Annotated in this window: 42 protein-coding genes, 1 other RNA gene and 2 pseudogenes (1 of these 45 running past the window's edge); 28 read left to right on the forward strand and 17 right to left on the reverse strand. The window is 58.5% G+C overall.

All coding sequences use genetic code 11. The features are described 5' to 3' along the window. Positions 1 to 224: 224 nt before the first annotated feature. Positions 225 to 2,327 (reverse strand): vWA domain-containing protein, encoded by a 2,103-nt coding sequence (locus HMPREF3053_RS08030; RefSeq protein WP_080985623.1) that lies wholly within the window; start codon positions 2,325 to 2,327, stop codon positions 225 to 227. A gap of 264 nt (positions 2,328 to 2,591) precedes the next feature. After that, a complete protein-coding gene (locus HMPREF3053_RS08035) occupies positions 2,592 to 3,707 on the reverse strand; it encodes a branched-chain amino acid aminotransferase (RefSeq protein WP_070767554.1) in 1,116 nt (371 codons plus the stop codon). A 222-nt stretch (positions 3,708 to 3,929) separates the two neighbouring features. Between HMPREF3053_RS08035 and HMPREF3053_RS08040 the strand changes: the two genes are divergently transcribed. The 7 genes from HMPREF3053_RS08040 (at position 3,930) to HMPREF3053_RS08070 (ending at position 14,651) form a co-directional block, all read left to right on the forward strand. Beyond that, complete coding sequence (locus tag HMPREF3053_RS08040) at positions 3,930 to 5,468, forward strand: leucyl aminopeptidase (RefSeq protein WP_070566890.1); 1,539 nt, start codon at positions 3,930 to 3,932, stop codon at positions 5,466 to 5,468. A 173-nt stretch (positions 5,469 to 5,641) separates the two neighbouring features. Then, positions 5,642 to 7,672, forward strand: a complete 2,031-nt coding sequence (gene sucB / locus HMPREF3053_RS08045) for a 2-oxoglutarate dehydrogenase, E2 component, dihydrolipoamide succinyltransferase (RefSeq protein WP_016423041.1) — start codon at positions 5,642 to 5,644, stop codon at positions 7,670 to 7,672. Between the two features lie 569 nt (positions 7,673 to 8,241). Then, the gene (locus HMPREF3053_RS08050) at positions 8,242 to 9,867 is read left to right on the forward strand and encodes an inorganic phosphate transporter (RefSeq protein ID WP_016423042.1); all 1,626 of its coding nucleotides are present in this window, start codon (positions 8,242 to 8,244) and stop codon (positions 9,865 to 9,867) included. 152 nt (positions 9,868 to 10,019) lie between these two features. Beyond that, a complete protein-coding gene (gene lipB, locus HMPREF3053_RS08055; protein WP_049192903.1) occupies positions 10,020 to 10,823 on the forward strand; it encodes a lipoyl(octanoyl) transferase LipB in 804 nt (267 codons plus the stop codon). Between the two features lie 9 nt (positions 10,824 to 10,832). Then, positions 10,833 to 11,891, forward strand: coding sequence for a lipoyl synthase (lipA, locus tag HMPREF3053_RS08060; protein ID WP_049192902.1), 1,059 nt, complete (start codon positions 10,833 to 10,835; stop codon positions 11,889 to 11,891). Between the two features lie 93 nt (positions 11,892 to 11,984). After that, positions 11,985 to 12,764, forward strand: coding sequence for a DUF4191 domain-containing protein (locus HMPREF3053_RS08065; protein ID WP_005511046.1), 780 nt, complete (start codon positions 11,985 to 11,987; stop codon positions 12,762 to 12,764). Between the two features lie 267 nt (positions 12,765 to 13,031). Next, on the forward strand, positions 13,032 to 14,651 hold the full coding sequence (locus tag HMPREF3053_RS08070) for an aspartate:alanine exchanger family transporter (RefSeq protein WP_179078162.1): 1,620 nt from the start codon (positions 13,032 to 13,034) through the stop codon (positions 14,649 to 14,651). Between the two features lie 2 nt (positions 14,652 to 14,653). Here the strand turns inward: HMPREF3053_RS08070 and HMPREF3053_RS08075 are convergent, their stop codons facing one another. Further along, positions 14,654 to 15,172, reverse strand: coding sequence for an RDD family protein (locus HMPREF3053_RS08075; RefSeq protein WP_049192901.1), 519 nt, complete (start codon positions 15,170 to 15,172; stop codon positions 14,654 to 14,656). 404 nt (positions 15,173 to 15,576) lie between these two features. Here HMPREF3053_RS08075 and glnA (HMPREF3053_RS08080) point away from each other — a divergent pair, with 404 nt between their 5' ends. The 6 genes from glnA (HMPREF3053_RS08080) to HMPREF3053_RS08105 all read left to right on the forward strand — a co-directional run bounded on the left by glnA (HMPREF3053_RS08080) (position 15,577) and on the right by HMPREF3053_RS08105 (position 22,295). Beyond that, on the forward strand, positions 15,577 to 17,013 hold the full coding sequence (gene glnA, locus HMPREF3053_RS08080) for a type I glutamate--ammonia ligase (RefSeq protein WP_048732575.1): 1,437 nt from the start codon (positions 15,577 to 15,579) through the stop codon (positions 17,011 to 17,013). Between the two features lie 945 nt (positions 17,014 to 17,958). Beyond that, complete coding sequence (locus HMPREF3053_RS08085; RefSeq protein ID WP_048732577.1) at positions 17,959 to 19,131, forward strand: ornithine cyclodeaminase family protein; 1,173 nt, start codon at positions 17,959 to 17,961, stop codon at positions 19,129 to 19,131. A 72-nt stretch (positions 19,132 to 19,203) separates the two neighbouring features. Continuing rightward, positions 19,204 to 20,661 carry a type I glutamate--ammonia ligase gene (glnA, locus tag HMPREF3053_RS08090; protein ID WP_048732579.1) on the forward strand — a complete coding sequence of 486 codons (1,458 nt, stop codon included), beginning with the start codon at positions 19,204 to 19,206 and terminating at the stop codon, positions 20,659 to 20,661. A gap of 160 nt (positions 20,662 to 20,821) precedes the next feature. Further along, positions 20,822 to 21,016, forward strand: a complete 195-nt coding sequence (locus tag HMPREF3053_RS08095) for a PspC domain-containing protein (protein ID WP_048732581.1) — start codon at positions 20,822 to 20,824, stop codon at positions 21,014 to 21,016. A 52-nt stretch (positions 21,017 to 21,068) separates the two neighbouring features. After that, positions 21,069 to 21,359 (forward strand): PspC domain-containing protein, encoded by a 291-nt coding sequence (locus tag HMPREF3053_RS08100; RefSeq protein ID WP_070600876.1) that lies wholly within the window; start codon positions 21,069 to 21,071, stop codon positions 21,357 to 21,359. 309 nt (positions 21,360 to 21,668) lie between these two features. Continuing rightward, positions 21,669 to 22,295 (forward strand): hypothetical protein, encoded by a 627-nt coding sequence (locus tag HMPREF3053_RS08105; RefSeq protein WP_049192899.1) that lies wholly within the window; start codon positions 21,669 to 21,671, stop codon positions 22,293 to 22,295. A gap of 83 nt (positions 22,296 to 22,378) precedes the next feature. Here HMPREF3053_RS08105 and HMPREF3053_RS08110 read toward each other — a convergent pair whose 3' ends face one another. Both HMPREF3053_RS08110 and HMPREF3053_RS08115 read right to left on the reverse strand, forming a co-directional pair. Continuing rightward, positions 22,379 to 22,996 carry a DNA-3-methyladenine glycosylase I gene (locus tag HMPREF3053_RS08110; RefSeq protein WP_016423053.1) on the reverse strand — a complete coding sequence of 206 codons (618 nt, stop codon included), beginning with the start codon at positions 22,994 to 22,996 and terminating at the stop codon, positions 22,379 to 22,381. Between the two features lie 52 nt (positions 22,997 to 23,048). Then, on the reverse strand, positions 23,049 to 23,966 hold the full coding sequence (locus HMPREF3053_RS08115; protein ID WP_070566896.1) for a 2-dehydropantoate 2-reductase: 918 nt from the start codon (positions 23,964 to 23,966) through the stop codon (positions 23,049 to 23,051). A 261-nt stretch (positions 23,967 to 24,227) separates the two neighbouring features. On the opposite strand from HMPREF3053_RS08115, the gene HMPREF3053_RS08120 reads away from it, so the two are divergent. The 9 genes and pseudogenes from HMPREF3053_RS08120 (at position 24,228) to HMPREF3053_RS08155 (ending at position 37,603) form a co-directional block, all read left to right on the forward strand. Next, entirely contained in the window at positions 24,228 to 26,348 is a 2,121-nt protein-coding gene (locus tag HMPREF3053_RS08120) for a glucose PTS transporter subunit IIA (protein ID WP_016423055.1), read from the forward strand. A 65-nt stretch (positions 26,349 to 26,413) separates the two neighbouring features. Then, positions 26,414 to 27,229, forward strand: a pseudogene (locus HMPREF3053_RS11225) (PRD domain-containing protein); the annotation flags it as partial. A 177-nt stretch (positions 27,230 to 27,406) separates the two neighbouring features. After that, positions 27,407 to 27,673, forward strand: coding sequence for an HPr family phosphocarrier protein (locus tag HMPREF3053_RS11230; protein WP_224433282.1), 267 nt, complete (start codon positions 27,407 to 27,409; stop codon positions 27,671 to 27,673). 88 nt (positions 27,674 to 27,761) lie between these two features. Continuing rightward, positions 27,762 to 29,453, forward strand: coding sequence for a phosphoenolpyruvate--protein phosphotransferase (gene ptsP, locus HMPREF3053_RS08130; RefSeq protein ID WP_049170190.1), 1,692 nt, complete (start codon positions 27,762 to 27,764; stop codon positions 29,451 to 29,453). A gap of 467 nt (positions 29,454 to 29,920) precedes the next feature. Continuing rightward, positions 29,921 to 31,324 (forward strand): branched-chain amino acid transport system II carrier protein, encoded by a 1,404-nt coding sequence (brnQ, locus tag HMPREF3053_RS08135; protein WP_070549801.1) that lies wholly within the window; start codon positions 29,921 to 29,923, stop codon positions 31,322 to 31,324. An 80-nt stretch (positions 31,325 to 31,404) separates the two neighbouring features. Then, a complete protein-coding gene (locus HMPREF3053_RS08140; protein WP_070438613.1) occupies positions 31,405 to 32,649 on the forward strand; it encodes a dicarboxylate/amino acid:cation symporter in 1,245 nt (414 codons plus the stop codon). A gap of 123 nt (positions 32,650 to 32,772) precedes the next feature. Beyond that, the gene (thrC, locus tag HMPREF3053_RS08145; RefSeq protein WP_049189589.1) at positions 32,773 to 34,221 is read left to right on the forward strand and encodes a threonine synthase; all 1,449 of its coding nucleotides are present in this window, start codon (positions 32,773 to 32,775) and stop codon (positions 34,219 to 34,221) included. Positions 34,222 to 34,361: 140 nt separating this feature from the next. Then, positions 34,362 to 36,098: a thiamine pyrophosphate-binding protein gene (locus tag HMPREF3053_RS08150; RefSeq protein WP_224784053.1), complete on the forward strand. Its 1,737-nt coding sequence runs from the start codon at positions 34,362 to 34,364 to the stop codon at positions 36,096 to 36,098. A gap of 77 nt (positions 36,099 to 36,175) precedes the next feature. Further along, the gene (locus HMPREF3053_RS08155) at positions 36,176 to 37,603 is read left to right on the forward strand and encodes an MFS transporter (RefSeq protein WP_049189591.1); all 1,428 of its coding nucleotides are present in this window, start codon (positions 36,176 to 36,178) and stop codon (positions 37,601 to 37,603) included. A 29-nt stretch (positions 37,604 to 37,632) separates the two neighbouring features. Here the strand turns inward: HMPREF3053_RS08155 and HMPREF3053_RS08160 are convergent, their stop codons facing one another. The 3 genes from HMPREF3053_RS08160 to HMPREF3053_RS08170 all read right to left on the reverse strand — a co-directional run bounded on the left by HMPREF3053_RS08160 (position 37,633) and on the right by HMPREF3053_RS08170 (position 44,529). Then, positions 37,633 to 39,846: a hypothetical protein gene (locus tag HMPREF3053_RS08160; RefSeq protein WP_070438616.1), complete on the reverse strand. Its 2,214-nt coding sequence runs from the start codon at positions 39,844 to 39,846 to the stop codon at positions 37,633 to 37,635. Positions 39,847 to 39,944: 98 nt separating this feature from the next. Continuing rightward, positions 39,945 to 43,127 (reverse strand): bifunctional [glutamine synthetase] adenylyltransferase/[glutamine synthetase]-adenylyl-L-tyrosine phosphorylase, encoded by a 3,183-nt coding sequence (locus HMPREF3053_RS08165; protein ID WP_070438619.1) that lies wholly within the window; start codon positions 43,125 to 43,127, stop codon positions 39,945 to 39,947. Positions 43,128 to 43,188: 61 nt separating this feature from the next. Then, entirely contained in the window at positions 43,189 to 44,529 is a 1,341-nt protein-coding gene (locus tag HMPREF3053_RS08170) for a glutamine synthetase family protein (protein WP_005511085.1), read from the reverse strand. Between the two features lie 140 nt (positions 44,530 to 44,669). Between HMPREF3053_RS08170 and panB the strand changes: the two genes are divergently transcribed. Next, entirely contained in the window at positions 44,670 to 45,479 is an 810-nt protein-coding gene (gene panB, locus HMPREF3053_RS08175) for a 3-methyl-2-oxobutanoate hydroxymethyltransferase (RefSeq protein ID WP_224784052.1), read from the forward strand. A 30-nt stretch (positions 45,480 to 45,509) separates the two neighbouring features. Continuing rightward, positions 45,510 to 47,330: a CYTH and CHAD domain-containing protein gene (locus HMPREF3053_RS08180; RefSeq protein ID WP_070767555.1), complete on the forward strand. Its 1,821-nt coding sequence runs from the start codon at positions 45,510 to 45,512 to the stop codon at positions 47,328 to 47,330. Positions 47,331 to 47,342: 12 nt separating this feature from the next. Here HMPREF3053_RS08180 and HMPREF3053_RS08185 read toward each other — a convergent pair whose 3' ends face one another. After that, complete coding sequence (locus HMPREF3053_RS08185; RefSeq protein WP_016423068.1) at positions 47,343 to 47,546, reverse strand: SPOR domain-containing protein; 204 nt, start codon at positions 47,544 to 47,546, stop codon at positions 47,343 to 47,345. A 263-nt stretch (positions 47,547 to 47,809) separates the two neighbouring features. On the opposite strand from HMPREF3053_RS08185, the gene HMPREF3053_RS08190 reads away from it, so the two are divergent. Continuing rightward, complete coding sequence (locus tag HMPREF3053_RS08190) at positions 47,810 to 48,973, forward strand: galactokinase family protein (protein ID WP_049170173.1); 1,164 nt, start codon at positions 47,810 to 47,812, stop codon at positions 48,971 to 48,973. An 11-nt stretch (positions 48,974 to 48,984) separates the two neighbouring features. Here HMPREF3053_RS08190 and rnpB read toward each other — a convergent pair. The 5 genes and pseudogenes from rnpB to cobC form a co-directional block, all read right to left on the reverse strand. Continuing rightward, positions 48,985 to 49,449: RNase P RNA component class A (rnpB, locus tag HMPREF3053_RS08195), an RNA gene on the reverse strand. Positions 49,450 to 49,508: 59 nt separating this feature from the next. Next, a pseudogene (locus HMPREF3053_RS08200) lies at positions 49,509 to 50,174 on the reverse strand (histidine phosphatase family protein); the annotation flags it as partial. A gap of 24 nt (positions 50,175 to 50,198) precedes the next feature. Then, positions 50,199 to 50,942: a zinc ribbon domain-containing protein gene (locus HMPREF3053_RS08205; protein WP_070767562.1), complete on the reverse strand. Its 744-nt coding sequence runs from the start codon at positions 50,940 to 50,942 to the stop codon at positions 50,199 to 50,201. Positions 50,943 to 50,947: 5 nt separating this feature from the next. Next, entirely contained in the window at positions 50,948 to 52,135 is a 1,188-nt protein-coding gene (locus HMPREF3053_RS08210; RefSeq protein WP_070767556.1) for a Nif3-like dinuclear metal center hexameric protein, read from the reverse strand. 69 nt (positions 52,136 to 52,204) lie between these two features. After that, positions 52,205 to 53,338, reverse strand: a complete 1,134-nt coding sequence (cobC, locus tag HMPREF3053_RS08215) for an aminotransferase class I/II-fold pyridoxal phosphate-dependent enzyme (RefSeq protein ID WP_070429149.1) — start codon at positions 53,336 to 53,338, stop codon at positions 52,205 to 52,207. A gap of 35 nt (positions 53,339 to 53,373) precedes the next feature. Between cobC and HMPREF3053_RS08220 the strand changes: the two genes are divergently transcribed. After that, the gene (locus tag HMPREF3053_RS08220) at positions 53,374 to 54,054 is read left to right on the forward strand and encodes an HAD hydrolase-like protein (protein ID WP_049192884.1); all 681 of its coding nucleotides are present in this window, start codon (positions 53,374 to 53,376) and stop codon (positions 54,052 to 54,054) included. A gap of 68 nt (positions 54,055 to 54,122) precedes the next feature. Next, on the forward strand, positions 54,123 to 54,626 hold the full coding sequence (locus HMPREF3053_RS08225) for a low molecular weight protein-tyrosine-phosphatase (RefSeq protein WP_369707166.1): 504 nt from the start codon (positions 54,123 to 54,125) through the stop codon (positions 54,624 to 54,626). Here the strand turns inward: HMPREF3053_RS08225 and HMPREF3053_RS08230 are convergent. After that, the gene (locus HMPREF3053_RS08230; protein WP_042388795.1) at positions 54,623 to 55,204 is read right to left on the reverse strand and encodes a GtrA family protein; all 582 of its coding nucleotides are present in this window, start codon (positions 55,202 to 55,204) and stop codon (positions 54,623 to 54,625) included. The genes HMPREF3053_RS08225 and HMPREF3053_RS08230 overlap by 4 nt on opposite strands. 136 nt (positions 55,205 to 55,340) lie before the next feature. Between HMPREF3053_RS08230 and HMPREF3053_RS08235 the strand changes: the two genes are divergently transcribed. After that, positions 55,341 to 56,321: an SURF1 family cytochrome oxidase biogenesis protein gene (locus HMPREF3053_RS08235; protein WP_070767557.1), complete on the forward strand. Its 981-nt coding sequence runs from the start codon at positions 55,341 to 55,343 to the stop codon at positions 56,319 to 56,321. On the opposite strand, the gene HMPREF3053_RS08240 is transcribed toward HMPREF3053_RS08235, so the two are convergent. Next, complete coding sequence (locus tag HMPREF3053_RS08240; protein ID WP_246819393.1) at positions 56,318 to 57,277, reverse strand: cobalamin biosynthesis protein; 960 nt, start codon at positions 57,275 to 57,277, stop codon at positions 56,318 to 56,320. The two genes, HMPREF3053_RS08235 and HMPREF3053_RS08240, sit on opposite strands and share 4 nt — an antisense overlap. Before the next feature lies 1 nt (position 57,278). After that, positions 57,279 to 57,671 carry the 3' portion of a zinc metalloprotease gene (locus HMPREF3053_RS08245; RefSeq protein WP_141698021.1) on the reverse strand. Its footprint extends 213 nt past the window's final position, so the window shows 393 of its 606 coding nt (coding positions 214-606); the start codon falls outside the window, past its right edge; its stop codon occupies positions 57,279 to 57,281.

Below are 57,671 nucleotides of genomic sequence, written 5' to 3' on the forward strand. Positions count from 1 at the left end.
TATCCATGATGCAATGACCGCCTGACCCTACCGCCTGAAAAATGGCATGAAAGTGTCATAAACTCACACAGTTTCACATCTGCAGCCCATAATTCTTGGAGTTGTCAGTTCTTGCGGCTAAGTAGCAAAAATGTGCCCGCCAGCGATACGCCAGGCGGACACACTTTTGCTGCCTTCCCCACCCTGCCCCCCTTGCTCAGGAACTTCCTGATCTTACGGTTTGTCTACTCCTTGCGCTTCTTGTTCTGGTAGACGATTGCGCCGGCAATGCCGATAAACACGGCGACCACTGCTACAACGGTGCCAATGACCAACGGGCTCATGCCCTCATCTTCCATGTCCGACGAGGATGCGGATGCCTGAGAATCCGTATCCGAGGAGTCAGATTCATTCGACGCATCTTCTGACGAGTCCTTTGACGATTCCTGTTCCGGCTCTCCCTTGGCCAGAATCGGCTTATCGGATGGAGTCGGGCCGTTCTTGTCAGTCGGTCGCCAGTCAGGCCCCTTAGTTGGCTTGTTGTCCAGGAGGAATGCGAGCTGGAACGGCTGATCGATGCCACTGACCTCTTCATCCGGGCGATAGTTAGCCATTCGGACAGTCGCGTAGTAGTAGCCGGCGTTGGCTACAGGTCGTCCTCCAACATTAGATTCTCGGTTGTTGTATTCGACCGGACGATCTGTTGACAAGTTCAGGTCCTCGGAATCCTGATAAAAGTGCATTGTTCCATCCGCCACGGAAACCTCGAACGGATTCAGCAGGGCAACTCCCATGGAATCGGCATTATCGCGCTCCGAATTTCCAGTGCGGGCAGCAATCACTGGTCGCTGACCCCACTCGACAGGGATCTTGTAGAACTTCTGTTCACCGGGCACGATTGTGTCAGAGATGTTATCCCCAGATTTAACTTCCGGCGCTTGGGCTGCGTTATTGCCACCGTTTACGGGCTTGGCCTCTCCAAAAGTGGCCTTTTTGTAGGCTTTGTCGCCGGTCGAAGAAGACCGCCCCTCATTTAGTTTGTCAGCATCCTGCTTCTTCAGGACTGGCTCAAACTGGACGCTAACCTCGACCTTCACCGGTTCATCACGATAGTCCGCTACTGAATCACCGTCATAGACCCACACGTTATTTGCGACGAGCCACTTGGTTTGATCGCAACTGGATTCGATGCGGTCACTATCCCATGCAAGAATGCTTGCATCAGCCGAAGTTGGAGTCCACGAATCGGCACTAGCTTCGGCGCCAGTCAGCGACCCCATACGACCGTCGTCCTGGCATTTTCCGCCAGTTTCATTGATGATTTCGTCAACTTCAGTTCGGACATCCTGCTGGCCTTTACCCTCAGCATCGATATTCGCTAACACCTTTGAGGTAACAATCGCGTTGTGTCCCTTCGGCACTGCGATTCGGTAGTAGAGCGGGGTGCGATCGTGCTGGGCAACCTCTGGCACCAGCGTCGTCTGGTACTTGCCCTCGCCGAGCCATTTCGCGCCTTCCTTAGTCTCGGAGAACTCGAAAGGAGTACCCGTGGTTTCGTAGCCCTGCACTGACCGCTGAGTCAAGAACTTCATGTGGTCTGCAAGCTGGGTAGCATCGTCCGCAGTCATGCTCTGTCCACCGGATACCTGCGCAACACACTCCAGCTCAGCGCGAGCTTCTTCATCGACCTTGAAGCCCACTGTGTGAATCGTCAGGCCAACACCCTGCCCTGCCAGTTCCTTCGCAACCTCACACACCGGTGGCGGCGCGCAGGTGTCGATACCGTCAGAGACCAAAATAATTGACCGCTCACCGTCTGGGCCAAGCTCATCAGCCGCCTTACGCAGTGCATTGCCGATCGGCGTATAGCCCTGAGCTTCCAACCCGGCAATCCTGCTCTTCAGGCCTTCTTTGTCGACCTTTTGGACAGGCGACAGCACCTCGATGTCCTGGCAACCACGTTCGCGGTTGGATTCATCACTGGATTCGCGCTGGCCATAAACCAGCATGCCAAGCAGCGCATCATCCGGGAGGGAGTCAATCAGCTCCGTGGATGCGCGCTTTGCCGCATCGAGGCGGGTGCCTCCGGCGTCGTCGGCAAGCATCGAACCAGACAGATCCATGATTAGCTCTGCTTTTGCTTCGCCCGTACCCCCTTCGCCCGTAGGAGCGGGCTGTTCCACCCCGGACGGCGAAGGCGAATCTTGGGCTGCCGCCACCGGAGCCGGAATCGCACTAAACCCAATCGTCCACGCAGCCAACAACAGAGTGACAACGATGGTTACCCTTAGGCGCTTTGAACTACTTGACGAAAAACTATCTTTAAAAAAGTCTTGAACTACCACCATCACAGCGCCTCAAACTGTTTTCCCAACTACAAAAATCAATCGTGTTGGTAGTTTTTCACAGTGACCCCGGTCACGCTAGAGGTGTTTTTAACGGCTAAACAAATGCCGCCTGAACAATTCATGAACCATGAGAAAATCGCACAGCCGTTGGGGAGCCAGCAAAGCAAAAACGCAGCCCCTGAACAGCGAATACTGAACAGGGGCTGCGAAAGTACTAATTCTAGTAACCACTATTAAATTTTTCTTAGCCGACCTACGCCGAAACTAAGCCTCAACGAGCTTGTAAATCCAACCGTGGGTATCCTCAACCTCGCCGTGCTGGATACCGGTCAGCCGCTCGCGCAGCTTCATAGTCCACTCACCGGTCTCGCCGCCGTTGATCTCGAACTCGCCCTCAGCGGACTTCACAAAACCGACCGGGGTGATGACTGCAGCAGTACCGCAGGCGAATGCCTCGCTCATAACACCGGAGGTGGCATCATTCTTCCATTCCTCGGTGGAAATGCGACGCTCCTCGACATTCATGCCCAGATCCTGAGCAGCCTGCAGCAGCGATGCCCGAGTAATGCCCGGCAGCAGCGAACCAGACAGCTCTGGAGTCACCAGCCGAACACCAGCGTCAGCATTCTCATCCGGGTAGATAAACGCCAGGTTCATGCCGCCCATCTCCTCGATGTACTTGCGCTCGACAGCGTCCAGCCACACAACCTGGTCGCAGCCCTTTTCCTCTGCCTGCTGCTGAGCCGCCAGCGAAGCTGCATAGTTACCTGCGAACTTCGCAGCACCGGTGCCGCCCGGCGCGGCACGCACGTACTCGTGGGAGATCCACACGGTCACCGGGTTAATGCCACCGGAGAAGTACGCGCCGGCAGGTGAAGCGATGAGCAGGAAGGTGTAAGAGTTCGACGGGTGCACGCCCAGGGTGCTCTCGGTGGAGAACATGATTGGACGCAGGTACAGGGATTCTTCGCCACCAGCTGGCGGCACCCATGCTGCATCGGCTTCAACCAGCAGGCGGATTGCCTCGAGGAAGGTCTCCTCCGGCAGCTGCGGCATTGCAATGCGGTCAGCGGAGCGCTGGAAGCGACGGGCGTTCTGCTCCGGGCGGAAAGTAACAATGGAACCATCCGGCATGCGATACGCCTTCAGGCCCTCAAAAATCGACTGCCCGTAATGCAGGACCGAAGAAGACGGCTGCATTTCAATCGAACCGTATGCCTGCAGCTTGGCGTCATGCCAGCCCTTGTCTGCAGTCCAGTCAATTCGGACCATGTGGTCGGTGAAGTGCTTACCAAAACCAGGGTTGCCCAGAATCTCCTCACGCTCGGCATCAGAGAGTGGATTCGGGTTACGTTCGATTGCAAATTCCAAAGCAGACATGTCTTTCATCCTAAACCGTCGAGGATCGAGTCGTATCAATACTCGCCCCCGAAAGACCGTGTTAGTCAGGGCAATGTCAGCGTCGCGGGCACTAGGCGCGGGTACATTCCAATAGTCGTGGCGCTGGCTCGTCAGTCCGCTGTCCAGGGGTGAAGGACACGAACCGGCAAATAGGGATACGGTGGTGTACCACATAGTACGACTACAAGGAGATGCAACTACATGTCAGTCCCCGCTAACAATGATTCGGCACAGCTCGGCGCTTCTCGTAACGCCGCAGTTTTGTCCAACTACCTGCCGGCTATCGGCACTCGCGTGGTCATCGCTGCCGACAAGTCTCTGCCCGCGGACGCCGACGCGGTTCTCGTCGCGCTTATCGACGGCGAGGATGGTCTCGAGCTGGTCGCACCCGAGGCCATCGGTTCGGTTGCAGAGCAGCTGCTCGCCTCCTTTGAGGCAGTCTCCGCCAGCGCTAAGGCCGAGTCCGTGACCACCATCCCGGCTCCTGCTGGCCTGGATGTCGACAGTGTCACGGGCGTTGGCGTGGGTTCTGAGGACCTGGATGCGGAAGACATCCGCCGTGCCTGCGGCGCCGCTGCCCGCCGTATGACCAAGGCCAAGGTGGTCTTTAACACTCTCGGCGCCATCGATCCGCAGGCTGCAGCCGAGGGCTTTGCGCTGGGCGCTTACGCTTACTCCGGTCAGAAGAGCACCGAAGAAAGCAACGAGGCCACCCAGAAGGTGGTTGTGTTGGGCGCTGATGACGACGTCGTAAAGCGCGCTTCGGCAATTGTAGATGCCGTTGCCACCGCGCGTGACTTCGTCAATACAGCATCGTCGCACCTCTACCCCGAGACGTTTGCTGACGCTGCTGCAGCGCTGGGCCGTGACGCGGGGCTCGAGGTCGAGGTGCTTGACGACGACGCTCTGCGCGCCGGCGGTTTCGGAGGCCTCAATGCCGTGGGTGGTGGATCCTCGCGCGGGCCGCGCCTGGTGCGCCTGATCTGGAAGGGCGATGAGTCGGCAGAGAATTCGCTGGGCCTGGTCGGTAAGGGCATCACCTTTGATACTGGCGGTATTTCGCTGAAGCCGGGCGCCAGCATGGAGAACATGATCTCCGATATGGGCGGCGCTGCGGCTGTTATTGCCACAGTCGTCCTGGCTGCTCGCCTAGGTGTATCCACCCCGGTGACCGCAACTGTTCCAATGGCGGAGAACATGCCGGGTGGTAAGGCGTACCGTCCGGGCGACGTCATTACGCAGTACGGCGGTAAGACCATTGAGATTCTGAATACCGACGCTGAGGGCCGCCTCGTACTCGCAGACGCCATTGTCCGCGCCTGCGAAGACAAGCCGACTCACCTGATTGACACCGCTACCCTGACCGGTGCGCAGCTGGTCGCTCTTGGCGAGCGCACCCCGGGCGTCCTGGGTAACGACGAGTTCCGTGACCGTGTTGCAGAGCTGTCTCAGAGCATTGGTGAAAATGGTTGGGCAATGCCGATTCCAGTTGAGCTAGCAGAGGCCCTGAAGTCGCCGGTGGCTGACCTGCGGAATGTCACGAACTCTCGCTTTGGCGGTATGAGTGTTGCAGCTGCATACCTGCGCGAATTCGTTGGCGAGGATGTTGAATGGGTTCACATCGACGTTGCCGGTCCGGCCTTCAACACCACCGGGGAGTATGGTTATACCCCGAAGCGGGGCACTGGTGTTCCGGTTCGGACGATGTTCTCTGTGATTGAGGATTTGGCAACGAAGTAGCCGGTCATCCGACTGCGCCCCGCCCGGCTGGAATCCTGGCTGGAATGAGCTATTCCACGCACCAGTCGAAAGCGGGCGCAGCCCACGGGGCAAGCAGAGTTTTCAACCTGTAAGCTAATTTGTAATAACCGTCTTAAAACGAGATTTCTTAACTTTTCGAGGAGTGCACAAACATGGCGACCTCTATTGAGATGCCGGAGCTCGGTGAATCAGTTACCGAAGGCACCATTACCACCTGGCTGAAGAAGGTCGGCGACACCGTCGAGGTCGACGAACCGTTGCTCGAGGTTTCCACCGACAAGGTCGACACCGAAATTCCATCTCCGGTCGCCGGTGTTCTCACCGAGATTCTCTTTGAAGAAGACGACACCGTCGATGTTGGCGAGGTCATCGCAAAGGTCGGCGAGCCGGGCGAAGAGCCGGAAGGCGCTGACGATTCCGCTGAGGAGACCGAGGAAGAGGCTCCGAAGGAAGACGCTGAAGAGCCAAAGAAGGAAGCACCGAAGGCTGCCTCCGGTTCCGCTACTGATGTTGAGATGCCGGAGCTCGGCGAGTCCGTCACCGAAGGCACGATTACCACTTGGCTGAAGAAGGTCGGCGACACCGTCGAGGTCGACGAACCGTTGCTCGAGGTTTCCACCGACAAGGTCGACACCGAAATTCCTTCCCCGGTCGCAGGCACCCTGCTCGAGGTCCTCTACGACGAAGACGACACCGTTGACGTCGGCGAAGTCATCGCTCGCGTTGGCGATGCAGACGCTGCTCCGGCCGCCAAGGAAGAGGCCGAGGAGGCATCTGCCGCAGTCGAGAAGGACGAGGAGCCAGTAAAGGCCAACGAGGAGACTGAGGAAGACTCCACTGACGTTGACGCTGGCGACGCTACTGACGTTGAGATGCCGGAGCTCGGCGAATCCGTCACCGAAGGCACCATCACCACCTGGCTGAAGAAGGTCGGCGACACCGTCGAGGTCGACGAACCGTTGCTCGAGGTTTCCACCGACAAGGTCGACACCGAAATTCCTTCCCCGGTCGCAGGCACCCTGCTCGAGGTCCTCTACGACGAAGACGACACCGTTGACGTCGGCGAGGTCATCGCTCGCGTTGGCAGTGGCCAGCCAAAGAAGGCTGCACCGAAGAAGGAAGCTCCAAAGGCTGAATCCAAGCCTGAGCCGAAGAAGGAAGAGCCGAAGGCAGAGTCCAAGCCGGAGCCGAAGAAGGAAGAGCCGAAGAAGGAGACTCCGAAGGCTGAGGCTCCGAAGGCTGAATCCAAGCCTTCCGCTAACAAGGACGTTCCTTACGTCACCCCGCTGGTCCGCAAGCTGGCTGACAAGCACGGCGTTGACCTGACTAAGGTCGAGGGCTCTGGAATCGGCGGCCGCATTCGTAAGCAGGATGTTCTGCGCGCTGCCGAGGGCGGCCAGGAGACTACTGCTGAGTCCGGCTCCAACTGGTCCACCAAGGGCGTTCGCCCTGAGCTCGCTGAGCTGCGCGGCACCACCCAGCGTGTCAACCGCATCCGCGAGATTACCGCTGCCAAGACCCTCGAGTCTCTGCAGACTTCCGCACAGCTGACCCAGGTCCACGAGGCCGATATGACTGCCATCTGGGATCTGCGCGCTACTAAGAAGGCTGAGTTCGAGAAGAAGCACGGCGCGAAGCTGACCTTCCTGCCATTCTTTGCAAAGGCAATCGTTGAGGCTCTGGTCAGCCACCCGAACGTCAACGCTTCCTGGAACGAAGAGACCAAGGAGATTACCTACCACGAGCAGGTCAACCTGGGTATCGCTGTCGATACCGAGCGGGGTTTGCTCTCCCCGGTCATCCACAACGCTCAGGATATGTCCCTGCCGGAGCTGGCTGCTGCTATTGCGGACATCGCAGACCGCGCTCGCAACAACAAGCTGACCCCGAACGACCTGTCCGGCGGCACCTTCACCATTACCAACATCGGCTCCGAGGGCGCTCTGACCGACACTCCGATTCTGGTTCCGCCGCAGGCCGCAATGGTCGGCACCGGCGCGATTAAGAAGCGCGCAGTAGTCGTCACCGAGAATGAGGCAGATGCCATTGGTATTCGCGCCATGGTCTTCCTGCCAATTACCTACGATCACCGCCTGATCGACGGCGCTGATGCAGGTCGCTTTATGACGACCGTTGTTGACCGCCTCGAGGTTGCTAACTTCGAATCGGATCTGCAGCTCTAAGCAGCTTGCTCCCTTCCTGGGGTAGTAGCGCCGCGGGAATCTAGCTGGCTTGCTAGCAGGAGGTTCTGCCTCTTCCCTGCCCGCGTTAGTCGCACTTTGCGGCTGACGCGGGTATTTCTTTTGCCGCATTCGTCCCGCAGTTGAACCTAATCAGCGATTCCTTCAAATGCGCAGGCCCCCTATTCTTGGCTAGTGCTCAGATTTCACGTAGCCACACATAGCTAGCAAAGGCTCCATCGGCACAAAGAATTAACGTGCTGTTATTGCGCCGTTAAGCCATTAGCAGACAGCGGGAGGGTCGAACCGAAAGCAAAGCTGCAAGTAGCAAATGCGCATACTTTTTGTCCTGCCGAAATGCGAGAACACCACACACCCCCGCACACAGTTCCGGCTATCGCTTTCAGCTACACCGACGAGAGCTGAAGATAGCGATAATTAAATTCATTATTTGTTAACCTCGCCGTCACCTAGTTAGCAATTAGCCTTTACCAATCTAAGAAATCATTAGACAGCAGGCTTCTTTGGCGTGCCTATTTTTGCTCTCTGTACGTAACTTAGAAAGGTGGAGCATGTCCTCGGCTCCAGCGAATACTAGTTCGTCGACCGGGACCACATCATCTGAGCAATCGAGCTCCTCAGATAAGTGGTGGCACCTCTTCTTCGGCGGGCTTCTCGCAATCAACATCGTAATTTTTGTCTTCTGGGCTTATGACTTTGTGGGCCCGCAGGCAAATACGGCAATTCTTCTGATTACCATCGCGTTCGCCGTCTTCATGGCGTTCAACATCGGCGGTAACGACGTTGCTAACTCCTTCGGTACTTCAGTCGGTGCCGGCACCCTGAGCATGAAGCAGGCGCTTGTTGTCGCTTCAGTCTTTGAGGTTTCGGGCGCCGTCCTCGCTGGTGGCGAGGTTACTGACACCGTCCGTTCCGGCATTGTGGACCTGAACGCAATCCACGGTTTGGACCCGATGGAGTTCGCCTTCATCATGATGTCCGCGCTTCTCGGCGCGGCAGTGTGGCTCCTCGTTGCCACCCGCATGGGTTGGCCAGTTTCCACTACCCACTCCATCGTCGGCGGTATCGTCGGTGCCGCACTGACGGTCGGTTTTATCACCGGCAAGGGTGGCTGGAGCATGGTCCAGTGGGATCAGATCGGTCAGATCGCCGTTTCTTGGGTCCTCTCTCCGCTCCTCGGCGGTTTGGTCGCGTTCCTCCTGTTCGGCGGCATTAAGAACTCGATTCTCGTCTACAACGACAAGGCTTCCAAGCAGCTGCAGGCCATCCACCAGGAAAAGGCGGACCTCAAGGCGCAGCACCGCGACGACTTCGAAAAGCTCCCTGAGCACGATCAGATCTCGTACACCAACGCGATGCTTCGCGACGCGACGACGATGCGTGACAACGACTGGACTCCGGATGACCTGGAGTCTGAGTACTTCCGCAAGCTCGTCCACATCGAATCCAAGGTTGATGATGTCCGCGCTCACCGTGCGCTGGAAGCTTGGGTTCCGGGTCTAGCAGCCCTGGGCTCTATTGTCATCTCCGCGATGATGCTGTTCAAGGGTCTGAAGAACCTTCACCTAGGGCTTTCCAGCCTGGACAACTTCCTGATTATGGGCATGATCGCCACCGCAGTGTGGCTTGCCGTTTACATCTTCGCGCGTACTTTGAAGCGTCAGGATTTGGATCGTTCCACCTTCCTGCTGTTCAGCTGGATGCAGGTCTTCACCGCTGCTGCGTTCGCTTTCTCCCACGGCTCGAACGACATCGCTAACGCGCTTGGCCCGTTCGTGGCAATTCTGGATGTTCTCCGTACCAACGAGATCTCTTCCGAGTCCGGCGTCCCGCTGGCAGTCATGACCACCATGGGTGTCGCTCTCATCTCCGGTCTGTGGTTTATCGGCCGCTTCGTTATCAAGACCGTCGGATCCGGCCTGACTGAGATCCACCCAGCATCGGGTTTTGCCGCAGAGCTTTCCGCTGCTGTGGTCGTTATGATTGCTTCCCTGCTGGGTCTGCCGGTTTCCTCCACCCACATTCTGATTGGTGCCGTTCTCGGTGTCGGTATCGTTAACCGTGCCGCTAACTGGAACCTGATGAAGCCGATTGGTTTGGCCTGGGTTATTACCCTTCCGGCCGCTGCAGGTATCTCGGCAATCACCGTTTCCATCCTCCGCGTCGTCTTCGGCTAAGCCCACAAAAGCACGCCACTTTTACCCCGGCGGTCACTTTCTAGTGACCACCGGGGTATCTTTACGTCTGGCGCTATCCAAGTAAGTTTGGCGCTATCCAAGTAACAAGTAATCTGAGGCCTACAGAATTTCGGCGTATCCTATAGGCCACCATGACTGCCCCAAGAAAACCTTTTACTCGCGCAGATAAATCCATTCGGGAATCAAGCTCCGACATCGAGATTCAACATCTCGGCCTTGTCGACTACGAAGAGACCTGGCACCTACAGGCAGACCTTGCTGCCAAGCGTGCGAAAGACCTAATTCCAGATCAGGTTCTCGTGCTTGAGCACCCGAGTCTTTACACAGCAGGAAAGCGCACCCAGCCGGAGGACCGTCCTACCAATGGGTTGCCGGTCGTCGATGTCGACCGCGGTGGCCGCATCACCTGGCACGGCCCGGGCCAGCTTGTGATGTATCCCATCATCAAGCTCGCTCAGCCGGTCGATGTGGTGGACTACGTCCGCAGACTGGAAGAAGCCCTCATTCAAACCGTTCGCCGAGCCGGCATCGCGGCTGCTGGCCGCATCGATGGCCGCTCGGGGGTATGGGTTCCCGCATCAAACGGACTGAGCGACCGAAAGATTGCGGCACTGGGAATCCGCGTGACCCATGGTGTAACCATGCACGGACTCAGTCTGAACTGCGACAACTCTATGGAGTTCTACAACTACATCATCCCGTGTGGCATCTCCGATGCTGGAGTGACCGCCCTATCCCGGGAGCTTGACCGAAATGTTAGCGTGTCAGAGATGACAGAGCCGCTTCTGGCAGATTTGCAAGATGCTTTGGAAGGCCGTTTGACCGTTGCCGACCATTCCTTCGGCTCCGCGCCCGACCCCACGAAGGACCTGCCACACCGGGTGAAGCACAACTCCACCACCGGCATATTCGAGTACTCATCAACAAAAGAGTAGGATGAAACTGTGACTGTTAAGCCAGAAGGACGTAAGTTACTGCGCGTCGAGGCACGAAATGCCGAGACCCCTATCGAGAACAAGCCCCGGTGGATTCGCAACCAGGTTCGTCCGGGCCCCAGCTACAAGGACATGAAAAACCGTGTCTCGGGTGCCTCTTTGCACACGGTCTGTCAGGAGGCTGGCTGCCCGAACATTCACGAATGTTGGGAAGACCGCGAGGCCACCTTCCTCATCGGCGGCGATAAGTGCACCCGCCGCTGCGACTTCTGCCAGATTAACTCAGCCAAGCCCGACCCATTGGATAAGGATGAGCCGCGTCGTGTTGCGGAATCCGTCCGCGAGATGGGTCTTCGTTACGCCACTATCACCGGTGTCGCCCGCGACGATCTGCCCGACGGTGCATCCTGGCTCTACGCTGAGACCTGCCGCCAGATCCACGAACTCAACCCGAATACCGGAGTCGAGCTCCTTGTCGATGACTTCCGTGGCGACGAATCTGCAGCACAGCAGGTCTTCGATGCCAAGCCTGAGGTTTTCGCCCACAACGTGGAGACGGTGCCTCGTATCTTCAAGCGCATCCGCCCCGCATTCCGCTACGAGCGTTCCTTGGAACTCATCACTCGCGCTCGCGAAGCTGGACTGGTTACCAAGTCCAACCTCATCCTGGGCATGGGCGAAACCTATGACGAGATCATCTCCGCTATGCAGGATTTGCACGATGCCGGCTGCGATATTCTGACGATTACTCAATACCTCCGCCCCACTCCACTGCACCATCCAATTGAACGTTGGGTTAAGCCGGAGGAGTTCGTCAAGCTCTCCAAGACCGCTGAAGAGATGGGCTTTGCCGGCGTCATGTCCGGCCCGCTGGTCCGCTCTTCCTACCGCGCTGGACGGCTCTACGCCCGCGCACTGGCGCACCGCGGTCAGGAACTGCCGGCGCATCTGTCCGCGCTTGCCGACGACAACGACAACAACCTCGCGCTTCAGGAAGCCTCGACGCTGCTCGACCGCTATGGCGCATCGGAGGATACGCCAGTCACTTCGGCTATTCCGGCTTCCTAGAGGCTGACGGCCGCAGCGCCGTCGTAAAGCGAAACGGCGCTACGGCGCGGTCTATTGCCTAAAACTACATCGCATGCCCTAAAGTTGGTGATTATGGCGACCAATGATGCGAAAGAAATGAAGAAGGCGAACCGCGCCGCCAAGCGCGCTCAGCGTAAGCAGACTCGTAGCCAGATGTGGCAGGCGTTTAAGCTGCAGCGCTCGCGGGACAACAAGCTCGTGCCTTACATGGCGCTGGGCTTCTTCGGTCCAATTATCCTGCTGTTACTGCTTGGTCTGCTCATTGGTGGAGTCTGGCCCTGGGTTCTGACGATTATTGGTATCTCGATCGGCTTTATGGTCGCGATGTACATCTTCTCTAAGCGTCTTGAGGCGTCCTTCTACACAGAGGCGGAAGGCCAGGCCGGCGCTGCGGCGTGGACGCTGGACAATATGCGTCAGGGCGTTGGCTATGTCTGGCACGTCAAGACCGGTGTTGTCGCTAATCAGCACATGGATGCTGTTCACCGTGTTATTGGTAACGCCGGTGTTGTGCTGGTCGGTGAAGGTGATCCGAACCGCGTCAAGCAGATGATTGCTCGTGAAAAGAAGTCGCTGGCACGCATTGCGGGCGAAGCTCCGATTTACGACATGATTGCTGGTAGCGACGAGGGCCAGGTCCCGCCGAAGAAGCTGCAGCGCGAACTCATGCGTTTGCCGCGCAACCTGAATAAGGATCAGGCTAACGCTCTGAATGAGCGCATCCAGTCGATGGACCGTATTCGCGATGCGCGCGCGAACATGCCCAAGGGTCCAATGCCGAAGGGCGCTAACCCACAGGCCGGCATGAACCGTCGTGCGCGCCGTGCCGCCAATCGCGGCAAGAAGCACTAGAGGTTTTAGCTAGGTTTCACCAGGGTCGGTTGCTCGGGCAACCCACCGAGGGGCAATCTAGGTTGAAGCAGAAAAAAGGGGCTTTCGGGCCCCCTTTTTTTGTGCTTTAAAGCTTTAAAACGATGCCTAAAGCCATGTCTTCACACACAGTTATTGATGTCTTGTTGAAGTGATTGCTCTCACTTATCACGCTGTCAGCAAAGGTCGTATCCTTGCTGGAAACAATGCTTAATGAAGATTACTGCTAGTTGTGCCACCATGGGATATGTGCAACTCTTGGCTGAAAATGAACTCTTAGCGCTTCTAGTGATTTTGTTTCTTGGCCTGGCAATTGGCCAGATCAAGATCTTCGGCTTCAAGCTTGGCGTGGCTGCCGTCCTCTTCGTCGGCCTTATCCTCGCGACTATTGAGCCGGAAATTCAAATCTCCCCGTTGATTTACATCGTGGGCCTGGCATTATTCGTCTACACCATCGGGTTGGAGGCGGGCCCCGAGTTCTTCAGCTCGTTACGCTCGCGCGGTATCAAGCACAACCTGTTCGGCATTGGTGTGCTCGCAGTTGTCACTATCGAGTCTTTCTTGCTGATCAAGTTTTTGCCTATCGACCCGGTGGAGGGCGCAGGCGCCTTCACAGGCGCCCTGACCAACACCCCGGCTATGGCCGCAATCGTCGATGCTCTTCCTAGCCTCATTTCGGATAAGGCCGAGCTGGCCGCTGCCCACGATATGCCGGTGATTGGTTACTCTCTGGCCTACCCAATCGGCGTGCTGGCAGTGATTGCTTCTATCGGTATTATGTCGAAGGTCTTCCGCGTCGATCACGACCAGGAAGCTATTGACGCAGGTGTTGCCGCGCTTCCGCTGCATACTCGGGACATCAAGATTCTCAAGGACGACCTGCCTTCCATCACTGACCTTCCGTCGAAGTTCGGTTTGGACATTACGGTTTCACGCATTGAGTACAAGGGCCACCTCTACATTCCATCACCGGGTGACACTGTCTCCGTCGGCGATATTATTTCCGTCGTCGGTACAGAGGAAGAAATTGCTCGTGCCGCCGAGTACCTTGGCGAGCTTATGCCAGGCGATCCGACACACGACGGTCGCCTGGACTTCCGTCGCATCTTCGTCTCTGCATCTGACGTGGTCGGTGTCCCCATTGCGGAACTTCAGACTCGCATGGACGGCATGATTATTACGCGTATTCGCCGCGGCGACCACGACATCGTCGCAGAGCCAAACATGCGCCTAGAGCTTGGTGATCGCGTCCGCGTAGTTGCACCGCCAGAGAAAATCAAGGACGCAACAAAGTTCTTCGGCGACTCTTACAAGAAGCTTTCCGACGTCAACCTCTTGCCCCTCACCCTTGGGCTTACGCTGGGTGTCTTGGTGGGTCTCATCAAGATTCCGCTTCCGGGCGGCAGCTCGCTCGCCCTGGGGTCCGCTGGTGGTCCACTGGTTGTGGCGCTGATTCTGGGTGCTGTCGGTCGCACTGGCCCGTTGGTTTGGCCTATCCCCTACTCGGCCAACCTGGCGTTCCGCACCATGGGTCTAGCACTGTTCCTGGCTGGTATCGGCACCACTGCCGGTAAGGGATTCCAGGCTGCGTTGTCTGACCCGGCATCACTGACAGTTCTGGGTCTTGCCGCCATCATCGCGTTTAGCTCCGCACTGTTGACCCTCATTGTCGGTCACCGTGTGCTGAAGATTCCATTCGGCCAAACTGCGGGTATCCTCTCGGGCTTGCAGACTCACCCGGCAGTGCTCTCATACGTCAACGACCAGGCCAAGAACGAGTTGCCGGCAATGGGATACACAACGGTGTATCCAATGGCCATGATCATGAAGATTATTCTCGCCCAGGTCCTGGTCGTGTTGGTGCTATAGCGCTAACCCAAAATGACGGCCGTGCCAGTGGCACGGTCGTGCATGCCGCGCATATCCGAGTCGGTGATTGCTGGCGGCAGCAAGAAAAGAGTAAGCAAGCTGCGGAAGAAGGCACGAACAAAGCCAACTCGCTCGCTGGGCTTGTCCACGCGAGCGACACCCATCTTCATCATCCACTGGCCCGGAGTGCGGGCGAACAGCCAAACCGACACCGTGCCAATAATGAGGAAGACAACTGGCGAATAGGTCGCAAGGAATGACTGCCAGGCGATAAACGAATCCCCGAACTGGTCAATCTGCGCCTCGCTCGGGCCGAAGAACATCGAAAAAGCGCCGGCAATCATCAAGGAAATAATCCAGTCAATGAGAATGCCGCCGACGCGACGCATCAACGTCGCTTGCGAGCCTGGGCCATCGGGGGCAAGACCCAATGCCTGGCCGGGATAGTCCGAGAGCTTGTCCGGATTATCGAACTCTCCCGGAATCTGAGGGCCATCTAGCCAACTGTGCTTTTCTTCCATGGGTTCATAGTCTAGTGCAGCAATCCGGCTATCAAATCACGGGCTGGGACAGCCATTCAGCGCGTGCGGGGGTAATCCGGGGGCGATGTTGCGTCGCCTTTTCCATTTTCTTATCAGCATGGGAGCTAAAGGCTCGTCGTAAAGCGTGTGTGACATGAATGCGCAGTATATTGCCGTGTTTCCATAAACAGATAATCCGCTCCCTATTTGCGTAACCCATTCCGTATTGGCGAATTCCTCACGCGCCATGCCAGAAATTCGTGGTTCTAATTCCAGAATGAATGCGTGGTTCGTTAAGCTTGAAGGCGTCAACCGGCCAGTCCTTGACAGCGCGGCAGGTGCACGAAACAGCGTGCAAGAATTCCCTGCTGCGTACTAAACAAGGCCAACTAAGGAGACCGCACATGTCCTTCAAAACTCCCGAGGAAGTAGTCGCGTATATCAAGGAAGAGGGCGTCGAGTTCGTAGACGTCCGCTTCACGGATGTTCCCGGCATCGAGCAGCACTTCACCATCCCGGCATCCGCATTTGACGAGGACGCGATGGCCGAAGGCCTGGCATTCGACGGTTCCTCGATTCGTGGTTTCACTTCCATCGACGAGTCCGACATGGCACTGCTGCCCGACCTGAGCACCGCGCGCATTGACCCGTTCCGCAAGGCAAAGACTCTGAACGTCAAGTTCTTCGTCCACGATCCGTTTACCCTCGAGCCGTTCTCCCGCGACCCGCGTAACGTCGCGAAGAAGGCGGAGGAATACCTCATCTCTACCGGCATCGCCGACACCTGCTTCTTCGGCGCTGAGGCGGAGTTTTACATCTTCGACAACGTCAAGTTCGAGACCGACACCAACCGCGGCTTCTACGAAGTTGATTCCATCGAAGGCTGGTGGAACCGCGGCAAGGACCAGAACCCGGACGGCTCTGCAAACCTGGGTTACAAGACCCGTCTGAAGGGCGGCTACTTCCCTACCGCTCCGTACGACCACTACCAGGACCTGCGCGACAAGATGTGCCTGAAGCTCGCTGACGCCGGCTTCGACCTGGAGCGCGCCCACCACGAGGTCGGCACTGGTGGCCAGCAGGAGATCAACTACAAGTTCAACACGATGTTGCACGCTGCAGACGACCTGCAGACCTTCAAGTACATCATCAAGAACACCGCCTGGGAAGAGGGCAAGTCCGTCACCTTTATGCCGAAGCCGCTGGCTGGCGACAACGGCTCGGGCATGCACGCTCACCAGTCGCTATGGAAGGACGGCAAGCCGCTGTTCCACGATGAGGCCGGTTACGCAGGCCTGTCGGACATCGCTCGCTGGTACATCGGCGGCATCCTGCACCACGCAGGTGCGGTACTGGCCTTCACCAACCCGACCCTGAACTCCTACCACCGCCTGGTCAAGGGCTTCGAGGCTCCGATCAACCTGGTCTACTCGCAGCGCAATCGCTCTGCCGCTGTTCGCATTCCGATCACCGGCTCCAACCCGAAGGCAAAGCGCATCGAGTTCCGCGCCCCGGACCCGTCGGGCAACCCGTACCTTGGCTTCGCTGCCATGATGATGGCCGGACTGGACGGCGTGAAGAACCGCATCGAGCCGCACGCTCCGGTCGACAAGGATCTCTACGAGCTCCCGCCGGAGGAAGCTGCCGACATCCCGCAGGCTCCGACCTCTCTCGAGGCCGCACTCGAGGCCCTGCGCAATGACCACGAGTTCCTGCTCGAGGGCGATGTCTTCACCGAGGACCTCATCCAGACCTACATCGACTACAAGTACGAAAACGAGATCGAACCGGTTCGCCTGCGCCCGACTCCGCAGGAATACGAAATGTACTACGACTGCTAAAGTTTTCGCTTCACGACGGCCACAGCGAGCAGCCCCCATTGCTCCTAGTGGCCGCCTAGCTGCTTGAAGTCAATAGCCAAAACCGTCTGACCACAGTAAATGTGGCCAGGCGGTTTTTCGTTGCGGCCATGCTGACTGCGGGCGCCTGGGCCCGCATACGCGCGCGTATGTGAGCACGAATTTGTGCGCGGTTCCGGGCCACTCCCCTGAACAGGGTCATACACCACCACAAAAGGGCCGCGACCCCTGCACGAGTAGAGTTGCACACTCTCCGCCCCAGTCTTATCGATGCAATATTCACTTGTCGATGCGCTATAGCGTGGCCATAAGTGAACAGCGCATCGACAAGTGACAGGGTGGGGAGGATACCGTGCGCATAAGTGCCGGACAGCCGTCGACAAGTGAAGGAAAATCATCGATAAGTGCCAGGAAATTGGCCATACGTGCGAGGGTGTCGCTAGGGACAACACGAGGGACGGATGCGAGGGACACCGCAAGGGGGCGGACACCAAGAGCGGATGGGGCATGCTGCGAAGGTAGGACGCCAGGCAATCACGCCCGTTGAACCAGAAATGTGTCGCAACTTAATGACATGTGACAAAGTTCATAAACATTGATGCGTGGGAGGATAATTCACTCATCTGTAATCGTTCTCAAAAAGTATCAATTGTGCATGTCGAAGTAGTTATTACGGGCAACTTATTGACGGAAATTGGGCTCTGTCGCTGTGACCGTCGTAAAGCGGGAATGTCGTGCTGAAAACTGCGTAAACGCCCCTACGCTGTGGTTTTTCCGTATGGTGGTACGCCATACCCCTCGGAAATGGCGACTCGAGAGCCCACGCCGAGGCGATTTGATTGATTCTGGAGAGCATGCATCTGGAATTTCTTAAGCAGAGCCGCCGCATAGGGTGGCCGATGAACATTAAGAAGGATTTGAGCATTCTTGACTAACGAAAACGCTGCCAACCCAGAAAACTCAACTCGCATTGATTTTCTCTACCTCAGCGAACCGGACATGGTTGAAGCTGGTGTCACGGATTTCGCCAAGTGTGTTGAGACCATGGAAGAAACCCTGATTCTGCTGGCTGACGGCGACTACCGCATGGCCGGTGCTTCCGCTAACTCCCACGGTGCCCAGATCAACTTCCCGGATAACCCAATCCATGAGGGTATGCCGGCAAATGGCCCTGACCGTCGTTTCATGGCAATGCCCGCTTACCTCGGTGGTCGCTTCAACGGCGCAGGTGTGAAGTGGTACGGCTCCAATGCCGATAACCGCCAGAACGACCTGCCACGTTCGATCCACCTGTTCATTCTCAACGATGCAATTACGGGTGCCCCGAAGGCTGTCATGTCGGCAAACCTCCTGTCGGCATACCGCACTGGCGCTGTTCCGGGTGTCGGCGTCAAGCACCTTGCCGTCGAAGACGCCGAGGTCGTTGGCATCATTGGCCCGGGTGTTATGAGCCGCACCATTCTCGGCTCTGCCATGTCGCAGCGTCCGGGCATTAAGAAGGTCAAGGTCAAGGGCCGCTCCCAGGCCTCGACTCAGAAGGCTGTCGATTGGATTAAGAACGAGTTCCCGCAGCTGGAAGAGGTCCGTATCGTCGAGACCGAAGAAGAGGCCATCCGCGACTCCGACATCCTCATCGCCGGCACCTCGACTTCCTCCGATGGTCCGGCCGGTTTCCCGTACTTCAAGAAGGAGTATCTGAAGCCCGGCGCGCTGCTGCTCATGCCGGCCGCTGCACGCCTCGACGACGACTTCGTGCGTTCCGACGACTGCAACCTCGTCGTTGACTACACCGGCCTGTACGAAGAGTGGTTCAACGAGAACGGCCCAGACGTGACCTATGAGCGCTTGCTCGGTATTCCGGGTAACCGCTGGTGGGACATGAAGGAAGAGGGCACCCTTCCCGCCGAGAAGCTTGTCAACATTGGTGATATCGCTTCCGGTAAGGCTCCGGGTCGCCAGAACGACGAAGAAATCTTCTGCTACTCCATCGGAGGCATGCCAGTCGAGGACGTCGCCTGGGCCACCGATGTCTACGACAACGCCCTGGCAAAGGGCATCGGCACCAAGCTGAACCTGTGGGATGTTCCGCTGCTGAAGTAGTAGTGACCAGTAATTTCAACACCACGATTAGTAAGCTCAACAAGCTAGACGCGAAGTAGGCGAGTTTTACCAATGGGTAAGTTCAAACCCAGCAGTGACCAGACAACTCCGGAAGGAATCCAACGATACATCCGGGACAATGACATTCGCTGGGTAGACGTCCAGTTCACCGACGTTCCCGGCATCGAACAGCACCTAACCGTTCCGGTATCCGAGTTTGATGAGGACTCAGCCTACGAAGGCCTCGCCTTCGACGGTTCATCCATTGCGGGTTACACCTCGGTGGATAATTCCGACATGATGCTGCTGCCAGACCTGGACACGGCTTTCATCGACCCGTTCCGTAAGTCGAAGACGCTGAACATGAAGTTCTTCGTCCATGACCCGCACACCCGCGAGCCGTTTAGTCGCGACCCGCGCAATATTGCCCGTAAGGCCGAGAACTACCTGAACGAACTGGGCTTCGCCGATACCTGTAATTTTGGCGCTGAGGCAGAGTTCTACATCTTCGACTCCGTCCGCTACGACTCCAGTTCAAACAAGTCATTCCACGAGGTGGATTCGGTTGAGGGCTGGTGGAACTCCGGGGTGAAGGTAAACCCGGACGGATCGCGCAACCTCGGCCACAAGGTGCGCACCAAAGGCGGCTACTTCCCTACTGCTCCGTATGACCACATGCAGGATCTTCGTGACGAAATCGGCGAGCACCTGCAGGATGTTGGCTTCCATGTTGAGCGCTCCCACCACGAGATGGGCTCCGGCGGTCAGCAGGAGATTAACTATCGTTTCAATACCCTGCTGCACGCCGCCGATGACATGCAGACTTTCAAGTACGTGGTGAAGAACACCGCCAAGTTCAACCAGAAGTCCGCTACCTTCATGCCGAAGCCGTTGGCCGGCGATGGCGGCTCTGGTATGCACATCCACCAGTCACTGTGGAAGGATGGCAAGCCACTATTCCACGATGAAAACGGTTACGGCGGCCTGTCCGACATGGCGCGCTACTACATTGGCGGCATCTTGAAGCACGCCGGTGCAGTCCTGGCTTTCACCAACCCGACAATGAACAGCTACCACCGCCTGGTTCCGGGATTCGAGGCTCCCGTCAACTTGGTCTACAGCCAGGAGAACCGCTCGGCCGCCATCCGAATCCCGATTACCGGCGCAAACCCGAAGGCCAAGCGCATCGAGTTCCGCGCTCCGGACCCGTCGGGCAACCCGTACTTGGCTTTCACCGCCGCAATGATGGCTGGTCTCGACGGCATCAAGAACCGCATCGAGCCTGGCAAGCCGATTGACAAGGATCTCTACGAGCTGCCACCAGAGGAACTCAAGGACGTCCCCACCGTCCCGCATTCGCTGGAGGGTGCGCTGAAGGCGCTGGAAGAGGACCACGAGTTCCTGCTTGCCGGCGATGTCTTCACACAGGATCTCATCGACGCGCATATCCGCTACAAGTTCGAGCAGGAGATTATGCCGGCACGTCTGCGCCCGACGACGCAGGAGTTCGAGCTCTACTACGACTGCTAGCATTCGCCCCGTAAAGCTCGCTTGACGACGCCCACACCGCTACCCCACCTAACCGTCTTGGGGTAGCGGTGTTTTTAGCTGGGGCATACTTTTTAGTCGGCACATTTAGTAGAGCTAGCACCACTGCGAACTAGACGGATCAGGGCTACCCTTGATTGTTATGAACAACAAGTCACTGACCCGTTCCACCAATAACAAAATGGTTGCAGGTGTGCTCGGTGGGTTCGCTGAGTATTTCAACTGGGATGCGACTTTGCTGCGCGTTATATTTGTCGCGTCTTTCCTGATGCCTGGTCCGCAGTTTCTTCTCTACCTCGCAGCATGGATTATCATGCCGAAGGAAACTTACGTATAAGCGCGGTCGACCGAAAAATACCTAAATAGCCATACCTTGGAGTATTTATCTAATGAGCGACGCCGCTCCCGAAAAACCCACCAAGAAAATTTACCGCTCGCGTAATGACCGCCTCCTCGGTGGCGTCCTCGCAGGAATCGCGGAAAGCCAAGGCTGGGATATCACTTTCACACGAATGGTCTACATCATCCTTCCCTGCGTTGGATCGATGATTGGCTGGAAGATTAGCGCTGGATTCCTAGCTCTTTACCTCTTAGCCTGGTTCGTCCTGCCAGATGGCGAGTACACGCTTGACGACGATGCCCGCGGCTCCAACCACGCAGAGAAAGAAAATAAGCAATAAACGTCAAGCTTAATAAGATTGATACCTTTCCGTTACTCGCAACGCCCTCACCAGCACTATTCCAATTTCGCAATCACGCAAATTCGGTAACAAATAGAGCATAGAGTGCACAGATTCGCGCCATTTGACTTGCACAGGCCCCAGAATTACCTAGTGTTCTTTCTGTACGGCTTTGAAGCCACACCATCTTCGAATGTCCGATATTCAAAAGAATTGTCAATTTCTCTTTGAATTTAATTCGGACAAATAGTGGAAGATGCCAATAATTGAATAGGTAACTTAGTTAGCTCTCAAGAAAGTGGTTTTGAAATGCAGAACAAGAAGATGACCCGTATCGCTACCGCAATCGTTGGCTCCGCCGCTCTTCTCGGCGGCCTGGCTGCATGTTCTTCCGATGACGCACAGGATGCTGCTAACAACGCCAAGGATCAGGCGGGCCAGGTAGCAACCGACGCCACTGATAAGGCTGGCGACGCTATGGACGGAGCTAAGGACAAGGCTGGCGAGGCTGCTGATGGCGCTAAGGACAAGGCTAACGAGGCTATGAACGGTCTGGGGCTGGGCGACGCTGCTGGCGAGGATGTGGCAGAGGCTGACCTGCCTGAGTCCATCACCGAGGCAGCTTCTTCCTTCACCTCCCCGTACGATTCTGAGGCTGGCGAGTTCAAGTCCGCTAAGAAGGTCGGCGACGCGGTTGCCGCTGAATACGAGAACGTCACCTTCGTTGAGTCCCCAGAGACTAATGGTGCACAGCCGCTGATCGGTAAGATTCGCGAGACCTGGGTTGCCAACGGTGCACTGGAAAACGAGATTGGTCTGCCGACCGCACCGGAGTCGGAGATTGAAAACGGCTGGGAGCAGCCGTTCACTAAGGACACCATGAAGTGGACCTCTGAGGACGGCCAGAACTACTCCGACTCCTACGAGAACAAGTAGTTCTACACGAACCGAAAGATTTTGAGCGTGCCGGGTGGCACGCTCTTTTTCTTTCCCCCTAGCTAGTTAAATCCCCCTTTCCCCTAGTCAAAAACGCCAGAGGCACCGCGCCGATGTGCGCCAACAATGTTGATATCGACAATCCCCACGGCAGCCATTGATGCAAAGACCGTGGTGGGGCCTACGAACTTAAAACCAGCTTTCTTCAATGCCTTGGCAAGCGCCTTGGACTCCTCGGAGTAGCTGGGCACCTCTTCGATTGAACGTGGCTCGGGAGACTTCTCCGGTTTAAACGACCACATCAACTCGGCTAAGCCGCCGTTTTCACGCAGAGCAATCGTCGCCGCGGCGTTATTGATTACCGCGGTAATCTTCCTGTGATTCCGAATGATTCGTTCATCATTCATCAATCTTTCGACATCTTCGTCATCGAAATCAGCAACCGCATCGGGGTCGAAGTTCGCGAAGGCTTCCTGAAACGCGGGCCGCTTCTTCAGCACTGTCTCCCACGACAACCCCGCCTGAAATACCTCCAGGCTGAGCCGTTCGAATAGTCCTTGCTCATCGCGCACCGGCATCCCCCACTCGGTGTCGTAGTACTCTCTCAGCAGCTCACTGTGAGCAGCCCATGCCGGTCGAGCCAATCCATCCTCACCGATGATGAGCCCATTGTTTTCCGTGTAGTCCGATCCAATTTTCATCAGTCTTTCCAATCCCCCAATTCCGGTTTGACTTAGCTGAGCACCGCAGCTCTTAATTCTTATGCTTGTGTTGACGCCCAACCAGAGCGCCATACACCAGATCCAGCGTCGGCGTTTCCACTTTCGCCTTCTGCCCCATCCGGCGGATTGCGCCAATCTGGGCATCGAGCTCATTGGTAAGTCCCGCGGTGTAGTCGCGCTGCATCGACGAGGTGTTGTTGTACCCTTGATCATCAGTAAAGGCCAAGGTCCGCGACACGATGTCCTCTGGCAGCGCAACGCCGCAGGCTCGACCGACTGCCTCGGTTTCTTCAAACATCCGCGTCAAGCTGTCGCGCATTTCCGAACGCAAGTAACCAATCGGACTATCAGCCAGGGCACCTAGGGCACCGAGGTTAGCCACGAACATCGCTTTTGCCCAGATATCGACCCAGATATCCGGGAGCTGTTCGCCACCGAGCCCAGCCGTGTGCAATGCCTCGATAACTTCCCCGACCAGGTCATTAGTGGAGCCATCGAATGTGCCGATGTTCAGGCTCATCGGTCCTGGGCGGAAGGTAACTTCCGCCGGGCCAGTGTGGATAAAGAAACCGCGGATAACACCCGGGAACACCTTGTCCTCACCGAACCGCCCCGCTGCCAAATAAGGGATTTCCACCGAGTTATGGGTGGTCACAACCGCGGCTCCAGCCGGAACTTGTGGGAAAGGATCGTTGCCCGGCAGCGCCTTGGTTGCCGCAATCACAACATCGACGCCGATGCCATCGGCAGTGAGTTCGTCCCAGTTGTCGGCTGCCTTAACAGGGATAGTGCTGCGTTCCCCGTGCTCGTCGATAAGCGTGAGCCCCACCTCACGAAGACGTGTCAGGGTCTCACCGCGGGCGAGAAAGACAACATCATAACCCGCTTGCACGAGGCGACCGCCAAACCAGCCGCCCACAGCTCCTACACCTAAAACTCCAATCCTCATAGCTGCCACCTTACGACTTCCGTGTTGAGCGCGAAGGAAGTTGCATTCGGTTGTCCACAGGCAATCCGGGCTATCCCCAAATGTGAAAATTGGACTTGAATTACTACCTTGTCAAAACTATGTAAAGCGGAGTAGGGTCGAAATCAATAGATATCAACCCAGGGTTGTTACTCTTTTGAGGCAAGACCTGAGGCCCACAGTTTGTGGTGCCTCGGGTCTTTTTGCGTTTAACGGCCCTGCTTACTGTGAAGGAAGGTCACGATGGGGTCGTCAAAAGATTCCAGCGCGAGGGCAATAGTTGAAAACCTCGGTGGACCCGGAAACATCACAAGCATGACGCACTGTGCGACGCGTCTGCGTTTTGAACTCGGTGATGTCTCCAAGATTAACGAGGACAAGATTGACAAGGTGCCGGGCGTACTCGGTGTCGTTCACCAGGGCGATAACCGCTACCAGGTCATCTGTGGCGGTGGCGTCGAATCGATGTACACGGCAATTAAGCATCTACCGGAAATGAAGGGCGCCGGCGCAGTCGCCACTAAGTCCGACGCAGACGTTAAGGCAGAAGCTCGCTCGAAGGCACGCGGCAAGTACTCCTGGTTGGACAACTTCTTCGAGTACCTCTCCGATTCGTTCCGCCCAATCCTGGGTGTGCTGTTGGGCGCATCGCTGATTATCGCTATTGCCGCGGTTCTCGACGGTCTGAACATCGTCGACTTCCGCGCTGAGGATAAGTCCGCTACTTGGATCTTTGTTGACGCCATGTGGCGCAGCGTCTTCTACTTCCTGCCAATCATGGTCGCCTACAACGCAGCGAAGAAGCTGCGGGTAGATCCATGGCTGGGCGCAGCCATCATGGCTGCCCTAATGACGCCGGAGTTTATGAGTCTGCAGGATACCGATCGCTTCTCGGACACCATCAAGACAGTCAACGAGGAACTCGGTACCGAAACTTTCACCGCCAACATCTTCGGCCTGCCAATGCAGCTCAATGACTACGGCGGACAGGTCTTTGTACCGCTGATCATGGTCGCCATCCTGGCAGTGGTCTACCACGGTTTGAAGAAAATCTTCCCGGAGAATGTGCAGATGGTCTTCGTTCCGTTTATCTCCATGTTGATTATGATTCCGCTGACCGCTTTCCTCATCGGCCCACTGGGAATCTGGCTGGGTAACGGCATCGGCTCCGGCCTGGCATGGATGAACTCGAACGCACCGTTTGTGTTCGCAATTCTCATCCCGATGCTCTACCCGTTCCTGGTGCCACTGGGTCTGCACTGGCCACTGAATGCGCTGATGCTGGTCAATATCCAGACTCTCGGCTACGACTTCATCCAAGGCCCGATGGGTGCCTGGAACTTCGCCTGCTTCGGAGCAACTGCCGGTGTGCTGGTTCTTTCCATGCGCGACCACGACACTCAGATGCGCCAAACTGCAACGGGTGCACTCGCTGCCGGTCTCTTCGGTGGTATCTCCGAGCCGTCCCTCTACGGTATTCACCTGCGCTTCAAGCGGATTTACCCGCGCATGCTGCTCGGCTGTTTCGCCGGCGGTCTGACTATCGCCATCCTGTCGGCTCCGTTCGGTGGTGTGACAACCAACGCTTTCGTCTTCACCTCCCTCATCACCACTGTCGTGTTCAAACCGATGTGGGTCTACCTGATTTCCGTCGCCGTGGCATTCTTCGTCGCCATGTTCGCCATCATTCTCACCGACTACCGCACGCCGGAAGAGAAGGCTGAGGCCGAGGCCGCACGCGCCGCAGAGCTTGACGACGAGCCCAGCGACGCCACCCCACACGCTGCCACCAGTGGCTCCGATTCGGCTCCAGCTGAGGCTTCCGGTGACGCTGGTACCAACGCCGAGGCTGCCGCACCGGCTGCTGCGGCAGCTGGCGCCGGTGGTGTCGCAACTGCCGTTGATACCAAGCCTGTACAGGTGCAGGCCCCGGTTGCCGGTGAGGTTGTCAGCCTTGCTGAGGCCGGCGACGCGGTCTTTGCCTCCGGTGCTCTCGGTGACGGTGTCGGTATCAAGCCGACCAGTTCTACCGTGGTCGCACCCGTATCGGGCACGTTGATGACTGTGGCAAAGACCGGTCACGCCTTCGGTATTAAGACCGATGACGGTGTAGAGGTACTCGTCCACGTCGGTATCGACACGGTCAAGATGGCCGGTGAAGGCTTCGATGTCCAGGTTTCCAAGAAGCAGCACGTCGAGGCCGGCGATGTTCTTGCCGAGGTCGATTTCGACAAGGTCAAGGAAGCTGGCTACCCAACCACGACACTGATGACCATCACCAATACCAAGAAGCTAACCAAGGTTTCCCCGGTCACCGGCATCTCTGTCCAAGCCGGCGACATGGTCATCGAGGTTCAGCCATAATTGATTTCTAGAAGGCATACCGGCCTGAAATCCCTCAACTTATGGAGGAGTTCACGGTTACCGACATGGAAATCCTGAGAGTATTCAATAACAACGTGGTCCTGGCCAAGGACGCGACCGGCGAGAAAATCATCACCGGCCGCGGAATTGGGTTCAAGGCTCGCCCGGGACAGCCGGTTGATTCGAGCAAAGTAGTCCGAATCTTCGTCCCGGCAGAAGGCCGCGATCCGGACCATATTGCCACGATGCTCACAGAAATTCCGCTGGCTCACATGACTCTTGTGACCGATGCGGTAACCGCAGCCGGCCTGCCGGAATCAATGACGAAGAACGCTTCCCTCCTTGTGGCGTTGGCCGATCACATTGGTTTCGCCATCATGAGGGCAGCTAACGGGCAGCGAGCCGATTACCCGCTGCTCGCGGAAGTCAGCCAACTTTATAGTGAAGAATACGCGCAGGCGCAGGCGATTTTGTCGCATATCAATCGCGCCCTCAATGACCGTCGTATAGCGCCATTGCCCCGCCCAGAAGCGGTGGCGATTACGTTACACCTGGTCAATGCTGGTTTTTCTACGGGTGATTTGAGCTTCACCTACACCATGACGGGCGTGCTGCAGCAGCTGCTCACAATCATTGAAAGTGATTTTGGTATCACGCTGGAGCCAGAGACTGTCAATGTAGGGCGCTTCATCACGCACCTGCGCTACTTGTTCGTCCGGATTGCCAAGCATGAGCAGTTGAAAGATCACTCCTCCGCTATTGGCCAGGCCATCCGTGACTCCGCCCCAGAGGCGTTTCGCTGCGCACAGCGTATCTCCGCAGTCATTGAACTGCGTCTGGGGTCGGGGCTGACGGAAGACGAAGTTTCCTACCTCACCCTGCACATTGCACGCATTGTGCAGGCAGCGGCTGTATCTCCCACCGCCTCCAGGGCTTCCCGGAGCGTGCGCGACGTTGATGACAAGCAAGCACCAGCGGGCGGCGCACTCGCGGTGGGGTGTACAGGCACTGTGCCTGAGTCAGAAAATTTCACATATTCGACCCGAAAGGATTCAACCATGATTACTCGTACCGCTACCATCGGTTCCTCCGTAGGCCTGCACGCTCGCCCGGCTTCCCTGTTCACTCAGGCTGCTGCTGAGTACGACTACGACATTGTCATTTCCCTTGACGACGAAGAGGCCGATGCCGCCTCGATCCTGGAGGTCATGACCCTCGGCGCTAAGCACGGCGACGAAGTCACGCTGAGCTGCGAGGACGACTCCGCAGCTGCAGCTCTGGACGAGCTTGCAGCCATGCTCGAGCGCGACCTTGATGCCGAGTAAGCCCAGCTAGAACGCTCCTGGATAACACCACGGCACACCACGACCGACGAGTATCCCCGCAGAGGTCCCGAAAAGGAGATCGGAAGCAATGAACGAGCAGCACACTGTCATCTATGGCATCGGTGTCTCGACCGGTACGGCCAGCGCTGAAGTAGTAAAGGTACTCCCCGCCCCGGGAGTTGATACTCAAGAGCCGTCGTCGACCGATCCCGTCGCCGATGGTGAGCGCGTCCGCGCGGCGATGGCCAACGTCGCAGAGTCGCTGAAGAAGCAGGCTGAGCACTCCAGCCCGCAGGCACGTCCGATTCTGGAGGCCACTGCGCAACTGGCTTCCGATAGGGCGCTCGCCAAGGCCGTGGTGAAGAAACTCAAGGCGGGTTCCGGCGTCACCCAGGCCGTTCACGATGCCGTTGAGGACTACGCGCAGCTCCTAACCAGTCTCGGTGGCTACATGGCTGAACGTGTCACCGACCTCTACGATGTTCGCGACCGCACAATTTGCGAGCTGCGTGGCCTGCCAAAACCGGGCGTCCCGGATGTCTCCACCCCAACTATTCTGCTTGCCGACGATCTCGCGCCCGCCGAAACCGTGGGTCTTGACCCCGAGTTGGTCGTAGGCATTGCCACCGCTGGTGGCGGGCCGACCAGTCACACGGCTATCCTCGCAGCACAGCTGGGCATTCCAGCCGTCGTTAAGGCGAAGGGCGTCATGGAACTCGAGGCCGGAACCTTCGTCGCCATTGACGGCGGCGCCGGTGAGGTGATTGCGAATCCGACCGCCGATGAGGTCGCCGCGTTGGAAGAGCGCGCTCGACGCCGGGAAGCAGCCCTAGCGCAGTCTGTGGGCGCAGGCAAGACCGCTGATGGTTACCCGGTGAATCTGCTGGCCAACATTGGTACCGCGGAAGATGGTGAGTCTGCGGCAGCGCAGGATAATGAGGGCACCGGCCTGTTCCGTACTGAGTTCCTTTTCCTCGACCGCGACAAGGCTCCGAGTTTGGAGGAACAAACGGAAACCTACACTCGTGTGCTGAAGGCATTCGGTGAGCGACGCGTGGTTGTGCGCACGCTGGATGCGGGTGCGGATAAGCCGCTGAGCTTTGCCGACCTAGGCGAGGAAGAAAACCCGGCGCTGGGTCGCCGCGGACTGCGCCTGTCGCAGGCTCGGGAAGATTTGCTGGATACGCAGCTGGATGCACTCGCCGCTGCGTTTGACGCCACCGGGCGCAAGGCTGACCTACGGGTTATGGCTCCGATGATCGCAACGGTCGAAGAAACAAAGTGGTTTGCGGACAAAGCGCGTGAGCGTGGCCTGCCGAAGGTCGGCATCATGATTGAGGTCCCCGCAGCAGCGATTCGTGCGAAGCAGCTGCTGTCCATTGTGGACTTTGCCTCCATTGGTACTAACGACTTGTCGCAGTACACTATGGCGGCCGACCGTATGCAGGGGGCTCTGGCGGATTTCCTATCTCCATGGCAGCCGGCTGTGCTGCAAATGATTAAGTCCGCATGCAAGGGCGGCAATGCTACCGGCAAGCCCATTAGTGTCTGCGGTGAAGCCGGCGGTGACCCGCTGCTGGCACTGGTCCTGGTGGGCCTCGGCGTGAGCTCGCTGTCCATGGCTTCCAAGAAGGTGCCGGCCGTCCGCGCCGCTCTCCGCCTCCACGACCGCGCTACCTGCCAGCAGATGGCAGCATACGCTGTCGATGCCGAAACTGCGGCCGATGCGAAGGCCGCAGTGACCGCGCTGGTGGATCCGAAGGTGAAGGATCTGCTGTAGAGCGACGGAATTAGCACTAAGCCTGGCGTACACACGCTGTCAGCGTAAACGTGTGCGCCAGGCTCTTTCTCTTATGTTCGCTGCCCCATCACAGGCAGCAAATTTTCTGGGAAATTTCTTGATTTTCTCTCTCTCGAACGCCCCATTAGGATAAATAGAGTGCCTTCGTCGGCACCACCAACGCCGTCGAAGCCCCTTAATAATTCCAATAAAGACGGCTCATACAAGCCGCAACTTAATTCACGCATCAGGCTCCACCCAGCCCGTGAAAATTCACAATTTCACATTAAGAGTGTCAGTTTTCGACATCGTGGCCTTTCATCTACATGGGCACACGAACTGCAATTGCGCTGTTGTAACGGGCGTTTGCGCCACCGCAGCACAGGCAACAACGGCGTCGCCACAGCAGCTTGCAGCATCGCCCTTGACCTTACGGGCGACACTAATTTAGAAAGAACACAATTCTCATGACCAAGTCGAGCGGAGTGGAGTCCCCGAAGTCTTTCGCTTCCATTATCGTTGTTACAGCTCTCATGCTGTTTTCGATGTTCTTCGGCGCGGGCAACCTCATCTTCCCGCCGAAGCTCGGAGTGGATTCCGGTACCAATTTTGGCCCCTCAATCACCGGCTTCCTGCTCACCGGTGTGGCGTTGCCAGTTCTGGCCATCATCGCCATCGCCATTTCAGGCAACAACCTGCGTGACCTAGCGTTTCGCGCGGGCCGCATCTTTTCCTTAGGCTTCCCGGTAATCGCATACCTTTCCATCGGTGCTTTCTACGCTCTGCCGCGTACCGGTGCCGTGTCGTACGAAACCGGTGTCCAGCCGATTTTCGGCAGTGATTCACTGGCCGTCGCTGCGGCCTTCTACTTTGTTTTCTTCGGTATCGCCTTAGCACTTGCGTGGAATCCGAATGAAATTGTGTCCAAACTGGGCAAGATCCTCACCCCGGCTCTGCTAATTCTCTTGGTTGTATTGGTTGGAATGTCGGCATTCAAATTCGATGCCGCTCCGGCTGCGCCAATTGAGAAGTACTCCTCTACCCCATTTGCCTCCGGCCTGGTCGAGGGCTACCTCACAATGGACTCCATCGCCGGCCTGGCATTCGGCATCATTGTCATTTCTGCCCTCCGCGTCAGCGGTGTCCCAGAGGGCAAGCGTATGGTTCGCGGCACAATGATCTCAGGCCTGTTCGCCGGCATTTTGCTGGCCATCATCTACTTGGGTCTGGGCTATGTCGGCCAGGTGCTGCCGAATGCCGCCTCCTTCGATAACGGCTCGGGCATTCTCGCAGAGGCTTCCAAGCTGGCCATGGGCCAGGTCGGACAAATCGTCTTCGGCCTCATCGTTCTGCTCGCATGTATGACCACGGCTGTCGGCCTGATTGCCGCCACCAGCGAGTTCTTCAACCTGCTACTTCCGGGCATCAGTTACAAGGCATGGGCGATTATCTTCACGGTCATGTCCTTCGTAATGGCAACACAGGGGCTGTCTCAGGTACTGGCGATTGCCGCGCCAATCATCACCTTTATTTACCCGCCGGCTATCACGCTGATTGCACTGACTCTTCTCGACCCGGTCATTTCCTACTCCTTCAAGCTGCATTACACCTACCGCCTGGGCGTCTGGGTTGCCACCATCTGGTCGGGTATCTCGGTGCTCTCCGGTTTGGGTGTCGGTGGTTCTGCTTTGGCGGACTTCCTCAGTCTCGTACCTGGTCAGACCATCGAGTTCGGATGGTTCCTGCCAACTCTGGCAGCGACGGTAATTGGTTACGCAATTGACGTCGTCACGCGAAAGCAGCGCGCAAATCGCCCGGCGAGTGTGCTTGCCGACGAGACCGTTGCAGAAGAGGTAGCCGAAAAGGCGTAAAACCACACCCGGTTATTTGCGTTGCATAACGTAAATACCGCACGCTAGAGAAGTAAATTCCATCCGAACAAGGATTGACTATGAGTACCCGAATGCGTTTTACGCAAACGCTCCTTTTCCGCGTTATTGTCGCGATTATTCTGGGCATTGTCTGCAGCTTTTTCTTCCCGGACTGGCTGGCTCGAATTTTTGTCACTTTCAATGGCCTCTTTGGTAACTTCCTGGGCTTCTTTATCCCGGTGCTGATTTTTGCCCTCATCACGCCGGCGATTGCTAGCCTGGGCCGCGGCGCCGGAAAGTGGCTGGGTATTACCACTGCTATCGCCTACGGCTCGACGGTGTTTTCGGGTCTATTGGCCTACGCCGCCACCCAGGGGCTCTACCCTTGGCTGCTCGGCGCTGATCAGGCCGGCACATCGGTGGATATTGATGAGGGCGCGCTGGAGAGCTTCTTCAATGTAGAGATGCCACCACCGTTTGACGTCATGACCGCCCTGCTGCTGGCTTTCACGGTCGGTGTGGCGATGACCACCGTGAAGTCGGACTCGCTCTACCGCGGTGCGACGCAGCTGCGCGACGTGATTATGAAGATCATCTCGGCATTTATCATCCCACTGCTGCCGATTTACATCTTCGGCATGTTCCTGTCTATGGGCATGAACGGCAACCTGACCACGACGCTGTCGATGTTCTTCAAGGTGCTGCTGCTGGCAGTCATCGGCACCGTGCTCCTGTTGGCAATCCAGTTCTCCATCGCTGGCGCCATCGCTGGCCGCAGCCCGTGGACGTCCCTGAAGAACATGCTGCCGGCTTACGCCACCGCACTCGGTACCTCCTCCTCGGCCGCTACCATTCCGGTGACTTACAAGGCCGCGCTGAAGAATGGTGTCTCAGAGAAGGTCGCAGGCTTTACCGTGCCGCTGTGCGCAACCATCCACCTGGCCGGTTCGATGATGAAAATCACGCTGTTCGCATTTGCCGTGATGTTCATGGCGGACAAGCCGCTTTCGCCGGGCATGGCCATCGGCTTCATTCTCACTTTGGGTATCACCATGATCGCGGCTCCGGGCGTTCCAGGTGGCGCAATTATGGCCGCGGTCGGAGTGCTGCAGTCCATGCTGGGCTTCGATCAGGAGCAGGTCGCTTTGATGATTGCCGCCTACATCGCCATCGACTCCTTCGGTACCGCATGTAATGTCACTGGAGACGGTGCAATTGCCATGATTGTTAACCGCTTTGCCAAGGATGATGTCATCGACCGTTCCGAAGAGCTCAGCTTCGACGCTGAAGAGGCCAATTCCGCATCTTCCACAACCGAGGCCTAACTGGCTTCGGTGCATATGTAAAAATTAAAGAAAACATCCACCGGTCAACCCCGTCGCAATCTTTCAAAAGGCCTTCTTATGGGCCGATGCGGCGGGTGTTGGCATACATGTAAGGGGCCCGCCTTGGACTTCATTTCGACTCGCGACCCAGAGCGCACGCCGCACAAGTTCTCAGACATTCTCCTGGGAGGTCTCGCTAACGACGGTGGCCTCTACCTGCCGGTCGAGTACCCACAGGTTGACGATGCCACTTTGACGCGTTGGCGCTCCGTGCTTGTCGACGACGGTTACGCAGCCTTGGCTGCAGAGGTCGTCAGCCTTTTTGTGGACGACATTCCACTGGAGGATTTGCGCGGTATCTGTGCACGGGCGTACACCTACCCGAAGTTCTCCGATCCGGATATTGTGCCGGTGACGAAGCTGGAAGATCAGCTCTACATCGGTCACTTGTCCATGGGCCCCACAGCGGCATTCAAGGATATGGCGATGCAGCTGCTCGGTGAGTTCTTCGAGTATGAGCTGGCTCGTCGTGGCGAGACCCTGAACATCCTCGGCGCCACCTCTGGTGACACGGGTTCCTCGGCCGAGTATGCAATGCGCGGCCGTGAGGGAATCAGCGTGTTCATGCTAACTCCGGCTGGTCGAATGACCGCGTTCCAGCAGGCTCAGATGTTTGGTCTGCAGGATGCCAACATTCACAACGTCGCCCTCGACGGTGTCTTCGACGATTGCCAGGACATCGTTAAGGCCGTCTCCGGTGACTTGGAGTACAAGGCCAGCCGCCACATTGGTGCAGTCAACTCGATTAACTGGGCTCGCCTGATGGCTCAGATCGTGTACTACGTCTCCTCGTGGATTCGTGTCACTGGCGGCAACGGTGCTGAGGCGAACAACGCGCAGAAGGTCAGCTTCAGTGTGCCGACCGGCAACTTCGGTGATATTTGCGCCGGCCATATTGCGCGCCAGATGGGTGTGCCAATTGACCGCCTGATTGTGGCTACCAATGAAAACGATGTCTTGGATGAGTTCTTCCGCACGGGTGCCTACCGCGTGCGCAGCGCTGCGGAGACTCAGGCTACCTCTTCCCCATCGATGGATATCTCCCGCGCGTCTAACTTCGAGCGTTTCATCTTCGATCTGCTGGGGCGCGATGCTGAGCGCACTGCAGACCTCTTTGGTGTCAAGGTCAAGGAGGGCGGCTTCTCTCTTACTGCTGATCCGATCTTCCCGGAGGCTTCTGCCCAGTACGGTTTCCTCTCCGGTCGCTCGACTCACGCTGACCGCGTCGAGACCATCAAGGACTGCTGGGAGCGCCTAGAGGTCATGGTCGATCCGCACACCGCTGACGGCATCCACGTCGCCCGCGGCCTGGTAGACCAGGTATCCACCCCAATTGTCTGCCTGGAGACCGCTCTGCCGGTAAAGTTCTCCGAGACCATCCTGGAGGCCACCGGACGCGAGCCGGACTGCCCGGAGCGTTTCGCGGACATCATGAATGCCCCGCGCCGCGTTACCGAGCTGCCGAATGATGTCGATGTGGTGAAGAAGTTCATCGACGACAACGTGGCTTAAAACCGGGCATAGCCCAACCCCCCCCCCCCCCCATCCGCGCAGCAGCGATGTGGAATAGTGCCCTCTTTTTTAAGGGCAAACGGCATTATCTTGGGCTATAGGGCTGTTATTACCCCCGTGATTACCTCACAATTGTTCACATGAGTTTCACTCGAGTTAATAGCCGTCCTATGCCCCACGCGCCCGCATCTTCCCCGCAGGAAGGTTCCCAAAAGACAACCACGGTCTCGCGGGCGCTGGCCGACACACTGGCCCAGCACTGCGACCACTGCTTCGGTCTCATCGGCAACGCGAACTCCCACTTCACGTCAGCCCTTACTGAATCGGGATTCGGCTACTCCTCCGTCCGACACGAATCGGCTGCTGTCGGGGCCGCCGATGCATTCCACCGTGCAGGTGGAGGGCTTGCCATCGCGACCGCCACTTGCGGCGCAGGATTTACCAATGCGCTAACCACTCTGGCCGAGGCTCGAGTAGCCCGTATTCCGCTAATTTTTGTCGTCGGCACGCACCCGGAACGCCCACGTCCCTTTGACCTTAATCAGGCGGCGCTCCTCGACGCCCTCGACGTCTGTCATCGCACCGTTACTCCCGAGTCCGCGCTTGACGACGCAAACTTTGCGGTCCAGCACGCACTGAGTTCTCGGCAGCCTGTCGTGCTGCTGCTCCCCTATGACATCCAAGAAGCACCGATTACGGCATCTGCGTCTGAAACACAGTCGACTAATCAGGAGCATCTGCACACCGGCCGACCAGAATGGTTGGAGTCAACTGTCGCGTCGCTGGCCGAGGAACTGCAAACTGCCCGTCGCCCACTCATTATTGCTGGTAGAGGTGTGTTGCTCTCTGGTACCGCAGATCTAGTTCGCCGCATCGGGGACGGTGCGGGGGCACTGTTTATGCACTCAGCGATGGCTCGTCATGTGCTTTCCAGTCCGTGGCAGATTGGCACCGTGGGCGGTTTTGCGCACGCGTGGCAGGTGGAGCTAGCTCGACAGGCCGATGTGGTGCTGTTCCTGGGAGCAAGCTTCAACGCTTTCCAAAACCGTGGCGGCAACATGTTTGCACCGGACGCGAAGATTATCCAGGTTGTCGACGAGCCCCATCCCGCTGCTCAGCCGTCGGTGACACCGCTATTGGCTAAGTTGGAGGAACTTCTGCCCGTACTGGCAGAGCAGCTGGAGAAGTCCCGGGGGGCGTCGTCAAGCACATGGCGTGCGGAGTTGAAGACACTGCCGACGACAGCGGAGGTCGAGTCGCTGACGTGCGCGGATGGCCGGTTGGATCCGCGGGCGTGCCTGCAGTATCTGAATCGTATCCTGCCCAATCAGCGCGCTGTGTGTACTGACGGTGGCCATTTCCTGGGGTGGGTTCCGAAATATCTTGATGTGCCTGGTCCGCAGCAGCAAGTGATTGTGGGCACGGCGATTCAGTCAATTGGTTTGGGCATGGGGTCACTTGTCGGCCTCGCGGCGGCACGCCCCAAGGACTATTGCGTGCTAGTCGCCGGTGACGGTGGCGGCACGATGGGTATTGCGGATTTACCTGCGGCGATTGAGCAGCTGCGGCGTGGTCGTGGCGGTTGCGTGGTGTTCATTAACGATGCTGCCTATGGCGCGGAGCTGCACCAGTTTGGCGATGTCGGGTTGGACACCTCGTCCATGGAGATTGCCGACTACGACTTCGCCGCAGTCGGACGTGCCTATGGCGCTCACGGTTTCAGTGTCGGCGAACCTGAGGACTTTGCCCAACTCGACGCCTACTTCCATGACGTTTCCAACTCCGATGAGGCTTCCGTTGCCGTAATTGATTTCAAGGTCTCACGGCTGGTGGTCGCGGACTTCGTGAAGGAAGTTCTGGCTAAGGCACAAAGGTAGTTTGCCGCAGGCATGATCGGGGCCATCTAGGCCCCGGTGCGACCCCTCTTCAGGCCGGTTGGTTGATGGGGTCTACAATGTGGCGAGTGGTAAAGCAGCGTAACGGTAAAGATCAGATTTCATCAACAGATCAGCCCGCCACAGCGGTGGCAAAGGACCCGCGCGAGCACGTCACTGGCCGCGCGATTGCCGTCTGGCTGGCGGCGCTGATTACCTACATCGTTGCCATCGTCGGCCGCACCTCCATGGGTGTCGCTGGCGTCGAGGCGCTCGATCGCTTCCATATCAACGCCTCCCAACTCGCGCTGTTCACCGCCGTGCAGGTTGGCGTCTACGCCCTGGCGCAGATTCCGACGGGCATCATCATTGACCGCGTCGGCGCCAAGAAAACGATGGTCGTGGGCGCACTGATCATGGCGCTAGGCCAGGTCATCATCGCGTTTACGACATCGTATCCGCTGGCTGTCATCGCTCGTGTGTTCATCGGCGCCGGCGATGCCACCGCATTCCTCGGTGCGATGCGACTGCTTCCCGCGTGGTTCCCACTGCGCGTCACTCCGCTGTTCACGCAGCTCACGGCTGGTCTTGGCCAGCTCGGCCAGTTCATCTCTGCGGTCCCGTTCCTCGCGATTCTGCACGCCGCGGGGTGGGTGCCCGCGTTCTTGTCGCTGAGCACCGCGGGTCTTCTCATCGCTATCGTAGGCATGATCGCGCTTGCCGACGTCCCGGAGAACTCCTCCACAGCCAAGATGTCACTTCGTAAACGCCGCGCCGCCGAGAAGGCCGCGAAAACGGCTGCCGATGGCGGAGCCTCTGCCGCAGCCGATGAGAAACTAACTATCGGCCAGACTCTGAAGATTGTGACCACTCACCCGGTGTGCTGGCAGGGTTTCTTCACTCACTGGACTGGTTTGATGCATCAGTGCATCTTCACATTGCTGTGGGGCATGCCTCTGATGATGCTAGGTATGGGTCTTAAGCCCTCCGAGGCCAGTGTGGTGCTGGTCGTTAACACGCTGTCAGTAATTATCGCCGGGCCGTTGATGGGCATGGTCTCGGCACGCACCGGCCGCGACCGTATCAAGGTTGTTGTCGCAATCGCGTTTATCAACATGGCCGTCTGGCTTGTGTTCCTGGCACCGAGCAACCCACCAGCGTACTGGGCAATTATCGTAGTCAACATCCTAATGGCCGGTCTTGGTGCAATGTCCAACTTCGGCTTTGACTCAGTGCGCGAAGAGGTCGATCGCAAGGTACTCGCCACCGGCACTGGGTTGGCGAATATGGGCGGTTTTGTGGCCACCATGCTCGCTGCACAAGGTGTCGGCTTCCTGCTGGATATTGCAGCTCCCGATGGAAATTACACCTGGGAGACCTTCCGCATTGGCTGGTTGGCTGTCGTCGGTGTGTGGGTGATTGGTTTCGTTGGCCTGCTGGTTGCAAAGCGTGCGGCGGCACGCTTTGTCGCCCAGCAGAGCCGTTTTGAGCTGGAACCTACGGAGTAGGAACTACAGGAAGTCGAGAGACGGAGCGGCTAGAACAGCGAAAGCTGCTCTGGTCCTTCCAGTCCCTCCGAGTCATCCGAGTCCTCCGATCGCCCAGAGGAGTCTGCGCGGCCGCTATCCGCCGTGCGTTCGCTGCCATCGGTCTGAGCACCATGGGAAGCGCGCTCACCGGTGTCAGTTTCGGAGGCTGCGTTCTCCGGGACGTCGTCAAGCGAAGGCGTTGCTGCTACGGCCTCACGCTCATACATTTCCTGCAGCTTCTCGGTCTTGGTAATGCGGACTAGCTCGGCGTAGATGACCAGCTTCATAGAACTATTGACCAGTGGCCCCAGCTGGGAAAACAGGACATCGACGTCGCCGTCAACCGCGAGGCAAGCGCGACGCAGGCTCTCCTCGGAAATAATCCAGCGAGAAGTTTCCGCGCAGGTTTCGCGGTCGCCGATGAAGTCCAACGCGAGGGCAACCTGGTTGCTGGCGACGCCATCCAATGTGGCAGCCAGGCGCTCGTTAGGTGCGGCATCCTTGAACAGGCGGGCAATCTGGACTGCCTCCGCCGTCGGCACCTGACCAGCGGCATACTCAGCGATGAGTTCGGCCATGCGCTGAGCACCGACGTGCTGATCAGTCAGCCAGATGTCGTGCAAGGCATACATGATGGCCATGGCCTGCCAGGAGGCGTGCCCATGGTAGAGAATGCCCAAGATGCCGGCCTGCTCCAGTAGCCAACCGACCATCGCTTCCCCATCGGCGCCATTGCGAGCGCAGAGGTTGTCGACATTCCAAGCCATATGCCCTTCGACGCAGCAGCCATAGAACTTCTGATCTTCCTCCAGCTGCGCGGCCAGTGACACTACTTCACGCGCGGCATACGGGTAGCCGTAGGCAAGGGTGGCATGCGACAAATCATCGACACCCATGGTCACCCACGGAAACTCGCCGTGCCACGGACCGCGACCAACGAGGAAGCCCGCCGCGAGATACGCCCATCGAGTCGAGGCATCAGCGTTGTACCAGTACTGCAGTGCGCGCGGCGTCGGATGCCCGCTGTCAGCGTGAATCAATCCCGCGTTGACCAGCATCTCCACAATCCAGGGCGCCGCGAAAGCACTCGCCCCTATTGAGGCTGCGAAGTCCTGAATCCACAGCAGGCTCGATTCCTCATACATGTGCAACGGGTCCTTCAGGCGCCCGTCGCCGCTGCCCGCAGCATCCATAAACGCCGAAGCAAACGCCACCGCAGCCACCGAAGCTTCGGTCAATTCCTTTGACTCCAGCGTTGCCGGGAAAGACTCCGTCGGATGCGGCTTACGAATCGACCACATGTCGCCCTTGAGCGCCAACGCGACTGCGCCCACCAGGCGGGCAACCACTGTCGATTCGTTGCGTGCTTCCGATTCTTGCTCAAATGTCGGTATCGCCGGTTCTTCTAGCACAGTCAGCAGCAGACGCTCTTCGGCCCAGCGCACCGCGTCGGCACGTAGTTCAGACCACATATAGGAGGGCAAGTACTTCTCGTCGGTTGCCATCCAGCGCAGCTCATTGCGAATATCCACCGGAGCTGTCATCACCAGAGCCCGCACCTTCACCGGATCGCAGAGGAAGCCTGCAATGTGCTCCACCTGGCGAGCCTGCACATTCCGCACCGTTAAATCGCTGGCGTTCAGAGCTCGCGATGTGCCCTCTCCCGGCGCGTTATCCGGCTCCAGCCCCATGCGCTCCATACGGCGACTCAGCACATCCGCTGGCATATTCGCCACCAAGTCGGCGACGCGGAAACTGAGGCTCGGTTCCGCCGGGAACACCTCCGAAATATGTGGTGGCACATGCCACACGCCCGCCGGTTCCTCCCACACGAGCCCCTGGCGCTGGCCACGGCGTAGCACATGCTCAAGCTGCTGCTTGCCGACGCGACGACGCTTGCGGTCAACGCCCTTCGGCGTATCGTGCGCCATCACGTCCGCATCCGATGCCCAATAAGCCACTTCTGTGAGGGTATCCAGCGATGCGGAATCCTCCAGAATATGAACCAATTGGGCCACATCGAGAACATCGGGATCACAAAAAGACAGCGCCGTATGCGCTGAATCCTGTGACATCAGCAATTCCACCGCCTCTTGTCCAGCAGCTGAGGTGTCAGCTGCTGGACACGTGCGGCTCAATAAAAAACGCAGGTCAGTGCCATCTAGGTTGAGAATGAAATCCTCATACCTAGGGCGTACCGAGTAATCGACGTTGCGTTCCATAGCCCACCATTATGCCCGGTCGCCGTGCTAAGACAAAGGCTGCACCCCGCTGCCACATAATGAGCCTCGCAGCGAGGTGCGGCAGACCTCTGCCCGGCCTACTCGTGGTCGGGGTTCTCCTCACCCCAAAACACACGATTGACGACACGGCTGGAGTGACGAGTCAGACGCAAATAGTGCTCAATAAAACCGTTGGAATCCGATGCTTCCCACCCCGCCGCACCTGCGACCTGAGTCAGCTGACGCCCCGGCTGTGGCAGCTGATCCGTGCGTTTACCACGCGTGAGCACCAGCGCATTGCGAGCATTCGTCGCCATCAGCCAGGCATCCCGAAGTGCGTCGGTATCCTCCTCATCTAGAATTCTGCGGTCTTTCAGCACTTCCAGACACTCCAGTGTCGACGTGTTGTGCAACTCCGGCACTTCGTGGGCATGCAGCATGATTAGCAGCTGCACAGTCCATTCAATATCGGTCAGTGCACCGGAACCGAGTTTGGTGTGGGTACGCCGATCAGCTCCGCGAGGCAGCCGCTCGGAATCAACACGCGCCTTCATACGACGGACATCGCGGACCATCTTGGCATCAGCTCCGCCCTGTGGGTACCTCAGCGGATCGATGGCCTTAAGGAAGCGGGTGCCCAGGTCTTTGTCGCCGGCAATCCAGGTAGCCCGTAGCAGTGCCTGAATCTCCCAGGTTTCACCCCAGCGCTCGTAGTAGGTCACATAGGAATCCAGGGTCCTGACAATCGGGCCCGAGCGTCCTTCTGGGCGCAGGTCCACGTCGACCTCCAATGGCGGGTCCTGGCTTGGCTTTGCCAGCCGACGACGCAACGAGTCACAAATCCTGGTTGCCCACTTGACCGCCTCGGAATCGTCGACAAGCGGCGCTCCATCGGCGTCCTTGCGGGGTTCACAGATGAACATCACGTCGGCATCGGAGCCGTACCCCAGTTCAGCACCGCCGAGTCGCCCCATACCAATCACGGAGATAACGCCCGGGACCTCCGAGTCAGGATGCTCCAGCGACCATGCACGGATTTCGGCGGCGAGGGCAGCTTCGAGTACGTTGTCCCACACCATCGACAGAGAGTGACAGACCTCTTGCACATCCATCAGTCCGAAGAGATCTGCGGAGGCAATGCGCGCGAGCTCTGCACGGCGCAACGCACGTGCCACACCAATGGCCTTAGCTGGACTGTTGTGACGAGCAGCCGCTGCGACCAGCGCACGCCCGACTGCATCGGAGTCGGTATTCAGTAGCTTCGGCCCGGACGCGCCGTCGCCGAACCGTTTAATTACGTCCGGCGCACTCATAATCAGATCAGACGCGTACGGCGAAGAACCGAGCACCCGCATCAACCGCTGGCCGACGACGCCCTCATCGCGCAGCGTACGCAGGAACCACGTTTCGTCGTGGAGCTTCTCAGAGAGCTTGCGATAATTGAGCAGACCCGCGTCGGGGTCTGGCGTCGACGATAGCCACTCCATCAGCGTCGGTAGCAGCATCGCCTGAATACGCGACTTGCGCGAGGTGCCCGCCGCCAGCGCAGAAAGATGCTCGTAGGCGCGATCCGGGTACTGATAGCCCAGCGCGGCCAGCTGGCGCTTTGCCGCATCGGCCGATAGCTGCAGGGTTCCAATGTCCTGCTCCACCACGGAGTTCAGCAGTGGACGGTAGAAAAGCTTGTTGTGCAGGGAGCGGATCTGTGAGCTGGCCAGTCGAACCTGCTTGGCCAGCGGTTTGCTGGCATCGGTGCCGCCCTCACCGACGATGCCAGAGGCGCGACCGAGCCACTGAAGAGCTTCGGTGTCGTCGTCGGCAGGCAACAAATGCGTCCGCCGCATCTTTTGCAGCTGCAGGCGGTGCTCCAGCAGACGGACGAACTCGTAGGCGTTAATCAGCGCGGCACCGTCTTCGCGACCGATATAGCCAGCCTCGACAAGTGCGTCGAGTGCCATCACAGTTGGCAGCACGCGGAGGCTATCGTCATAGCGACCATGGACCAGCTGCAGCAGCTGCACCGCGAACTCGACATCACGCAGACCACCGCGACCGAGCTTGAGCTCTCGGTAGCGAAGCTCTTCGGGGACGTTTTGGACCACACGGGCGCGCATGCGTTGAACATCATCGACGAAGGATTCCCGCTGAGAGGCGGTCCACACCATCGGAGCTAGAGCATCGATGTATTCGCGGCCCAGCTCGATATCGCCTGTCATCGGCCGCGCCTTCAGTAACGCCTGGAACTCCCAGGTTTCGGCCCAACGCTTGTAGTAGGCGACGTGGGAATCCACGGTGCGTACGAGTGCACCCGACTTACCCTCCGGTCGGAGATTCGCGTCGACCTCAAAGAAGCAGTGGCAAGAAATCCGGATAAATTCGCTGGCCAAACGGGTGGCTCGGGCATCCGCCGGCTCTGCGACGAATATGACATCCACATCGGAGATGTAGTTCAGCTCTTCCGCACCGCACTTGCCCATGGCGATTACGGCCAGGCGTGTTGAGACCGGCGACGAAGGAAAGACCTGTTGCACCGCGACAGAGAGTGCAGCCGTCAACGCCGCATCAGCCAGATCACTGAGTGCCTCCGAGACCTGACGGAATGGGACTTGTGGCTGTCCCGGACGGCGAGGACCCCGTGGATACGTGCCAGCCAAGTCGTAGCACGCAATACGCATGATCAAGTCGCGGTAGGCGCACTGCATCGCAACTTCGGCCTCACGGCCGGTTAGCTTCGCACGGTACAAACCGGGGCCTTCAAGCGTGGCGGGCGCAACGACGGGGTTGCGATACTCGGGATCCTCCTGCTTTTCCAGACTGGCCTCATCAGTGAGTTCGATGACCTCGGGCACAGCCCCGACGCTGGAGAGCATCTCGCGGAACATGTCTGCCTCAGTTGGAAACTCAGCTTGGAGCAGAACCCACTTTTCTGGGTGTGCAACCAGGTGATCGCCCAGTGCACTCGAGCCGCCGAGCAGCGCAAACATACGCGTACGTAGCGGCACCTGCTCGCGCATGGCTTCATCGAGACCGGACCAGGTGGCCCAGTTCTCCAGCTTTCCCTGCTGCTCCAGCTCGTCGAGAGCGCCTTTCAGCCGCACTAGCGCCATAAGCGCCAGCTTGGGGTCGCTGGCTCCGGCAAGACCCCACAACAGATGTAGGGACTCCTCGTTGTACCACCCCAAATCTTCCAGGTCAGCCCGCGTCCGATCGTCGTTACGCAAGCCCAGCGCTGCGGGCCGCGGCACTGATTGGCGAGATGTGCGAGGTCGATTCATCACCATTGAAACTGGTCACCCAAAAAACAAATTAAAGACGAAAAAGGAAGGGGGCGGTACGGGGAAACTAGTAATCCAGAGTTGTGCGCAGCTCCCACTGCGTCACCTGACGCTGGAACTCGCGCCACTCGCGCCACTTATTGAGCAGGAAGAACTCGTAGACATGGTCACCGAGAGCATCGGCCACCAGATCGGAGCGTTCCATCTCCTGCAGCGCCACCTCCAGGGATGTCGGCAAATCGCGGTAGCCCATCGCACGTCGTTCCCGCTTGGTCAACTCGGAGATGTTGTCCTCTGCCTGCTCCGGAAGCTGGTAACCCTCCTTAATTCCCTTCAAACCGGCGGCCAAAATCACCGAGTAAGCAAGATACGGGTTACAGGCCGAGTCCAAGGAACGAATTTCCACCCGGCGCGAATGTGCCTTACCCGGTGAGTACATGGGCACACGCACGAGAGCCGAGCGGTTGGCCATGCCCCATGTCGCGGACGTCGGAGCCTCATCGCCAAATGCCGTGCGCTTGTAGGAGTTGACCCACTGATTGGTCACAGCGGAAATTTCGCTGGCGTGAGTCAGAATGCCGGCAATGAAACCCTTTGCGGTGTCGGAGAGCTGGTTTTCATCATCCGGGTCGTGGAATGCATTAGTGTCCCCTTCAAAGAGGGAAATATGAGTGTGCATGCCATTGCCCGGCAAATCCTGGAAAGGTTTCGGCATGAATGTCGCCTGCACACCGTTTTTCATTGCGATCTGCTTAATGATGTAGCGGAAAGACATCACGTTATCCGCCATAGTCAGCGGATCGGCGTAGCGCAGATCGATTTCCTGCTGACCCGGCGCATTTTCGTGATGGGAGAACTCCACAGGGATTCCCATGTCTTCCAACACCGTGATCGCTTCTTGGCGAAAGCGGGGTGCGCGGTCGTAGACCGCCTGGTCAAAGTAACCGCCATTGTCCGTTGGCACCGGCGGCTTTCCATCAGTAGCCAGGCTCTCTACTAGGAAAAACTCAATCTCCGGGTGGATGAACGCGTGGAAGCCCTCGTCGGCAAGCGCCTTAATTTGGCGGCGCAGCACCTGGCGTGGATCTGCCCACGACGGCTGACCGTCGGGCATGACGATGTCGCAGAACATGCGCGCGGACGTGATTGTGTCTTCTTTATGCAGACGCGGCATGACCTGGAACGTCGAAGGATCCGGTTGCGCGATAGTGTCAGCCTCGGAGACGCGGGAAAAGCCCTCCACCGCGGAGCCATCGAAACCAATGCCCTCTTCAAAGGAGCCCTCGAGCTCAGCCGGTGCGACGGCAACGGACTTCAGATACCCCAAAATGTCGGTAAACCACAGACGGATATAACGGATATCTTGCTCTTCGATTGCGCGGAGGACGAATTCCTGCTGACTGTTCATACTTTCCAACGTTACCCAGGTGCCCGGATTCGCGGTACACATTTTGACCATCCGGCGTGGCTAGCCAACTGCCGCACCCGTGCCATAACCGCTGCCCTCGTGGCCTCGAATTGCGGGTGACTATGGCATGCTCTATTGACATGAGCGGAAAAAAGATTCGTCTGAATAATCTGGCCGAATGGAAGGCTGAGTCTCGCCCCTGGGCAATGTTGACTTGCTACGACTACTCCACCGCGCGCGCTTTTTCCGCCGCCGGTGTCGAGCTACTGTTGGTCGGCGACTCTGCAGCAAACGTTGTCTACGGCTACGACACCACCACCGAGATCTCGCTGGAAGAAATGATCCCGCTTGCGCGCGGTGTCGTCCGGGGCGCTGGCAACGCACTTGTTGTTGCCGATCTACCCTTCGGCACTTACGAGGCCTCCGATGAGCAGGCCGTGCTGTCCGCCGCGAAGATGATGCGCGAAACCGGCGCACACATGATCAAGATCGAAGGTGGCGTGCGTATCGCTCCGCGCATCCGTGCGCTGGTCAACGCCGGCATTCCGGTCATGGCGCACATCGGTTTCACCCCGCAGTCCGTCAACGCGCTGTCCGGATTCAAGGTACAGGGGCGCGGTGCGGGGGCGGAACAGCTGCGTGCCGACGCCCATGCGGTAGCCGATGCTGGTGCCGCGGCCGTGGTCCTGGAGATGGTGCCTGCGAATCTGGCCACCGAGATTACCCGCGAGCTATCCATCCCGACCTGTGGCATTGGCGCTGGTAATCAGTGCGATGGCCAGGTTCTCGTCTGGCAGGATGCCTTTGCAGTTCCGGCCGATGGCCGCAGGCCGTCGTTTAGCTCGGTGTTCGAAGAGGTCGGTGAGATGCTGACCAAGGGAGCGAAGCAGTATGTCGACCAGGTGCACTCCCGCGAGTTCCCTACTGAGGCGCAGAACTTCTCGGGTTAGCTCTTCGATTCAGGGGTAGAATTAGTGGTTATGGCATCTAAGTCTGGTTCTAAGTCCAAAACTCCAACTGCGGCGTTGGAGGTGGAATCTAAGTTCTCAGCTACCCCAGAAGTGGTAGCCCCATCGTTCGATTTCGTTCCACAGGTTGGCTCCACCACCACTGAGGTGCGAAATCTCTCCGCGATTTACCTGGACACGGCGGACCTGCGTCTGACCCGGTCCAAGCACACTCTGCGTCGCCGAACGGGCGGCCCCGATGAGGGGTGGCATCTGAAGGCGCCGGGTACCGGCGGTCGCCTCGAATATGGCGTTGACCTGGAAGAGGGCTCTGTTAACGGTGAAGGCCGCGATGCTGACTACATCGTGCCTACCGAGTTGCTTGCCCCCGTGCGCGCAATTGTGCGCAATCACCCGCTGCAACCAATCGCGCAGGTAGACAATGAGCGCCACGTCACCACGGTGTTTGCCCTCGATGGCACGCCCATGGCGGAGTTTGCGGATGATCACGTCACGGCGACTTCCTTCCTCGATGGCGGCGAAACCACTACTTGGCGTGAGTGGGAGATTGAGCTGCTCGGGGATTGGGCAAATCACCCGGACGGTAAGGCCGTAATGGCAGCGATGTCCAAGGTCGCTGAGGTGGCTGGCGCCGTGCCGTCGGAAAGCCCTTCGAAGTTGGCGACGGCGTTGGGTGACTCCATCGACTCCGCTCCCCTGCCGCCGGTTCCAGCGAAGCTGCCGAAGGGTACTCCGGGGCGCACTGTGGTCGATGCGCTGGCCGCTAACGTGGCCAAGATGGTCGAGTACGACCCGAAGGTACGCCGCGATGAGTTTGACTCGGTGCATCAGATGCGCGTCGCCACTCGTGAGCTACGCAGTCACATGCAGACCTTCCACGGCATTGTTGTGGGCGATAAGGTCGCTGAGCTGGAGAGCAACCTCAAGCAGCTGGCGGGTGTTCTCGGCGTGGCTCGTGACGCTGAGGTCGTCGCTATGCGCTGGGAAGAACTGCTGGCCAATCGCGAAAGCGCCGCTTTGGGCGAGGAGCTGCGCGCGAACCTTGTCGAGGATGTCCAGAAGGACTACGAGCGCGCCCATCACCGCGTTATTCTCGCGCTGAATTCCGGCGAGTACCTGCAACTTCTCGACGATCTCGATGAGTTCCTCGCCAATCCGCCAATTGCCGCAAATGCGGACGAGGCCGAGGCTGGGGAAAAGAAGTCTAAGAAGAAGGATGATTCGCTTGTCGACGGCGCGGAGGCCGCAGACTCCGAGGATACGTCGGCAGCTGGTTCCGAGGTCGCGGCTGAGGCTGATACTGCCGCCGATGCAGCAGCTTCCACGACCTCAGACAAGGCCGAGCCGGAGAAGGTAGCGGCACCGAAGGAACTCGACACCACTGCGGTGCTGCTTGATCACCTGCGCAGCGCGTTTTCGAAGTTCCGTCGTCGCCACAACCTGGTACTCGATGGCCGCGAGGATGCTGACCTGCCAGAGGCAGATTTGGACGAGCGTTACCACGATGTCCGCAAGGCTGCGAAGAAGCTCCGCTACAGCGCGGAAGCTGCTCAGAACGCGGACCTGCCGACCGAGAAGCTCTACGCTGCTTGCAAGAACCTGCAGTCGGTTCTCGGTGACTTCCAGGACACCTGTACTGCGCGCGACTTCGTGCTGGCTCGCGCTAAGCGTGCCTCCCGTGCGGGCAGGGACACCTTCGGCTACGGCGTGCTTTACCAGATGGAGTACTACGACGGCCTGAAGGCCCTGGCTGAGTACGACGATGCCGTGGCAAAGGTTTTCAAGGCCTTCCGCAAGATGGAAAAGAAGATTAAGAAGGGCAAGAAGGCCTAAAGGCGTAGAGCCTTATTTTTCAGCTACTCCCCAGTCGTCATCTTCTTCATCCCAGTCGTCGGCCGCCTTGTTGCGCTCGGCGACTTTTTCCATGGCAGCGCGGGCTTCCTCTTCGGAATCGTAGGGGCCCATTCGGTCGTCCCAACCGGTTTTCTTTCCCTGAAACACCGTGCCCGTCGACGGCTGGTAGTACCACTTACTGCTGTTGTCGCTCACGATTTTTCTCCTCTTCCACATCGAGAACTTGTCGAGTTATCAAGCGGTTCTGTCACCGCCAACTCCACACATAAGCAAACTTGCAGAGAGGCAACCATTTGCCTGCCATGTGCGCTGCGGCGACATAAAATCCCAGTATATAGGTTTGTCACTGTCCCCCGACCCGGGTATTATCGACGGAATTGTTCACCTTAGAACACAAGCGTTGAACGCGAACACTGCACACCAGCACTATGAGTCCGATCTCTGGAGAGGTTTCACCCATGCCCGCCGCACCCGCTGTCGTAAACGACGTCTTCGATGCCGTCGGTTCTAATGCTTCAGTTGCATACGCCCCGGGTTCCATCAACCTGTTGGGTGAGGACTGCGCGTCCTCCGGCGGCATGCTCCTAGCCACCGCCATTCCGGCCTATGCTGCGGTCGGCATCGAGGAAATTGACGAGCAGCAGCTCGTTGTCGTGTACAAGCGCGAAACTACCAAGATGGATTTCCCGGATAGCGTCCCCGCCGCTTTTTCTCAGGTGCCGACCGCTGTCGCGGCTGCCATCGTCGCATTACAGCACTCGCTGCATCTCGTTCCGCGCAACAGCAACGGCCTGAAGGTCACCATTGCCTCCACTATCGCGCCAGGTCGCGGTTTTGGAGAGATTCCGGCAATTCAGTGTGCTCTCGCGCTGGCTCTCAATGCGCGTTTTGGCGACCGCGATGATGTGCCCACCCGCACGCGTATTGCCACCGCTATCCACGAGACCATGGTGCAGATTAAGGGACAGTCGTGGCCGCTGTACCCCTACACCACGGCGCTGCGCAGCCGCCCGGACAGCCTACTGTGCATCAACCACTCCGATGAGGCAGTCACGCAGACGGCGTTCCCGCAGTCGTTGGCGCTGACTGTCGCTTACTCCCCCGATGTCACCGGCGGTTCGCCCGACGAGGAGCGCTACGAGTTCTTCCAGCAAGCCTGCGCCGCTTTTGGCGTGCCGACTCTCGCTAGCCTCCCCGACTCACAAGAGCGGGTCGCGGACTGGGTGCGTGCTCGTCACGAGGTGCATCCGGACGACGAAGACATCCCCACCATCGGCCGTGCCATTCAGTGGCTTGACGAAGCCGACGCATCCTCCGACCGCGCCCGCGCAGTCATCGGCCACATCCGTCACAGCGATATTCAAGCAGCCATCGCAGGGGTTTCGCGCGATGTCAGTGAGCGTGGCTCCGCGCCGTCGGCAAGCTCTGTGCTGGGGCAGATTGCCGAGCTGACCGACACCATTGACTGCGAGAAGATTGCCCGTTGTGCGCCGTGCCCGGGTGCGTCGCTGGTGATGTGGTCCCACGTCGACGATGCCGATCGGATTGCCTCCGCGCTTAACGACGGCGGTTCCGAGACCATCCGTGTGGAGAACACTGCGGCCGGCGCGGTGGTCGAGTAGAAAAGCTTGTGTGAACGAGTCGGCCTATGAGCCGGATTCTGTCCCTCGGCGCTCCTTTCGGAAAGCGCCGGGTGGCGATCATCCATCTCGGTCTGCCATTGCTGACAGCCTGAAGCAGCACACCCGCGAGTATCGGACGGGCAGCCCTCAAACACTCGCGCACGCGCACGACGAAGCATGCGCGATTTTGCCTTGCTCCTGGTGGGGTTTACCTAGCCGGTGCAATCACTTGCCCCGCTGGTGCGCTCTTACCGCACCTTTTCACCCTCACCGGATCTCCACAGCTTTACGTCAAAGACATCGGCTGTGCGCCCGGCGGTCTATTTTCTGTGGCACTATTCCCGCAGGTCACCCTGGGTTGCTGTTAGCAACCACCATGCCCAGTGGAGTCCGGACTTTCCTCGACAGCGGCCTGGACACACTCTGTAAAAGAGGCGTCCGGTTCCGTTAACTGCCGCGATCACCCGGCCGGCTCGCTCGAATGGTTAGTGTACCCGCCACAACCGCAATTCAAATAACCCGCCGTGCTCGGCTGCTAACCACGCAGGTAGCTGGTGTCGTTAATCAGCCGCACTGATGTCGGCCCATCTGCGTAGAACTCCGCGATGGAGAGGCTGGCCAGGTCCAAGTGCAGGCGAGTGAAGATTTCAAAGCCGCAGCCGAGCCCCTGGCGCAGCAGCGACTTGATTGGTGTGACATGGCTGACTACCAGCACATCCGAGGCACCGAATTGTTGAGCGATGCGCTCACGCGCGGCGCTCACTCGGCTATCGACCGTGCGGAAATCCTCCCCCTCCGGTGGCGCCACGGCCGGATCCGCAAGCCAGGAACTGTGCAGCTCAGGGGTGGCGTTGTGAGCCTCGGAGAAAGTCATGCCCTCCCACTGCCCAAAGTCGGTCTCGCGCAGATCCTCTTCAACGTGGATGTCCAGCCCGAGCGCTTTGGCTGCCGCCTCTGCTGTCTGCTGTGCACGACGCTGTGGAGAGGCCACAATCGCCGAGAAACTCATGTTGCCGCTATCGACCAACGTCGCCAGGTGACGTGCTGCCGCTTCCGCTTGCTGTCTGCCCACCTCTGTCAGGTCGGGGTTCGAACGACTTCCCGAGTACTCCCGGCGAATCGACATTGGCGACTGCCCATGGCGCAGCAGCACCAACCGCGTGGGATCCGTAGTCGCACCCGTCCAGCCCGGCGCGCTATCGCGCTTGTCTGCAGCCTGGCTCATTTACGCGCCTTTCACCGCTCCCAGCGTTTCCGCACGCACAATCATCGCGCCACATTCAGGACAAAACGTCACTTCTTCCGGCGCGAGCGTGGTGAATTCATGCACGGTTCCTACATCGAGCTCCATGAAGCAGGAACCGCAGGTGCGTCCGTTTAAGCGGGCAACGGGGATCCCATTAGCAAGCGCTAGACGACGGTAAAGCTTGGCTGCCGAACCATCAATGAGTTTGTCAGCCTCTTCGATTCGGGTCTCTGCGATGGAAATGCGCGCAATGAGGTCAACCTCGGCGTCGTTAAGCCTTTGCTTGGCGGCGACGATGTCATCGTGCGCCTCGTCGGCGTCGTATTCGTGCTCAGCGTCGACCTGATAGGCCTCCTGCATGCGCTCGTACTGCTGGAGTTCCTGTTCAGCGCGTTCGCGGCGGCGCTTGGTGGAGCGCAGGTCATGCCCGAGGTCACGGCGCGTGGATGCGTCTTCTGCGGCACCGAGCGACAGACGATCAGCCTTTTCGCGGGCTTTCAGCTTGTTGATGTCCGATTCCAGCTTGGCAATATCGCGGCCGATATCGGAGGCGCTGAGCTTGGAGCGCGCTGCCTCACTGGCCTGACGGCTGTGCTTTTTGCGCAGCTCCTGCAACTCGGCACGCTCGGGCAGAACGTTCTGGCGGGCGGTGAGCCCATCCAACAGAGTTTGGTTTTCCGCCTTTTCCAACATCGCCACTTGGATTTGTGGACTAAGCCTCATGGTCTTCACTTCCTTGCCTGTGTCGACGATTCTGCCACTGTCCAGGGATCGGTGCGCACCTCAAGGACCTCGGTCGCGACCCCGAGCCTCTCGGCCAGGATCTCTGCGGCCTGGTAGCACCAGGGGAACTCGCTGGCCCAGTGAGCCGTGTCCACCACGCAGAAGTCCGCGGTTCGCAGTGTCTCATCGACAGGATGATGCCGCAGGTCAGAGGTAACGAACGCATCGACGCCCATCTTTGCCACAGTGTCCAGGAAAGAGTCACCTGAACCAGATGCGACGGCAACCGTGCGAATCATCCGCTCCGGATCGCCTGCGCCTCGCACGCCCCATGCCGTTGCGGGCAGGCGCTCAGCCACACGGGCGACGAAGTCCTTAAATGGCATCGGCGTATCCAGCGTGCCCACTCGCCCAATGCCCACAGCCTGCTGCGGATCCAAGCCGGTAGCCTGATTGTCCACGATGTCGAAGGCAGGCTCCTCATACGGATGCGCCGCAACGAGAGCCTTGACAATCGCCGCGCGCACGGACCGTGGCGCGACCATCTCCAGGCGTACTTCCTCGACATACTCAATCTGCCCCTCGGCACCGATGAAGGGATTCGCCCCGCTCAGCGGGCGGAACTGGCCGCGGCCGTTAATGCGAAACGCACAGCTGTCGTAGTCGCCGATAGTGCCCGCGCCCGCCTCAAACATGGCTTGCGCGACCTTATCGACGTGATCTGCCGGAACCTTCACTGTCCAGGTATCCAAGCCGGGAGCCGGCTGCGGAGCTAGCGGCGCACCCGGTTCAACTCCGAGCACCGTGGCCAACTGGTCGTTGACACCCGGTCGGGCGCTGTCAGCGTTGGTGTGCGCTGCAAAGAGAGCCACACCTGCCCGAATCAGCTTATGAATAATCCGACCCTTCGGTGTATCCGCCGCCACGGAATTCACACCACGCAGAAGCAGCGGATGGTGCACAACGAGCATCTGAGCACCGGAGGCAATCGCGCGATCTGCAACCTCGTCAGTGCAGTCCAGCGCCAACGCGATGCGACGCACCTCATCCTGCGGGTCACCGCAGATCAGGCCAACTTTATCCCAGCTCTCCGCCAGTGCCGGCGGGTAGGCCGCGTCCATCGCCGCACGCACGTCGGCAACGGTCACCACCGTGTTATTGCCCTCGGCACGGGTCTGCGCAGAGTCCGTCATACATCCATCCCTTCAACATGCATTTCTCTCCAGCTTCTCTTCCAGCGTAGTGAACTCTGCCCCGCCCCATCAGTTCTGCGACAGCAAATCCGCTACTTCCGCAATAAGCCGCCGCACACTCGTCTCGTCCCGCACAGCCAGCCGCCACCACGAACCGTCCAAACCGGCGAAGGTGTCGCAACGCCGCACGGCTACTCCGCGCGCAGCGAGCCGCTGTCTCAGGCGCTCGTGCTTGACGACGTCAACCTCCGCAGCGCCCGGACCATCATGCGTGCTCAGGGCAACCCCCGGGCGTGCCAGCACAAAGGGAGCCTTGGAATCCAACACCTGCCAGCCGGCGGCTACTAACAGCTGTGTCATAGCCTCGCGCTGCTGACCAATCTCAGCGCGGATTTGTGGCAACAGCTCTGCCTCGCGACGCGCGATTGCCGCCATAGCGGTAAGTTGCAGCGTGCCCAGTGGCCAGTGCGGACGCAGTCGCCCCAACTGCGCCAGGAGCTCAGGGGTTCCCAGCGCGTAACCACAGCGCAGGCCTGCGATTGCCCAGGTCTTAGTCATGCTGCGGAAAACGATGACATTATCGGGGATACTGTTCGCTTCCCCCGGCCTGCAATCAGCTAGCGAGCACCGCCGAATAATCTCACCATCGGCGATGTCCATAAATGCCTCATCCACGACCAAGATCCCACAACGGCTGGCGAGCCCCCGCAGGTCATCCGCTGAATGAGCAACACCGGTGGGGTTAGTCGGATTGCCGATGATGACCATCCGACCGTCAAGCTGCTGGGAATGCGGGGAGGAGGCGTTCTCGTGGACGTCGGCAAGCGTAGGCGTGAGCGTGTACGGCGACGGTAGTACCAGCGAATCCACCCCGACTCCCGCGGCGCGGAACGCGGCTTCAGGTTCGGTGAACTGCGGCTGGACGATGGTGGCGGGCAAGCCCAGGTGCGGCAAGAGCGAAAAGCCCTCGGCGACGCCGTGAAGAAGCAGAACCTCGTCGGCGCTGCGATTGTGATTGGCGGCGATGGCGGCGCGGACGTCGGCATCGAGCTGCGCAGACGGATACGCGGCAAGTTCTCCAAGGGACGTGGCAAGCGAGTCCTGCAGCCACTGCGGTGTGGTGCCGTGAACATTGACGGCAAAGTCCAGGTCAGCGCCATGGGCGGCCTGATCGCCGTGATAGCGCAGCGGGTCGTCTAACATGCCATCCAGCCTAATGACCTTTTAGGATGAACAATATGTCCACTGGCCATCGTCCCACTGTCCTTATTGATGTCGACGGCACCATCGCCGATTCTCTCCCCGCAATCGCACATGGATTCCGCCTTGCGTTGGAGGCAATTGACCACCCACTTCCGCCCGAGAGCTTTATCAACACGATCCCAGGCCCGCCAATGGTGGAGACACTCGCATCCCTCGGGCTTTCCGACGAACAAGTCGACCGAGCCTTCGCTGTGTACATGGAGCATCAACACGCCGGTGCTTGGCAGCGTGCCGAGATGTTCCCCGGCTGGCCGGAGCTCCTGCGCGATTGGCGGGCAGCTGGTGTCCAACTAGCCACTGCGACTTCCAAGGGCGACTACTTCGCCCGTAAAACCTTGGACAATTTCGGGCTTCTCGACGCCTTTGACTTCATCGGCGCCGCCAGCGACGACGGCTCACGACAGACAAAGACCGAGGTCATTGAGTACACGCTCAAGGAGTTGGGCATTGAAACCGATGAAGCAGTGCGTCCGCACGGTTCGGTCGTAATGGTTGGCGATCGCATCCATGATTTTGAGGGCGCCGCACAGTTCGGCATCCCCGCCATCGCTGTTAAATGGGGCTACGGCTCGGAATCTGAGTGGGCATCGGCAGCGGCGGTGGCGTCGTCGCCTGGGGACCTGAATCGTGTTGTGCGGGAAATGTTGTATCTTTAAGACTCGTCAACGATTAGTGACAATCCTATTTTTATTTTCCGAGAAGTTTGGTTTTGCCTATTATGCTTATGAACTCGTCGCATCGTACTGAGTCCGTGTACGTCGTGTTTGTCTGCTCCGGAAATATCTGCCGCTCCCCCATGGCTGAAATCATCGTCCGTGACGCGGTTGAAGCCAATGCGCTTGCCGACGATGTCCTGCTCGCCTCCTGCGGAATCGGCGGCTGGCATGTCGGCGAACCCGCCGACGAGCGAGCGCAAGCCGAGCTGGAAAATGCTGGCTACGATCCGAACCACACCGCGGCACAGCTGGGCGATGAGCACATGGATGCAACGCTTTTCATCGCCATGGATGAATCGCACATCAATGGTCTACTCCACGCTGGCGTGCCAAAAGAGAAGATTCGCCTGATGCGTTCCTTCGACCCGGCATCCCCGAAGGGGGCCGTCGTGGCTGATCCTTACTACGGAGGTCCGGAGGGATTCGTCCGCACTCGAAACGAAATTGAGGCCGCGACGCCGGGAATCATCGCATGGTTGCGTGAGACTCTGGCGCTGGCCTCTGAGCGTTAAGGTTTCAAAACAACCTTTTCTTTTGTTTTGCTGGCATTGCCCCGGTTTCGAAACGCCCAAATCTTATTCAAGATGAAGTTAGCGGGCGTACCCAAGATGACGCCGATGAGGTTTGCCCAGTAGAGGCGGTTTCTAAAGCCGGTGGAGTCGTCGAAAATATCCACCGGCAGTGCCAGTGGCGAGGTGGGGTTAGTCAGCAGCGTGATGACAACCAGGTTCACAATCAGTGCTGAGATACCTGCAAATAAAAACGGGAAGAACTGTCTAAACCAGTTCGGGCGATTGTCAGTTCGGAAGGTCCAGGACCGGTTGAGCTGGAAGTTCCAGATGTTAGCCACGACAAACGCCAGAGTTGCATAGACGTGGGAGTAACGGATATTCCACCGCGTTCCGAACAAGTTCATAAACACGTCGTGCTCATTGGTGCCCAGACTGAGGCCCAACTTGCGGGCAATAATCACGACAATCAGGTTGACAACCACACCTGTGCCGCCGACCAGGCCGAACTTGATGAACTGGCGCGAGACTGTGCTGAAGCGGCGTGAAGGCGAAGATTTCGCTGTTTGCGTGCCCACCACGACACCTCTCTTTCCATCTATCCCCGGGTAGATTCCCCGTCAAATACGCTCAAATAACTTTACCCGAAGTTCACTCAATCTCCGCACCGCCAATCACCTGCCGCTCTAGTGCCATCCACACCACCGGGTAAGCTCAATGAATGTGTTTAAGAATGTGCGCCAGTTTCTGACCCCTGGATGGGTTCTCACTGCCATTGTCGCCATTGCGTTTTCCTATCTCGCATTTACTGTTCTGGCTCCGTGGCAGTTGGGTAAGAACACCGCGACGCAGCATCGCAATCAGCAGCTTGAGCACTCATTCGAGCTCGACCCCGTAGATGTCAATGAGCTAATGCCCAAGGGCAAAGGGTTCGTCGAGGGCAACGAATGGCGTCGCGTTACCGCCACCGGGTCCTTCCTGCCGGATACCCGCGTGCTATTGCGTAACTGCCCGGTCAATGGAGCCCCCGCCGTCCAGGTACTCGATGTCTTCGTCGCTAACAATGGCGAAAACTACCTGGTCAACCGCGGCTTTGTACGCCCGACAGACTCCAGCACCCCCAATGTTGAGCCAGCCCCGAAGGGCACCTTGACTATCTCGGCCTTTACCCGCCGAAACGAGATTCCCGCCGAGACCGCCCCAATCCCCGGCACCCCGCCGCAGGTCTACGGAATCAACACCAAGGAAGTGTCCGAGCTAGTCGACACCGAACTCAACCCCGATTGGCTTCAGCTCTCGGACAAATCCGATGCCGTCATCGAGGCCATTCCGCTGCCCACTCTGGAGTCCGGCCCCTACCTCTCCTACGGCATTCAATGGATTTTCTTCGGCGCTCTCGTGCCGCTTGCCGTCGTCTGGTTCATTCGCGCTGAAATCGTCGAGCGCAGACGAGACCGCGCGGAGCAGGAGGAGATGGCCAAGAACCTCCGCGACGCCGCGGAACCAGTAGATGACGCTGATGCCACCGAGGCCGCAACACCCGAATCGGACGACGACGCCACTCCGACGCCTCCGCCGGCTAAGTCCGACGAGGATCGCGCCGCCGAGCTGCACCGTCAGCGCATGGCGCAACGCTACGGCAACACTGGCCACCGCGCCGCAGGTTATCGCGATAACCGATACGACGAGCGTTTCTAACTCTCAGCTCGCGCTTTCACGCGTCGGATACATCCGGCAATTACTGCTGCTCCGGCGCAGCTGAGCGCAACAATGTTTTGCACTCGCTTGCTCAGCCCTGCGGCACGCCGCACATCGGCCACCGCAGGCCTCCGACCACTGCCAAGCACCGGGCGCATCTCCACTCCGCTGGGATACACCGTCGCGCCGCCCAGCTGCAGCCCCAGCGCGCCTGCAGCGCTTGCCTCCACGACGCCCGCGTTTGGACTTGGGTGGTTGCCGGCGTCTCGTCGCCACGCTGCCAATGCTTGACGACGATCCGGGCCTGCAACCACAGTTGCGACAGCTGTAAGTCTCGCGGGGAGGAACCCGGCGACGTCGTCAAGCCGTGCACTGGCCCACCCGAACTGTCGATAGCGAGCGTTGCGGTACCCCACCATCGCGTCGAGGGTATTAGCCGCTCGATGAGCGACCACACCAGGAGCGCCTGCAATGGCACCCCACATGAGAGTGCCGGTGACTGCGTCGGAGGTATTTTCAGCGAGCGATTCGACGGTGGCTCGGGCGATCCCATCAGCGTCGAGCGCCTCTGGATCACGCGAGCACAGCCACGGCACAAGCTCTCGGGCAGCATCGATATCTCCGGCGGAAAGTCGGTCGGCCATACGTTCGCCCGTGCGGCGGAGGGTAGTGCCGCCGAGCGATGCCCACGTGGTGGCAGTCAGTGCGAGGGTCGGGGCGACTGTACTGACTGCGGCGGTAAGCACTACCGGTGCGGCCACTGCGATTGTGGTGAAAGCTACACCGCGCGCCTTGGAATCGGCATAAATTCGGCGCTCAAGTTTGCTGACGGCCTGCCCGTAGATTGCCACCGGATGGTGATTGGTGGGATCTGCGAAAATGCGGTCAAGCGCATATCCCGCAGCGATGGCTGCACCGCGTCGCCAGAGGCGTCGACTTCTGGCTTTTATACGCAATTTAATCGAACTGTCCCTGCAGAACGGCTACGACATCGAGCGGAGTGACATGTGCTGCCGGATGACGGTGCGAAGATGCAGCCATCAAGGTGTAATCACAGGTGTGCCGGATACCGAGTAGGTGCCCAAACTCGTGTGCAAGCGTGCTGCGAATTGCATCAGGATAGAGTGTGGAAGTAACGAAAACCGTCATTTCTTTACTAATTTCCGATGCAGAAGCCAAAACGTGCGAGTTCGGCTTAGGCACGTAGCGAACGCTCACGGTATCCGAATCAGCTTTGTCTTTGGTCACTTCCCGGAGCACGACCTTGCCACCGAGCTTTTCATTCCACTCTTGGGCAGCAGCGTCCAGCTGCGCGCGGTACGGAAAGTCTGGAGCAACAACGTAGTCCAG

Origin of the sequence: Corynebacterium sp. HMSC064E07, assembly GCF_001815745.1 — a bacterium.
GTDB classification, from domain to species: Bacteria; Actinomycetota; Actinomycetes; order Mycobacteriales; family Mycobacteriaceae; genus Corynebacterium; species Corynebacterium jeikeium_D.

Excerpts from the sequence above, each read along its gene's own strand:
- HMPREF3053_RS08030 (WP_080985623.1), bottom strand. The coding sequence starts at position 2,327 with ATGGTGGTAGTTCAAGACTTTTTTAAAGATAGTTTTTCGTCAAGTAGT.
- HMPREF3053_RS08035 (WP_070767554.1), bottom strand. The coding sequence starts at position 3,707 with ATGTCTGCTTTGGAATTTGCAATCGAACGTAACCCGAATCCACTCTCT.
- HMPREF3053_RS08040 (WP_070566890.1), top strand. The coding sequence starts at position 3,930 with ATGTCAGTCCCCGCTAACAATGATTCGGCACAGCTCGGCGCTTCTCGT.
- sucB (WP_016423041.1), top strand. The coding sequence starts at position 5,642 with ATGGCGACCTCTATTGAGATGCCGGAGCTCGGTGAATCAGTTACCGAA.
- HMPREF3053_RS08050 (WP_016423042.1), top strand. The coding sequence starts at position 8,242 with ATGTCCTCGGCTCCAGCGAATACTAGTTCGTCGACCGGGACCACATCA.
- lipB (WP_049192903.1), top strand. The coding sequence starts at position 10,020 with ATGACTGCCCCAAGAAAACCTTTTACTCGCGCAGATAAATCCATTCGG.
- HMPREF3053_RS08065 (WP_005511046.1), top strand. The coding sequence starts at position 11,985 with ATGGCGACCAATGATGCGAAAGAAATGAAGAAGGCGAACCGCGCCGCC.
- HMPREF3053_RS08075 (WP_049192901.1), bottom strand. The coding sequence starts at position 15,172 with ATGGAAGAAAAGCACAGTTGGCTAGATGGCCCTCAGATTCCGGGAGAG.
- glnA (WP_048732575.1), top strand. The coding sequence starts at position 15,577 with ATGTCCTTCAAAACTCCCGAGGAAGTAGTCGCGTATATCAAGGAAGAG.
- glnA (WP_048732579.1), top strand. The coding sequence starts at position 19,204 with ATGGGTAAGTTCAAACCCAGCAGTGACCAGACAACTCCGGAAGGAATC.
- HMPREF3053_RS08095 (WP_048732581.1), top strand. The coding sequence starts at position 20,822 with ATGAACAACAAGTCACTGACCCGTTCCACCAATAACAAAATGGTTGCA.
- HMPREF3053_RS08100 (WP_070600876.1), top strand. The coding sequence starts at position 21,069 with ATGAGCGACGCCGCTCCCGAAAAACCCACCAAGAAAATTTACCGCTCG.
- HMPREF3053_RS08105 (WP_049192899.1), top strand. The coding sequence starts at position 21,669 with ATGCAGAACAAGAAGATGACCCGTATCGCTACCGCAATCGTTGGCTCC.
- HMPREF3053_RS08110 (WP_016423053.1), bottom strand. The coding sequence starts at position 22,996 with ATGAAAATTGGATCGGACTACACGGAAAACAATGGGCTCATCATCGGT.
- HMPREF3053_RS08115 (WP_070566896.1), bottom strand. The coding sequence starts at position 23,966 with ATGAGGATTGGAGTTTTAGGTGTAGGAGCTGTGGGCGGCTGGTTTGGC.
- HMPREF3053_RS08120 (WP_016423055.1), top strand. The coding sequence starts at position 24,228 with ATGGGGTCGTCAAAAGATTCCAGCGCGAGGGCAATAGTTGAAAACCTC.
- HMPREF3053_RS11230 (WP_224433282.1), top strand. The coding sequence starts at position 27,407 with ATGATTACTCGTACCGCTACCATCGGTTCCTCCGTAGGCCTGCACGCT.
- ptsP (WP_049170190.1), top strand. The coding sequence starts at position 27,762 with ATGAACGAGCAGCACACTGTCATCTATGGCATCGGTGTCTCGACCGGT.
- brnQ (WP_070549801.1), top strand. The coding sequence starts at position 29,921 with ATGACCAAGTCGAGCGGAGTGGAGTCCCCGAAGTCTTTCGCTTCCATT.
- HMPREF3053_RS08140 (WP_070438613.1), top strand. The coding sequence starts at position 31,405 with ATGAGTACCCGAATGCGTTTTACGCAAACGCTCCTTTTCCGCGTTATT.
- HMPREF3053_RS08150 (WP_224784053.1), top strand. The coding sequence starts at position 34,362 with ATGAGTTTCACTCGAGTTAATAGCCGTCCTATGCCCCACGCGCCCGCA.
- HMPREF3053_RS08155 (WP_049189591.1), top strand. The coding sequence starts at position 36,176 with ATGTGGCGAGTGGTAAAGCAGCGTAACGGTAAAGATCAGATTTCATCA.
- HMPREF3053_RS08160 (WP_070438616.1), bottom strand. The coding sequence starts at position 39,846 with ATGGAACGCAACGTCGATTACTCGGTACGCCCTAGGTATGAGGATTTC.
- HMPREF3053_RS08165 (WP_070438619.1), bottom strand. The coding sequence starts at position 43,127 with ATGGTGATGAATCGACCTCGCACATCTCGCCAATCAGTGCCGCGGCCC.
- HMPREF3053_RS08170 (WP_005511085.1), bottom strand. The coding sequence starts at position 44,529 with ATGAACAGTCAGCAGGAATTCGTCCTCCGCGCAATCGAAGAGCAAGAT.
- panB (WP_224784052.1), top strand. The coding sequence starts at position 44,670 with ATGAGCGGAAAAAAGATTCGTCTGAATAATCTGGCCGAATGGAAGGCT.
- HMPREF3053_RS08180 (WP_070767555.1), top strand. The coding sequence starts at position 45,510 with ATGGCATCTAAGTCTGGTTCTAAGTCCAAAACTCCAACTGCGGCGTTG.
- HMPREF3053_RS08190 (WP_049170173.1), top strand. The coding sequence starts at position 47,810 with ATGCCCGCCGCACCCGCTGTCGTAAACGACGTCTTCGATGCCGTCGGT.
- HMPREF3053_RS08205 (WP_070767562.1), bottom strand. The coding sequence starts at position 50,942 with ATGAGGCTTAGTCCACAAATCCAAGTGGCGATGTTGGAAAAGGCGGAA.
- HMPREF3053_RS08210 (WP_070767556.1), bottom strand. The coding sequence starts at position 52,135 with ATGACGGACTCTGCGCAGACCCGTGCCGAGGGCAATAACACGGTGGTG.
- cobC (WP_070429149.1), bottom strand. The coding sequence starts at position 53,338 with ATGTTAGACGACCCGCTGCGCTATCACGGCGATCAGGCCGCCCATGGC.
- HMPREF3053_RS08220 (WP_049192884.1), top strand. The coding sequence starts at position 53,374 with ATGTCCACTGGCCATCGTCCCACTGTCCTTATTGATGTCGACGGCACC.
- HMPREF3053_RS08225 (WP_369707166.1), top strand. The coding sequence starts at position 54,123 with ATGAACTCGTCGCATCGTACTGAGTCCGTGTACGTCGTGTTTGTCTGC.
- HMPREF3053_RS08235 (WP_070767557.1), top strand. The coding sequence starts at position 55,341 with ATGAATGTGTTTAAGAATGTGCGCCAGTTTCTGACCCCTGGATGGGTT.